Source organism: Nocardia sp. 2TAF39, assembly GCF_052114905.1.
Lineage (GTDB): Bacteria > Actinomycetota > Actinomycetes > Mycobacteriales > Mycobacteriaceae > Nocardia.
The window spans coordinates 57,672-107,657 of sequence record NZ_JBFRFQ010000022.1 but is presented as its reverse complement, the minus strand read 5'-3'; the positions used below and the strand labels follow the sequence as shown (position 1 = coordinate 107,657).

Annotated in this window: 24 protein-coding genes and 1 pseudogene (1 of these 25 cut by a window edge); 19 read left to right on the top strand and 6 right to left on the bottom strand. The window is 65.9% G+C overall.

Annotated features, from left to right (window positions below):
- Window positions 1-13: 13 nt before the first annotated feature.
- From AB4Z47_RS16335 to AB4Z47_RS16320, 4 genes and pseudogenes are all read left to right on the top strand, one after another.
- Entirely contained in the window at window positions 14-21,448 is a 21,435-nt protein-coding gene (locus tag AB4Z47_RS16335) for a sigma-70 family RNA polymerase sigma factor (RefSeq protein WP_441951656.1), read from the top strand.
- Between the two features lie 185 nt (window positions 21,449-21,633).
- Complete coding sequence (locus AB4Z47_RS16330; protein ID WP_441951655.1) at window positions 21,634-22,866, top strand: helix-turn-helix transcriptional regulator; 1,233 nt, start codon at window positions 21,634-21,636, stop codon at window positions 22,864-22,866.
- Between the two features lie 17 nt (window positions 22,867-22,883).
- A pseudogene (locus AB4Z47_RS16325) lies at window positions 22,884-23,243 on the top strand (helix-turn-helix transcriptional regulator); the annotation flags it as partial.
- Window positions 23,244-24,197: 954 nt separating this feature from the next.
- Window positions 24,198-28,265, top strand: coding sequence for a hypothetical protein (locus AB4Z47_RS16320; protein ID WP_441951663.1), 4,068 nt, complete (start codon window positions 24,198-24,200; stop codon window positions 28,263-28,265).
- A 110-nt stretch (window positions 28,266-28,375) separates the two neighbouring features.
- On the opposite strand, the gene AB4Z47_RS16315 is transcribed toward AB4Z47_RS16320, so the two are convergent.
- The gene (locus AB4Z47_RS16315) at window positions 28,376-28,585 is read right to left on the bottom strand and encodes a DUF397 domain-containing protein (RefSeq protein ID WP_441951653.1); all 210 of its coding nucleotides are present in this window, start codon (window positions 28,583-28,585) and stop codon (window positions 28,376-28,378) included.
- On the bottom strand, window positions 28,582-29,460 hold the full coding sequence (locus tag AB4Z47_RS16310; protein ID WP_441951651.1) for a helix-turn-helix domain-containing protein: 879 nt from the start codon (window positions 29,458-29,460) through the stop codon (window positions 28,582-28,584). The genes AB4Z47_RS16315 and AB4Z47_RS16310 overlap by 4 nt, the downstream gene beginning before the upstream one ends.
- A 340-nt stretch (window positions 29,461-29,800) precedes the next feature.
- Here AB4Z47_RS16310 and AB4Z47_RS16305 point away from each other — a divergent pair, with 340 nt between their 5' ends.
- Together AB4Z47_RS16305 and AB4Z47_RS16300 are read left to right on the top strand one after the other, a co-directional pair.
- Window positions 29,801-30,319, top strand: coding sequence for a hypothetical protein (locus AB4Z47_RS16305; protein ID WP_441951649.1), 519 nt, complete (start codon window positions 29,801-29,803; stop codon window positions 30,317-30,319).
- Between the two features lie 179 nt (window positions 30,320-30,498).
- Complete coding sequence (locus AB4Z47_RS16300) at window positions 30,499-30,762, top strand: hypothetical protein (RefSeq protein WP_441951648.1); 264 nt, start codon at window positions 30,499-30,501, stop codon at window positions 30,760-30,762.
- Window positions 30,763-30,863: 101 nt separating this feature from the next.
- On the opposite strand, the gene AB4Z47_RS16295 is transcribed toward AB4Z47_RS16300, so the two are convergent.
- Both AB4Z47_RS16295 and AB4Z47_RS16290 read right to left on the bottom strand, forming a co-directional pair.
- Window positions 30,864-31,670 carry an ESX secretion-associated protein EspG gene (locus AB4Z47_RS16295; RefSeq protein ID WP_441951646.1) on the bottom strand — a complete coding sequence of 269 codons (807 nt, stop codon included), beginning with the start codon at window positions 31,668-31,670 and terminating at the stop codon, window positions 30,864-30,866.
- A complete protein-coding gene (locus AB4Z47_RS16290) occupies window positions 31,667-33,559 on the bottom strand; it encodes a hypothetical protein (RefSeq protein ID WP_441951644.1) in 1,893 nt (630 codons plus the stop codon). The genes AB4Z47_RS16295 and AB4Z47_RS16290 overlap by 4 nt, the downstream gene beginning before the upstream one ends.
- A 552-nt stretch (window positions 33,560-34,111) precedes the next feature.
- Here AB4Z47_RS16290 and AB4Z47_RS16285 point away from each other — a divergent pair.
- The 9 genes from AB4Z47_RS16285 (at window position 34,112) to AB4Z47_RS16245 (ending at window position 39,275) form a co-directional block, all read left to right on the top strand.
- Complete coding sequence (locus AB4Z47_RS16285; RefSeq protein ID WP_441951642.1) at window positions 34,112-34,438, top strand: hypothetical protein; 327 nt, start codon at window positions 34,112-34,114, stop codon at window positions 34,436-34,438.
- Window positions 34,435-34,740 carry a YbaB/EbfC family nucleoid-associated protein gene (locus tag AB4Z47_RS16280; protein WP_441951641.1) on the top strand — a complete coding sequence of 102 codons (306 nt, stop codon included), beginning with the start codon at window positions 34,435-34,437 and terminating at the stop codon, window positions 34,738-34,740. The genes AB4Z47_RS16285 and AB4Z47_RS16280 overlap by 4 nt, the downstream gene beginning before the upstream one ends.
- Before the next feature lie 118 nt (window positions 34,741-34,858).
- Complete coding sequence (locus AB4Z47_RS16275) at window positions 34,859-35,176, top strand: hypothetical protein (protein ID WP_441951639.1); 318 nt, start codon at window positions 34,859-34,861, stop codon at window positions 35,174-35,176.
- Entirely contained in the window at window positions 35,173-36,462 is a 1,290-nt protein-coding gene (locus tag AB4Z47_RS16270) for a hypothetical protein (RefSeq protein WP_441951637.1), read from the top strand. Before AB4Z47_RS16275 ends, AB4Z47_RS16270 begins: the two co-directional genes overlap by 4 nt.
- Before the next feature lie 12 nt (window positions 36,463-36,474).
- Window positions 36,475-36,768 (top strand): PE family protein, encoded by a 294-nt coding sequence (locus AB4Z47_RS16265; protein ID WP_441951636.1) that lies wholly within the window; start codon window positions 36,475-36,477, stop codon window positions 36,766-36,768.
- 15 nt (window positions 36,769-36,783) lie between these two features.
- Window positions 36,784-37,758, top strand: a complete 975-nt coding sequence (locus tag AB4Z47_RS16260; RefSeq protein ID WP_441951635.1) for a PPE domain-containing protein — start codon at window positions 36,784-36,786, stop codon at window positions 37,756-37,758.
- A gap of 25 nt (window positions 37,759-37,783) precedes the next feature.
- On the top strand, window positions 37,784-38,575 hold the full coding sequence (locus AB4Z47_RS16255) for an ESX secretion-associated protein EspG (RefSeq protein WP_441951634.1): 792 nt from the start codon (window positions 37,784-37,786) through the stop codon (window positions 38,573-38,575).
- 83 nt (window positions 38,576-38,658) lie between these two features.
- Window positions 38,659-38,955, top strand: coding sequence for a hypothetical protein (locus AB4Z47_RS16250; protein WP_441951632.1), 297 nt, complete (start codon window positions 38,659-38,661; stop codon window positions 38,953-38,955).
- 35 nt (window positions 38,956-38,990) lie between these two features.
- A complete protein-coding gene (locus AB4Z47_RS16245; RefSeq protein ID WP_441951631.1) occupies window positions 38,991-39,275 on the top strand; it encodes a hypothetical protein in 285 nt (94 codons plus the stop codon).
- A 164-nt stretch (window positions 39,276-39,439) separates the two neighbouring features.
- Here AB4Z47_RS16245 and eccE read toward each other — a convergent pair whose 3' ends face one another.
- On the bottom strand, window positions 39,440-41,164 hold the full coding sequence (gene eccE / locus AB4Z47_RS16240; RefSeq protein WP_441951629.1) for a type VII secretion protein EccE: 1,725 nt from the start codon (window positions 41,162-41,164) through the stop codon (window positions 39,440-39,442).
- Window positions 41,165-41,412: 248 nt separating this feature from the next.
- Here eccE and eccB point away from each other — a divergent pair, with 248 nt between their 5' ends.
- Complete coding sequence (gene eccB / locus AB4Z47_RS16235; RefSeq protein WP_441951627.1) at window positions 41,413-42,870, top strand: type VII secretion protein EccB; 1,458 nt, start codon at window positions 41,413-41,415, stop codon at window positions 42,868-42,870.
- A gap of 363 nt (window positions 42,871-43,233) precedes the next feature.
- Here eccB and eccA read toward each other — a convergent pair whose 3' ends face one another.
- Window positions 43,234-45,051: a type VII secretion AAA-ATPase EccA gene (eccA, locus tag AB4Z47_RS16230; protein WP_441951626.1), complete on the bottom strand. Its 1,818-nt coding sequence runs from the start codon at window positions 45,049-45,051 to the stop codon at window positions 43,234-43,236.
- 134 nt (window positions 45,052-45,185) lie between these two features.
- Between eccA and eccD the strand changes: the two genes are divergently transcribed.
- The 3 genes in view from eccD to eccCa are tightly spaced (at most 5 nt apart) and all read left to right on the top strand, a layout consistent with a single transcriptional unit that may run on beyond the window.
- Window positions 45,186-46,658: a type VII secretion integral membrane protein EccD gene (gene eccD, locus AB4Z47_RS16225; protein ID WP_441951624.1), complete on the top strand. Its 1,473-nt coding sequence runs from the start codon at window positions 45,186-45,188 to the stop codon at window positions 46,656-46,658.
- A 5-nt stretch (window positions 46,659-46,663) separates the two neighbouring features.
- On the top strand, window positions 46,664-48,088 hold the full coding sequence (gene mycP / locus AB4Z47_RS16220; protein WP_441951622.1) for a type VII secretion-associated serine protease mycosin: 1,425 nt from the start codon (window positions 46,664-46,666) through the stop codon (window positions 48,086-48,088).
- Between the two features lie 3 nt (window positions 48,089-48,091).
- On the top strand, window positions 48,092-49,986 hold the 5' end (the start) of the coding sequence (gene eccCa, locus AB4Z47_RS16215; protein ID WP_441951621.1) for a type VII secretion protein EccCa. The gene runs 2,179 nt beyond the window's last position; 1,895 of the gene's 4,074 nt are visible here — the first part of the coding sequence; its start codon is at window positions 48,092-48,094; the stop codon falls past the right edge of the window.

Below are 49,986 nucleotides of genomic sequence, written 5' to 3'. Positions count from 1 at the left end.
AAACGGGCACACGGTGTTCGGCGCGGCCAACTTCGGTGGCGGTCGGGGTGGGCACCTGTTCGTGGTCTACAAGGACCCGGACACCGGTGTGGTGCGGGTGCACGAGGGGCTCGGCGACGAGGAGCGTGATGTCACGTTCGCGGAATGGACCCCGCCCGTCGGTGCGGTGGGTTTCGCCGGGATCGTGTTCGGCGAAGGCAAGCGGCCGCTGGACGCGGTGGATCCGGAGACCGGCCCGCGGATCGACCCGGGTGTGAGCATTCCGGATTGGGTCGGTGCCCGTCAGGACGACAAGGCTTCCGGTGGGGATCCACAGCGGCCGGGCCCGGTTCCGGAAGATGCTGATGACGAGTCGGATCCACCGCAGGATCGCCGTGCGGGGCCGGTCTTCTCGGCGAGCGACGAGCCGGTCTTCGGCGAGAACGCCCCAGGTGTGATGCGTCCGGCCGATGCCGGTGGATCGACAGTGGTCCCACTTCGTGAGGCGCCGAAGATCATGCCGCACGAACATATCGAGGGCACGGTTGCGCCGGAGGTCTCGTGGGAAATCGCTCGCCGCAACGGCATCGAGCTGCGCCACAATGATGTGCTGATCGACAGCGTCGAGACGTGGGCCGCATTGCATCGGTTCACGGACTTTCCCAGCTTCCTCCAAATGTGGCGTCTTGTCACCGGCGTGCTCCGTACCGACGAGGATTTCCGGCAGATTGTCGTCGAATATGCCGCCACGATGAAGGCGCACGGCGTGGTGTATGCGGAGATCGATTTCTCCCCGATCGGGCGAACCCTGGACGGTGTCTTTTACGACGAGATGTTCGAGGGTATCTACGCCGGGATCGTAGAGGCGGAGGCGCAACATGGTGTGATCATTCGAATGACTCCCAGTTTGGTGTGGGGAGTGACGGCGGAGCAAGCCGAGGAATGTGTTCGCTGGGCAGGCGGCTACCGCCACCGTTACGTAGTCGGTTTGAGTATCGGCGGCAACGAAATGCTGAGTCGCGATAATTTCACGCGATATGATCGAGCATTCACTATCGCCAGAGAAGAATACGGCTTGGGAATTGTTCCCCATCTGGGCGAGGTCGGAGATTCCGCGGCCATCTCCGCGGCGCTTCTTCGGTGGAAACCGGCTCGGATCCGACATGGCGTGAGTTTGAAGATTGCGGGCCGTCGCCAGACGCCGATCGACGAGGCGATAGTGGCGAGGCTCATCGAGCAAGGAATCGTGCTCGATCTTGCTATCACCTCCAACCTGCTGACCGGCGCGGTGAAAACCCTCGAAGACCATCCACTGCCATATTTCCTGGATGCCGGGGTGCGCTGCACGATCAGCACCGACGACCCCGCGCTGATGGACACTGATCCCACCAAGGAATACGCTCTGGCTGCACAGCTCGGTCTCAGCCTGGCCGCCGCCTACTGGAACGGCGTCCACGGAGCCCTGTGCGATGAGGAAACCCGGCAACGACTGATCGTCATCGGCGAGCAGGCATTCGGCAATCAGGCCTCACCCAACCAAGACTCGCGGACGGCCGCGCACAGGCCGGCCGAGCGGATCGAACTGACCGGACCTGTACCTGAGCGGACGCACCCTATAGGACCGCAAACCTCGACCGTGGCGGGTGCAACCCCCGTCGGCACATCCGTGCCGCGAGCGTCTGCGCGGCAGAGTGCCACCGACCACGCCCAGACTGAGCCGAATGCCCTGCAAGCGGGCACTTCGGAAACGGCCGCCGACAGCGCGTCTGCGACAGGGGCTTCGGACTACCTCGAGGCAGACCGTCCCGATGCAGAGGACGAGGAGGCACAGCGCGGCGTCGGCACATTGGCCGAAGACGCTGATACGCAACAGCGGGTTTCGTCGATTGCAGACGCGCAGGACCGCAGCACATCGGATACTCCGTTCGGCACCTCCGACGGGACGACTCTGCCACGGCTGCCCGAGCACCTGCGGACCCGGAATCAGGTGTGCGGGGCGCTGGTGCAGCGGCAGATGAAGGACTTCCTGGGGCCCGCGGGTGACTGGATCGAGGAAGTGGCGATCAATGCCGTGCTCGCGGAACGGGGCATGAGCGGCGACGAGTTCGCGATGGTTTTCGACGGGGACTGGGCCGAACAACCGTTCGGGCGCGGACGGTCCGGGCTGGAAAAGGTGATCGATCACGTCGAGAATCACGGTGGCGGTATCGCCGGGGTGATGGAATTCGGCGAGAAGGGCGCGCATGCGTTCGCGGTGTTCCGGGTGACCCAGGAGTACGCCGACCGCCACCCGGAACTGGAACTGCGGGACGAAGTCGGCAAGGTCGTGGTGTACGACAACGCCGCAGGCGGCTTGCTGCGCGGCACGCAGGTCACTCGCTGGTTGGCGGAGGCCGAGCAGGCGGAGGCAGGCACGATCCACGGCGTCATCCTCCGGGAGAACGGCCAACCGGACCGCCGGCTCAACGGCGGCAGGCCGACGCCGGGCCGTGGCCCGGTGGGACGTCGGATCGGCGACCGGCCGGGTCGAGGTGGGGACGAGGACACCGGTTCGGCACTCGAAGGCGAACCGGATCCGGAGCCGCCGGATCCCCAGCCGCAGGCACGGTTGCTGCGGGAGTTGGCGGAGTTCGCCGATCGGGGCGAACGGCGATCCCTTCCGCGGGCCGACCGGGCCCGGCTGCGTTGGCTGGAGCGGGTTCGGTGGGAGAAAGCTTCGGCCGATCACTACGCCACCCAGATGGACTCGGCGCCGTCGGTAACCCTGCGCTCCTACGACCATGAGCCGGATGCGAACGGGAACGGCATCGGGCAGGGGAGCATGACCGTGGCCTACGGCGTCCCGGAGACCGCGGACCGGGTCGTCTGGTTCGCCGCCGACACGGCGCACAGCGAGCACAGGCTGACCGAGACGATGGCCACGGCCGCCGACTTCTATGACACCGAATCGACCAGGCAGCAGCAAGAGGATCCGACCCGGACGGTGGCGGTGGTCGCGGTGCTGCGCTACGACGACACCACCCGCCCGGAGGGTCACTGGGCTGACGTTCTCGAGGCCCGGGACCGAGCAGGCGGCGAGCGGCTGGCCCAGTCGATCCTCCAGTCGAACGCGGCGCGGCGCGAATCGTCCGGGCATCGTGCGCAGATCACGATGTGGGGCGCGGGCTACGGTGGCGACCTGGTTCTTGCGGCGCTCGCTGGTGGGCAGCTCTCCGGCGAGGTCGACACGGTGGAGGCCGAGCCGAAGTGGGATGTGCTGCGCTCGGCGACCGACGGCTCGGTCGGTGCGCACCAGACGGCCGTGCGGTTGCTGGCAGCGGATATCGCCGAATTGCGGTCTGTCGAAGACCCGTCGCCGCATCAGCAGCGCCGGATCGAGCACTTGGATGCCACTGTGGCGGCGTTGAATCGCACCGCGCGCGCGGCCCACCGACTTCCGGGCGACGGGGGCAGTGTCGAAGTCCGCGCACTCGACGTGGAATACGCCGACGGTGCGGGTACCCCGATGGTGGCGGTCGGCGACCTCGACAATTTCTTCACCGGCGTCGCCCGGCAGATCCGGGTGCATGTCCTGGCCGGTGAACCAGACGCGGCGGCGTTGAACGCGGAGTTGCAGAACATCGTCGCCGACCGTCAGGAGGACCTGGAACAGGGCAGGGATCCGCGGACGGTGACGGTGGTGTGGCAAGGTACCGATCCGCGGCGGCTGGCCCGCGATATCGCCGGCCTGGTCGAGGAATGGCAGGTGTATGCCAAGGCGAGGCGGTATCGCGAAAAGATCGACCTCGCGTTGCACGACAACGGCAATCTCGCCGCGGCCGCGCTCATCGCCAGGGCCGACGCGGTACTGACTGCCGAACACGTCCTGGAGGACGCAGGGATCGACGTGCTTGCTCGGCTCGGTGTGCAGCGCACCGACGCCGACCTCGGGGTGAATCTGGTGTGGTTGCGCCTGGAGGACGAAGTGCGGTCCCGGCTGCACCGCACCCAGCTCGATACCTGGGCGGAAGAATGGCGGGTGAATGTCGAGGAACTGCTGAGCTTCGGATCGGACACCCAGACCGAGTGGTTCGACCGATTCGCCGCCGCGCGCGCGGAATCGGCCGGGCTGCTCGACCCGCCCCGTCGGGCCGCGGAACTGGCCGACGAGGCCACGCTGCGCCAGGTGCTGGCCGACCTACGTGAGACCCACCCCGACGCCAAGTCCATCCCGCTGGCCGAGACCGAACGCCGAGTGTCCGACATGCACGCCGCGTTCACGGCCGTGGAAGAGCTCCGACGTCGCAGTGCCCGGACCGCGTGGATCGACGCGCTGGAAGACGCGCTGCACCGCGCCCACGCCTGGGCCGAGCACGATCCCGCCGGCTACGGCGAGTTCTACCGTCGGCTGGTCGCGGAAGTCCGGCGGGTCAACGGCCTGAGCCGGGAACTGCTGGTTTGCTACACCGAGTACGACAACCTGTCGCCGTGGTCCGACGCTCCACCGCAGCCCCTGGTGGACCTCATGCGCCGCTACGACGTGGTGGCGACGGAACCACCGTTGGGCGCAGCAACGAAAACTCGCCTGGTCGAGCTGCTGGCCCAGGCTGCGGAAGCACTGCGCCCACTGGTCGGCGACCCCGTGCAGGCGAACCCGGAGGCCCTGGATCAGCTTGCCGGACAGGAACAGACGGCCGAACTGGTGGTTCGGTTCCGGGAACTGCGCATGCTGCTGGACCGATTCGACCGGGTCGATGACCTCGAGGCGGACGCAACCCGCCTGGACGACGAAATCCACCGTGCCCTCGCCGAGGTACTCGCCCAGTCCGCCGCCGCGCCGGTCGTGGACGAGATCACCGGCAAGGCTGGTTTCGTGCGGCCGGATGTGGTCCGAGACGGACCGTTCAACTGTGCCCCCGGGATGGCCGGTTTCATCGGTGACTTCCAGGAGCGGGTCGGTGCCCTGCGCGGCCCAGGACTGGACGAGCACCCGCTGATCGACCTGTTCGGCGTCGGTGAGGAAACGCTCGCGCGGGCGATCGGCGGGGAATGGAAAGAAGGCGGCTTCAAGCTCGGGGAGGCCGGCCTGCGCGAGGTCGTGGAACTGGTCCGCGAGACCGACGGCGCGGTGGCCGGGGCGATGGACTTCGGCCCGGCGGGCGCGCACGCCTTCGGTGTGGCAATGGGCGCCGACGGACACGTGGAGATCTACGAGAAAATCGACGGCCAGGAACTGCGCTGGCACGGCCCGGATGGTGCGCGGAAGTGGCTGGCCGAACGCGCAGGCATCGGCGTGGGCCGGGTGTTCGGGATCGTCCTGGACCACAACGGAAAGCCGAAAACCCCCTTCGTCGAAGGCCGCGACCGCGGCGACGTCATCGCCCGTTCCGCCCCGGCAGGCCCGATCCGCGGCTTGTTCGGTGGGCGTGCGAAGCGTGCGTCCGATCCTGACCCGCCCGGGCTGCCGCGGGTCGGCGACATCGCGGGCGGCGCTTCCGACGGCACCGCCGCCCGCCCGTTCCTCGACGGCCGGGAACCGGAGTCCGTCGCCGGCGTCGATTTCGAAGGCACCGACATCGGCGCTCGCCCGGATGAGCATTCGGATCCGTCTGGGAACACCGTCGATGGGCCGGATATGGACGAGGCCCAGCCGGAGCTGGATGCCTATGAGGCGTCCTTCCGCACCGAAGTTGCGGCTATCCGCCGCGACATCACGCTGCTGCGGTTGGTGTCGGAAGGACAAGAGCAGGCCGGTGATGCGCTGAATCCGGCGGAGGTGCGGTCCAGGGTCGAAAAGCTGGAGGAAGAGGTAAAGCGGCGGCAGCGTGAGGCTCGGGACAGGCACAGCCGTGAGACGGACCGGTTCATCGACCGTTTGGTCGAACTCCGGCCGCTGCGACGTGGTATGAACAAATTGACGAGCCCGGGGCCGGAGGTCGCCAGGCCCGACGATTCCCCCGCGCTTTCCGCGAAGCGTCGGACCATCAAGGAACTGACCGCCGTTCATGGTGCCGGTGGCCCGGAGGACTCCGATTACGTCGAGGTCCAAGGCCTGTTGCGAGACGACATCTCGCAGCAGACCGCCGAAGATATCGTGCGTGCGATCGACTACGTGCTGAAAATGGCGCCGCAACTGCGTCTTTCCACGATACGGTTCGCGCCGTTGGAGGGGAGGTTCGCCGAAATATCCGGCGGACATGCTCTGACGATCGATCTTCGTTGCGCTACTCACCCGGATGAATTCGCCGCGAAGTGGGCCAAGCGAGTTCACAAGCGATGGTTTTCCGCCGGCACCGGCGATGCGTGGGTCGACCTGTTCCTCCACGAGATTCTCGGTCACGGAACAGACCACGCGGGTGTCGGAGGGCCCGATACACCGGCGCGTGCGCGGGTCGACCGGCATATCGACGCCGCTTTCACCGCGTTGACCTCGTCCGGCGAGATCGCGGTGCGCAAGTGGCGATGGCTGTGGAACCTGTCCACCTACAGCCTCCGGCGCCCGGTCCGAATCCCGTTTCGGGTTCGTACGCTCGACAACGGCGAAGCGCTGGCCGAGGCGGCCGTCTATATCCGAGGCAATCCGGATTCCGATTGGCGGTCCCCGCAATACGCGTTGTACCGCGCGCTGTACGACATGCCGATCTTGGACGTCGCGGAGATCGAGCGTTTCCGGTCGGCGGAACGGCAGGGAGTCGCACGACCGCATCTCGCCGATGGGCAGGCGCTGCCGGCTCCCGCGTCCGACGGTGATGCCGACTATGCGCGGCCTGGCGCACCGGCGTATCTCGGCGACTCGGAACTGTCGCATCCAGGCGCCGCCAAACCCATACCGGTGGCGTCCGATCCCGGCGACGGCGCCGAGCCGGAAACGCCGCCTGCGGCCGGTGGGATCGCGCCGCAGCCGTCGGCATCCGCCGACCCGCTACGCGTTCCCCCGAACTGTGGTCCGGTGGCATTCCGGTTCGGTCGGGAGGTGTTGGGTCTGGAGGTGGATGTCCCGTCGTCAGGTGATGTAGACATTCGCGCCCGGGGAATGTCCGGTATTGCGGTTGCGCTTGCGGCGAAGGGGAATTGGGAGGGATTCGGGTCGGTTGGGGAGATGGCCGAGCTGGCCGCATCGGGCCAGGTGGTGTTCGGTGCGGTGAATTTCGGGGGTGATGCGGGTGGGCATCTGTTCGTGGTCTACCAGGACCCGGAGACGGGTGTGGTGCGGGTGCACGAGGGGGTCGGGGATGAGGAACGGGACGTGGCGTTCGCGGATTGGGTTCCGCCTAAGGGCGCGGTGGGTTTCGCGGGCATCGTGTTCGGTGCCGATGGGCTGCCGGCGCGTCCGGTGGACGTGGAGGTCGGGCCGGAAGGCGAACCGGGTGTGGACTTCCCGGAGTGGGTCGGTCACCGTCCGGACGACCCGCCCGACGGCGGCGACGTCAGCGCCTTCGTCCCGGTGCCGGGGCTGAGGCTCGGATCCGAATACCGGCCACTCGGCGGGAAGACCGGCCGGAGGATGACCAAGGCCGAAGGTTTCCTGGTGGTCAAGGAAGCATTCCGGCGCAACGAGCATGTGGAGGGTTTCGAGAACCACGTGTACTTCGCCGGGGACCTGGTACTGCGGTTGGCGAAGCTCGGGGTGGTGGGGGTCGATCCGAAGGCGTTCCCCCAGGAACACAAGCTGCTGGAATACCTGAAGCGGCACGGGGTGGGGATGATCCCCGAGCCATTATGCGTGTTCACCGGGCGGCTGCCGGGCGGCTGGGTGGCGACCCCACAGAACCCGGCGGTGGTCTACCGCCGTGCGCGGGGGCATGAACCGAGCCTCGCCGAGTTCTGGCGGCTGCGCAAGCCGATCATCGAGGACCTGCGGACCTGGCAGCAGCAGTTGAACCAGGTGCCTATCGAGCCGATGCTGGACCTGCTGCCCGACGACTATCCCAGGACGACACGGGAATTCGTCGAGTACCTGGTCCGCGAGCAGATGCGCGTCTTCGGCGAATTCAAGGACGCGGGAATGCACAAGAAGTTCAAGGCGTGCGGGATCCCCGAAGAGCCGTTCGCGCCGATCCTGGCGCGGCTGGACGATCTCGTCGAAGAGCCGCTGCGGTTCATCCACGGCGATCCCATCCCGCAGAACATCATGGTTCACCAGGGTCGGGTGTCGACCATGCTGGACGTGGGCGGAATGCTGATCGGCCCGGAGAGCTTCTTCTGGACGATCCTCGACCACCGCGGCGTGGCGGGCGGCTACGTCCCGCGATCCCTGTTGGGCCCGAACTGGGAGATCCTCAAAGGGATCCTGGACATTCAACGGACGATCCACGACCTGGCCCGGGATCCCGACCCCGAGCGCGACACCACCTATATGGCTGCCTTCGCCGCCGCGCGTGGGTGGTGGGGACAGCCGGTGCGGGGCAGCGCGCAGGTGCTCGCGAGCGCGGGCCATCGGTCGGTCGAGAGACGGGCCGTCAATTCGAGCGAGACCAGGCCGGTGTTCCGCACGCTGGGCGTGCGCGAGGAGGGCAATGTCTACGCCGACAGCACGAAGCGGGTCGCCGAGAACGCAGTGAACAAGTTCGTCAGGCACTTCATGGCGAACTGGCCGAGAGGGAAATGCTCGGCCGCGGCCGCGACCGCACAGCAGGCGGTCGCACACGCCTTGCGCGACACCCCCGCGGGCAAGGTACAGGTCACGATGGATTCGACCGCCCAACCGTGGTGGAACCGGATAGTGCGGATCACCGTGTTGAGCACAGGTCGGGAACTGTTCGACCCACAGCGACTGCCCGCCGAGGTGCGCGACTGGTTGGGCGAGGCGAACGCCGCGTTCCTGGACGACGCCCACGAGGGATGGGCCACGAACTCGTTCAGTTTCGTGGTGCGCATGCGGTATTTCGGCAAGGTCAGCGCCGACAAGACCATCGTTGGGCCGCCCCCGGAGGTGGCCCAGTTGGCTCGGTGGCCCGCAGACCGCTATCAGCGTCTGGGCACGCGGGTGCGAGGGCCGCAGCTGACCGATGAGGAAACCGCGATGCTGTTCGACGCGGCCGACACCAGCCTCGGCGGGGTTTCCGGCGTCGATCGTTGGGGTGTCCCGGTCGGTGACGGCTTCTGGTTGTCCGGGGACAACGCGGACCGGGTCGAGAGCATGCTGCCGATGCCCTGGCACGGGGACGATACCGCGGTGTTGGGGGCGCTGAGCGATGAGGACCTGGTGCCGCCGCTGCTGCAGGTCGTGGAGGGGCAGCCCGGCGGCGAGCATACCTCGCCGTTGCTGCTGGTACGGAGACGCCTGCCCGGTTACCCACCGGTCCGGGAAGACCTGGCCGAGGCCGAAGACGAGATACTCATCTCGGCGGTGGGTTTCCGTGACCGGTTACGGTCGCTCGTGCCGGAGTCGATGGCGCACTTGCTGTCCGCGTTGCCCGACGGATACCCGGAGGACGGGAATTCAGCGGAGTTCCTCAGGTATCAGATCGAGCACGCGACGCGGGTGTTCGCCGCGCGCCTCGACATCCGGCAGACGACCGCCTGCCGGGAAGTGCTCGCGCTGTTCGGGGTGCTCGACGATCCGTTCGCGCCGGTGTTGGCCAAGGCGAATGCGCTGCAACCACGCCCGTTCGAGATGCTGCATGGCAAGCTCACGGCTGACAACTTCCTGCTCGCGAACGGCAGGGTCAGCGGGGTCACTGGTCACCGCTGGCAGTGGGGCGACCCGGCGCTGGACTGGGCGAGCTTGGACGTGTCTCTCGGCGGCGGTGTCCCCGAGTCGGTCGGCGGTCCGAACCTGGCGACCTACCGCGACTTCGTGCATGTCCGAAACGTGCTCGACAGCATCCACACCATCGTGGACGCGATCGGTCACCCGGACCCGGAACTCGATGTCGAGATCCCGGAAAACCTGTGGCCCAGCCTGGTTCGGTTCCGCGAACTCCAGGGCCTGGACACGACGTTCACCGAACAGGAATGGGTGGAAGCCCTCCGCGACCTCCGACGCAACACGCTGTCCCGGCTCGAGACAATCCCGCCGGAGAACGTTGAAGAAGCCGCCGTAGTGGCGGAAGCTGTCGACGGCCGGATCGCAAGCTGGGGAGATAGCGGTCCTGCTCCCGACCAGGGAGGCGGCAACGATGGGGCGGTAGCGAAGTCGCCGCATCCGGTGCCGCCGGATGCGGCACGTGTGCCGCGGGCGCGGGCGAACGAGGGGGCGGGGAAGAACGAGCGGGCACCTGAAGATGCGGATCAGCGCAACGACAGCGGCTACCGGCTGCCGGATGTGGCCACGCCCGGCGGTGTCGCACACATCGAGCAGGGCGGGCCGCTGGACTGTGCGTTCCGTTCACTCGAGAAGGTGCGGGGGCTGACCGGAAGCGCCGTGATCGATCTTGCCGCTGCCAGGGCGAGTGGTATGGCGGGGATGCATTGGCGGGACTTGGAGAGCCATGCTGGTGGTCGTTTGCGGGTCGAGACGCACGCGGCTATCGCGGAGCGCCTGGGGAAGGCCCGCAATGGCGCGGTCAGTCTTGTGGTGGACGAGTATCAGGGTGTTGCTCAGCGCAGCGATGGGGTGGGTGCGCATGCCTATGTGATGTACAACGACAAGGGCACCGTGATGGTGTGGGACCCGGCGACCAACGAGTTGTGTCGTTATCAGGATTGGTCTCCGCCTGCGGAGGTCGCCGGCAGCTGGGCGGTCCACTACGACGCCGTGGGAACTCCGCAGGACACCGACGATCTCGGTGTGGACGATGGTGCCAGGCCGACCAGCCTCATCGGCGCGGCGCCCGACCCGGCGGGATCGGTGCCGCTGGGTATCGCCGATGGGCCCACTGCCACGCCCGGGAGCGGCGAGACCCTGCTGACGCAGGGGGTGGACAGCCGCGGTGCTCCGGTGGACGGAACATTGGGCTCTGCCGGTTACGTGCGCCCGAAACGGCATCCGCGGCAACCGTTGGTGCAGTGGGCGGACTGGCAGGGGCGGCCGGCCGACAGCAGGCCCGCGCAGGTCCGTGCGCGGAGGGCGGTCGAGGATCTGTTCGCCGAACTTTCAGTCGGCCAGCGGGCGTTCATCCGGCGCTGGTTTCTGGCGGATCCGCCTATGTCGCTCGCCACTATCGCGGCCGGCCTGGATGTTTCCGAGCGCGCGGTGGAAACGCGCGTAGCGGAGTTGGCTCGTGCACTGGAGTGGTCGGATGTGTATTCGTGCGCACAGACAGTGTTCGCGTTGCGACCGGAGTTGGTGCAGCTCGGACGCGGTGTCTGGTGCGACCAGGTCATACGGCATCTAGACCTGTTCGCATGCCATGCGGGCGAGGCGGTGCGGGCGAGAGTGGTTCACGGCGAAACGGATGAGCAGCCGCAGACGTCCGACACGCCGGATGATCGGTTGTCTGCCGAATTACCTCCCCCAGCCGATGAAAACGGCGGCGACGTAGCACCACCGCCGAGCGCTCCACCGCGCAACAGCGGACATGCCGGAGGATTGTCGAGCCGGCCCCCGGCACCGTTACCTGGTATGCCAGACGATGCAGTGTCCGAAACGTTCGGCCGGAACTGGGCGCGTGGGCTCGAGGCGTATCCGGTTGCAGCGAATCCGTTCGGCAGGTTCGGTCGCACGCCGCGGGCGGTGATCGACGGCGCGACAACGCATGCCGCAGGCGTGGATGGCATCGAAGGCGGCGGTCTGGGGAGCGGGAAGAAACGGGCCGACGCGGCGTCGCAGCAGGCCGGTTCCGATTCGACGGACCAAGTGGCAGACGACGACCAGCGCAGCGAACAGGACGTGCGTGACGCCGAACTGCTTGATGCATTTCGGGCGGGCGATAGTTCCGCGTTCACGACGTTGCACAATCACTACGTTGATTACGCCCGTCGGATCGCCCGTCGCGAAGTCCGCAACGAGAGCGACGTCGAAGACATCGTCGCTGAAAGCTTCGTAATTCTGTACGAGAAGTTGGTCAGCGGTGACGACATAGCGCATTTCAGAACCTATTTGACCGGAACCATCAAGGCAATCGGCGGAAAGCTTCGTCGTCATACCGCGCGGCAGCAGCTCATCGAAGACACCAATTTCTTGGACGTTCTCGGCCTCGACCAGAATCCGATGCCCGACGCGCCCGCAGTGTCGGAGGAGTCCGATACGGCCGACTCGATTGTCGACCGGGCGATGGGCAGCCTGCCGGAGCAGTCGCGAGTGGTGCTGCGGCTGATCGACATCGAAGAGTACACGTCGGGAGAACTGGCGTCGATGCTCGGATCGCCCGTGGGCGAGATCGAAGAACTGGTCAACCGCGCCCGGGAAGAGCTGCGTGCGGCACTGGTGCGGGAGCAATTACAAGGGGGAACGCTTGCTGCCGCGTTGACCGACGGTGAGGCGTTGGCGGCGGTGCTCATGACCGGAGGTGAGTGGGCGGAGGCTTTCCCGTCTGTCACCGCGGAGATGGCCGTGATCCGGGCGCTGCGGCGCAAGCAGCTGGCCGAGGTACGGCACTTTGTCGAGGGGCTGCACTTGGTGCGGAGGGAATGGTTCCTCCGGTGGTTCCTCGGACAGTCGGTGGCCGAGATAGCGGTGGAGATGGGCGACCCGGAACAGACGGTTCTGGACCAGCTGCACATCCTGATCCGCAAGTTGGCCAGGGGGCTTGCCGACCACGACATGCTGGAACGGCAACGGCGGAAGCTGACCCGGCCACGCACGCAGGGCGACAGCCCGTCGTTGCTGTTGGTCGAGGCCGTCTATGCCCACGAGCCGGACCTGGTGACGGCGTGCCTGTCGGACCTATCCGACGACGACCGGGAAATCTTCAGGCAATACTTCGATGACGCCAAGACGGTGACCGCGATCGCACGCGAGGTCTCACGGGTCATTGTCGAGCGGGCACTGGAACGTATTACTGCTCTTGTCGAACCGATTCTTCAGCCAGACCTGGTCCAGCGATATACCGGTGGTGGCTCGCTTCGTCGGAGCACGAGGGAGGATGTGGCCGCGGAAGCCGGTGTGAGCAGTTACTGGGTCACCCACTTGTTTTCCGACGAAGGACCGGTATCCAGCACCGGACGACGAGTAGAAGCTGCCGCGCTCCGGCTGGGCTACCGAAATCAAATACGGGGTTTGCGCGCCGGTGTGGTCGTGGAGGGGGGCTCGTCGGACGCACTTGTCCCGGCCGTGCGCGCGAGGCAGGAGCCGAGTGCGGGGAGCACGTGGGCGGTGCGACGAGTCCGCGAGATGAGCCCCTCGGATCTGAAATCCTTGATCCCGAAACTGTTCGAGTATGATCGCGCCGCCGCCTGGCTGCTGTTCGTGGATGAATTACCCATTCCGACCGTGGCAAGATTGCTCGATCGCAGCCGAAGGACGGTCTCCGACCAACAGAGTCTGATCGCCGAGTCGTTGGACGCATTGTCGTCCGGTGGTGTGTTGCTGACCGACAGTCAGGCGCCGGAGTTATTGCGGAAGATCCTGAGTCTCGACCCGGATGTGCTGGCACCGCATCTGTCTGTCCTCACCGAACAGGCCCGATTTCGTTACGAGCAGCATTTCGTGCGAGGGCAGAGCGCACGTTGGATATCCGACATGACGGGTGTCGATCGCAGGGTTATCCGAAATGACCTCGTTCGAATCGCTCAACGGTTGATCAAGTCGCTGCCGACGGAGTTGGTGAAATACCTGTGCGGAGGTATGTCCGATGGCGCCGCGTTGATACTGGTCGAGGCGATCGCGAAATACGATTCCGCGGAGCTGGACCCCTGCCGGTCCACGTTGACCCCGATCCAGCAGCAGTACTTCGACCGGTATCTGGGGGAAGGGCTCTCCCCGTCGGAAAGCGCCCGAGCGCTTGGCCGTTGGCCACGAAGCCTCGGCACTCCGCTGTATCGCATGGCGCACGCGGTGGCGGATGTGGCGACTGTCGCCGGCGTGGGAAAGCAATACGCCTGGGAAGTGCTCGACCGGGGAGCCACCGGCTCGGAAATGGCGGAGAGGATTCAGGCCGTCGCCGCTGCGTTCGGCTGGCGGCCGGAGCGGCCGGACATAGTTGTCGACGGTCCGCCAGGGCGGTCGCCCGTTCCATCGGTGCGAGGGGCGGAATTCGCCGTGGACCCGAGGTGGCACCGGGCATCCCGCATCGTCGAGGGCGCGGATCTCGCGGATCGGAAGGCCGGAATCCGGCTGCTGCCGCCGGAACATCAGGACATAGCCAGGCTGCTGTTCGTGGACATGCTGACCGCAGACCAGGTGGCGCAACGGCTCGATGTCGCCCCGGGGCGGGTTTACACGATGCGCAAGAGCCTGGTGAACCGGTTGGCGGTCTGGCTGTCCACCGGCGTGATGATGACCGAAGCCCAGGCCCTGTTGTTGGTCGAGGCGATTCAGTCCCGCTCGGATATCGTGACGTTGCACCGATCGCGGCTGTCGCCGAAGGAGCAGGTCTATGCCGACCTGTACCTGCAGCAGGGCTTGTCCGCGAACGAGATCGTCGACGCCATCGGCGGAGATCCGGTGCAGGTCAATGGGATGGCACAGCAGCTCGCGTTGACATTGGTGGCTCTGCTGCCACCGGAGCTCGTGCAACGGTATCTGGCCCGGGGGCCGCTTCGCCGGGTGACTCTGCCGGATATCGCCGCCGGGGCCGGGGTGAGCAGGACGATGGCCGGTCGGATCGCGGGCGAGGACGACGGCGGGTTCGATCCGGAAACGGTAGCGCGCGTGAAGGCGGAGATCGCGCGGTTCGGGTGGCGGCGGGCGCGGTCGGGTATCGTGGTCGACACTGCGGCAGGAGTCGAACCGGCAGCGGCGGTGGGCATGCTGATCGACGGCCTCGGATTGCCTGCCGAGGTGGTCGCGGCCGAGATCCTCGGCGACCACACACAAGCCGCGCTCCTACCAGAAGAGCGCGCGTTCACCACCGCGAAGTCGATGGCGGACCCGCGTGCGCGTGAGTCCCTCATCCGCCGCGCTTGCGCGCGGCGCGCACTGGCGAAACTGGGTCTCGCGGACGCGCAGATTCCACCAGATGTGTCTGCTGATTCCGCAGTGGCCAAGAAGGCGCCGCGGTGGCCCGACGGGGTGGTCGGAGGTATCGCCGGCACAGACGGCTATCACGTCACCGCGGTGGCGTCGCGTGGGCGGGTGCGGTCGATCGGCATCGACGTCCAGGCCGAGGAGCCGCTGCCGGACGACACGCGGGGCTGGGCTGTCCGGCCGGAGGAAATGGCCTGGTTGGCCGAGATCGACGTCGAGGGCGACATCCCATGGGACCGGGTGGTGTTCTCCGCCAAGGAGAGTGTGTTCAACGCGTGGTTGGCGCTGACCGGCCGTTGGCTGGGGATGCTGGATGTCGTCGTCACTGTTGACCCGGAAGCGGGCACCTTCACCGCCCGGCTACCGGCTGCCGACCGCAACGCCGTGGACGGCGGCCCGCCGCTGCCGGAAACACTTTCCGGCCGGTTCGCGGTCCAGACCGGCATCGTGTTGACCGATGTCATCGTCTGGCAGGAGAACCCGAGTGATCCGGCGGGCGCCCTGACTCGACCGGCACCGCAGGTATCAATACCTCACCTTCCGGCTGGGGCAGTCGGACTGGAAGCCCACCCGCTGACCGGCCCTCCGCTGCGGGAACAGGTAGCGGTCGCGGCCGGTGTGTCGCTGACCTCGATAAGCGCCGTATTCAACTGCAGCGCCAAGCGCGCGAGCAAAGCGACGGCGTTGCGGGTGCTCGAAGCGGCGCAGGAGCTGAATTATGCGCCGCAGCAGCGCGCGAAAGCGTGGGAGTTCTGGCAGAACCGACCCGACCGGGTACCGCTGAAAGAGGTGGCGCGCGAGGCCGGTATGGATCGGAGCACGGCGAGCTATGTGTTCGCCCGCAATACCAGGATAAGTAAGCAGACGGCATTACAGCTGCTCGCGGCGACCGTCGGGTTGGGACATGCGGTGCCGCCGCTGTTGCGGCTGTTCTGGGAGGCGCAGCCCGAAGCGGTACAGCCATCCGATGTGGCCGTGATGGCCGAGACGAGCCCGTCGTCGGTGAAACAGGTGCAGCATGGCGTCCCGACAGTGCGCACGAAGACCGCGCTGCAGGTGATCGCTGCGGCCGATGTCAGGGGCCTGGAGATCCCGGCGTCCGCCAGGCGGGTTTATCAGGCCGAAGCCGATGTGCCCGATGCGGTGGTGTTCCCGGCCATGATCGCGCATCGCGCGGGGGCCGGCCCCAGGTTGTGTGCGCCGGCGGCGGTGGATGTGTTGGCGGAGAAGGGGATTGCGCTGCAGCGTCCGCTGCGGATCGACGCCGACCGGGTTATCGCCAACGGTGTGGACTTGAACGAGCTGGCCGAGGCCTACGGCGCGGACACCGAGGACTTCGACTCGGTGGATGACCTTGCCGCACAAGTGAAACCCGGCAGGACGGTGCTGGGTGTGGTGGATTACGGCGCGGCGGGTGGGCATGTGTTCGTGCTGTTCCTCGGCAAGGACGGCAAGGTGTGGGTGGCCGACTTCGACGGTCACCGGAAGGTGGTGATGCGGTACGCCGATTGGCCCAAGCCGACCGGCGTGCTGTCGGTGGAAGGCATCGTGTTCGGCGAGGACGGTCCGGCGAAGCCGCTCGGCCCCGGACAGTCGCCCCGCGTCGGCAAACGGCGTTTGATGGTCGGTGCGCGCAACGACCACGGCGGCGAACCCGAGCGCGCCGAGCGGCTGACCGAGGAAACCCGGTCGGCCGCCGGGCGGATCGACGATGTCGCCACGGTGCGTGCCGTGCTGGCGAGCGCCCAGTTCGTGCTGCTGGACGTCGACGGCCCCGTCTGCGACTTCTTCGCGGGCCTGTCCGCGCCGCAGGTATCCGAGCGGCTGCGGCAGGTCTGGCGGGATACCGGGATCGAGATGCCGCACGACGTCATCGGCACAACGGATTTCCTTGTCGTGTTGCGGCGCGCCGCCGAAGTCGACGTCGAGCTCGGCCGCCAGGTGGAAGAGGCGCTGAGGCGGGCGGAAGTCGAGGCCACGCGTTCGGCCGTGCTGACCCCCGGTGTGCGGGAAAGCCTGGTGGAGTTGCGGCGCCGCGGGGTTCCGGTGGTGTTGGTGAGCAACAACTCGACGGTGGCGATCCAGCAATTCGTGGAGGACAACGGCCTGGAGGAGCTGATTCTGGGTGTCGTCGGTCGGGATCCCTTCGAGGTGGCATGGCTGAAACCACACCCGCAGCCGTTGCGGGTGGCCTTGGAACTGCTCGGCAACCCCGACCCGCACGCGGGTGTCATGATCGGGGATTCGGACACGGATGTCGTGGTCGCGAACACCATGGGTATGCCGTCGTTCGGATACGTCATCAAGCCTGGCTCCGCGGAGAAGCTCGCCCGTGCGGGCGCGACCGCGCTCATCACCGATATGCACCGCGTCGCCGACAACGTCCCAAGCAGAGCGCCCCGGGACGCCGATGTCCCCGCCCGTGACCGTGATGGTGCGGACGCCGAGGTCGAGGATGGCGTTGCGGCACAACCGGAATCGCCCCCGCCGGTCGTTGTCCCCGTTGATGCCCGCGACGACGAGAACAACGTCCATGCGGCGGTGCCGGGCATCGTCGACGAGGTGCTCGTTCGGACCGATGAGAACGCGACCTGTGTCGAGGCGGACCCACCGAGCGACCGGCCCGGCAGCGATGATGTCCGGCAGGAATCCGATGTGCTAGCGGCGGCGTGCATCGCTGCGGCCGGATGGGCCACCGAATCCATCACCTTGCGCGCACATGTGACCGATGCAGGCACAGAAATTGCGCCGAGAACCTGGTTGGACGTTGCGGCCGTGGCACCGGATCCCATTCCTCGGTTCTCCCGGAGTCGAGCCGGTATCAAGGAACAGTTCGGATTCAATATCGAACGTGGGATCAGGCTGGATCTCTACGAGTCGATCGGGCCGATAAATCCGCATTTCAGCTGTCATGGCTATACATTCTCACGCAATGGCGAAGCGGGATGTGTCAATCCGAGTGTTGTCGATCGAATCTTGGCGGAAAACGGATTCAATAGAGTAGATGATGCGGGCGATGTCGTGCCGGGGGATGTCGTGATATTTCGAAAAAATGGTGGCGTGGCACATTCGGGCGTCATTTCGAGGGTTGGTCCGGACGGCATCTTTGTGGACTCCAAACACGGCATTCTCAATGTGACCAGGAATGAGGTAAGAGAACTTGTCGGCGAAATGTACGGTTCGAATTTCGAGTTCTATCACACCGATCGGCCGGACGGTAGGTTCCTGACTCGGGTCGATGCCGTAACCCTGGAATCGCCGCACTGGCCCCCCCAGCAGACGTATTCCGATCGGTCGGAGCGCACTTCCGCCGCCGACGTGGGTGACGGCTCCACCCACGCTCCCCGAGACGTCGCGTCGCCCTCGGGTCCGACCGACGGCGTGACCGAGGCGGCACGTCCCGGGTACGGCCGGGGGTGGCCGGAAGCACAGCAGGCTGCCAGGCCCACAGGCCTGATCGGGATCACGAACGTCTCCGACCCCGAACGCCGCTGGGACGGTGACGGCGAACCCTGGGACCGCGGCCCCAAGCCGGCACGGGGACAACGCCGGATCGCAAGGCTCGCGCAACTCGACGCAGACGGCAGCGGCAGTGGATGTGCTCCCGACGCCAGACAATCACGCGTCCAGAAGAGTGCGGCCGCCAGCAAAAAGCCGACCTCCGCACCGCCGCCTGTGCAGGACGTGCCACCCGAGGACGACACGGTCTCGAACCCGCACGCCGACCGCCTAGCTCTGAGCGACTCCGAATACTGGGCGCCGGTCGCGGCCGCCATAAAGGAGTTGCTCGCACTCAACCCCGATGCCTACTGGTACATGCGGGACCTCCCGATGCCCGAGCCCGGGGAGCCGTTCGGCGCTGACTGGGGCAGTAATCGGGGGGAAGTGTTCGATGCGGCCTTATCGGGGGTCGAGGAGGAGCTGAGCAACGAGGAGAACGCGGACAAAAACATCCTCGAGTTCCTCGATGCGATGTTCTCGGGGGCTACCGAGAAGTTACGCAACGTGGAGCTCACGGACAAAGATTTCCTCGAGCTGGGCCGGGTCATCAAACGCGCCCCCCTGTATACGACGCTCGCCTTGATTGTCACGGCTGGCTTGTCGGTCGATCAGCTGGTGCACGTGCGCAAGGTCGGCTGGGACTCACTGTTTGTCAAACAGGAGAGGAGGACGCGCGACGGTGAGGTGATCACCGTCTGGAAGTTTCGGACCATGCCGGAGGACGAGCCGCCGAAATCCAGCACCCCGGACATCAATGACCGGATCACCAGCTGGACGAAGTTCCTGCGCGCCACATCGCTCGACGAGCTGCCGCAGCTGCTGTCGATAGCGCGCGGCAGGATGCAGTACTACTCGGGCAGGCCGCTGCTGGACGTCTCGGGCGAGCCGCTGCTGGACGACTCGGGCCAACCGCTGCTGGACGACTCGGGCAAGCCGCTGCGGGACGACGACTTCTTCAAGATGCGCCGCGTACTCACGGACGAGGAGTACGCGTTCTGGGACAACTTCCTGAAGAACGACCTGTGGTCGGCGCTGCATTTCCCGGGATGCCGCGGGCTCGAACCCCAGGGGGACGACTATCTGCGGGCGCGGTACCTCAGTGCCTTCATCTGGTCGAGGATGGGCAATCGAGCGGCCGAGGAATACATGATGGAGGTCGTCGACAGCTACTTGCTCAGCACTGTTTTCCGGGAATCCCCTGAACTGCTGTTGGGCACCGGAAGGGAAATCCTCGAGGGTATCGCCGGCCTTCTTCCCGAGGAATCCAGGACGAAGCTGCTGGATATCGCGCAGTCTGTCTTCGGCGGTCTCGCCGGCTGGGTGGGAAAGATGATACGAGGTGCGGCAGGCCTTGCGGCAGACTTCGTGTACCCAGTGCCTGCGAGGAAAACCACATCGGCGGACACCGTGCCACAGCAGGGTCCGGAGCCCGATTCCTCTGCACCGCCATCGGCACACCAGTCGACGCCCGAACCCAGTTCCGACCCGCCAACCACCACCGAACGCGCGCCTGCCGAGGGCAAGCGGCTAGCACATACCGAGGCCGTCGCCATCGAGCCGGGCACTGCCGAGGACCTCCGTGCCGTTCTGGACGCCACAGGCTATGTGCTGTTGGACTTCGACGGCCCGGTCGCAACCTTGTTCACGCACCCGAGGGCGGCGGAGGTCTGCGGTCTGCTCCGCGAGATTCTGACGCGCGAGGGTCTCGAGATCCCGCCGGATGTTGCCGAAACCTCCGATTGCCTGGTTGTTCTGAGATTCGCCGCCACGGTCAGCCCTGAGCTTGCCCGCAGAGTCGAGAAAAAACTGACCGAGTTGGAGAAAATCGCCGCGCGCTCAGCTGATGAGCCAACTCCTGGCTGCGTGAAGTTGCTCGAAGAGTTGAAGCTCGAGCGGATTCCGGTGGTGATAGTCGGTAAGAGCTCGAAGTGGGCGATTTCCGACTACCTGGCCATACACGGCCTGCAGGACTTGGCCACCGGTGGTGTGCTCGGCCGAGTCGGATCGAATGTCGCTGCGCTCGAGATGGCCACCCAGTTGCGTATGGGGCGCCTCGTCGTCGGCCTCCACCGCAGCTTCCCGGAACCGGGGCTGTTCGTCATGATCGGGGACTCGCAATCGGACAATGCTGCTGCGAAGGCATTCGGTGCGCGGTCCATCCTGTACGCCGACGAGCCGCGGAAAGTCGAAGAGTTCGTTCTCGCAAATCCCGATGCTGTCGTCACCGACATGCACCACATCGCGCAGAGCGTCTCGGAAACCGGTGTGACGGACCTCGCGGACCCGGGTCACAGGAGGGACACCGCATCGCCTGACACCGTGCAGCAGCACGGTCCGGAGTCCGAATCCTCTCTCCAATCGGCACGCCGGCCACAGCCCGAACCCGGTTCCGACGATCCGGTGCACGTTCGGCGACCGCGAAGCGCCGAACCCGGCGACATCGATGATGGCGTCGTCGTTCGATTCGATGATGTGCCGTGGGCGGGGTTGGACAATCAGTGCTGGCCGTGGTTGTTGGCGGATGTGCGGGATGAGTTCGGGCGTACGGATATCGAGGTGGGCCCGGCTGATCCGTTGACGGGGACGTGGGTTCGCGACGCGGAGGAGCAGCTCGGTGGGCGGGCTGATCGGCTGTCCGGAATGGCTGAGGCGGTGGCGCGGTTGCGGGTGTCCGGACGTGTCGGCGCGGGGATGGTGGTGTTCATCCCGAGCGCTGATGGTCTCGGTCACGCGGTGTGGCTGCGATTGCGGCAGCGCGCGAACGGGACCGTGTGGGTGGAGTTCCGCGACCCGGCCCGTCGGGAGATACAGCGCGACTTCGTGGCTCCTGCGGACGGGCCTGGCGACGAGGTGTGGGCGCTGGCCTTGGATCCCGCCACTGGTCGGCCGATGGAGATGCCCGGCGGCCCGGTTGACCCGGCCTCGCCCCGCGCGAACTTCCGGGTGGGGTTGGAGCAGCCGCGGCCGTTACTCGGCTGAAACGGCATCTGGGACCGAACGCGCTACGGGCCGCGTCCGCCGCGGCCCGGTTGTCTCGACCTGCCGCCGACGACAGTCCGGTACCGCGGCCCGACGCAGGTCGGTTGTTCGGTGGCGGGACGGACTTCGCGGCGACGCTGGATCGTCCGTCGCGTGCGGTTCGTGGCCTGGATGCCAATCGTGCGGTGGCGGAACCGTTTTTCGGCTTACGCGGCCGGACCCCGATGCTGGTCGACGGTGCGGTGGCGCATGCCGCGAATCCGGGTGACCCGAATGCCGGTGCGTTCGGTGGCAGGCGAAGCGGATCGGATTCGGGTGGACCGGCACCGCCGCTTCCGAAGCCGACCATCGAGCCGACCAGGCAGGCCAACAGGTTTGCCCAGTTCCAGCAGCGGATTTGGGAGATCCTTGTCGGCGACGACAGAGTCGACGAATCCCATCCGGTGGCCAGGGCGTTGGCTGAGGCCAGACCGTCGGATCTGATGCGTGCCCTGAACGATTCCGCCCTCGGCCCCAACTATGTGGCGGAAATTCGCCGGTTCTGGCCCGTCCAGCTCGACCGTACCAAGACGAGACAAGCGTCCTCACCAGCCGACAGCGTCGCACCGATGAACCTTCCCCGGCGGGATGCTGTCCTCAGGTACGCCGCCGCGGTCGCTCGGATATGCGGCGTGCCGGAATATGTCGTGGTCGGAATGGCCAGGACTCAATTCGACATCGCCGCGCACCAAGGCATCTTGTCCGGTCAGGAACTCGAGACACTCCAGTTGGTCGCCGATGGGCACACGATCGAAGCGATCGCGTCGATACGGAATTCGACGCCGGGAACCGTGCGGGACTATCTGGCTCGCGCGGCCCGCAAACTCGACGCGCATGGTCAGATTCACACAGTGAACGCCGCGCGATGGCTGGGGCTGATCGACTCCGAGGTGGCCGAGGCCTTGCCTGAATCACCGGGCGACATCGGACTTACCGATCGCGAAATCGAAGTGCTCGGGTGGGCGGGGCGCGGTCTGTCCTTCCCCGCGATCGCGGACAAGATGGAACTGTCGTTGATCACCGTGAAGATGGCAATGGCAGGCGCGAGCGGCAAGCTCGGCACACACGGTCAAGTCCCGACGGTGATGGTCGCTCAACGCCGCGGGCTCATCCACCGGCCGAGACCCCCGAAATCCGTGGAAGAACTGCGGCTCGTGCAGTGGCACCGTGCCCGGCTGGCCGACAGATCCGAGCTACCGAAACAGAGCCTCGACGACTACCTCGGGATGCATCACCTGGAAATGGAACAGGCGCAACGCTGGCTCACGAATGCCGGGCTCGACCCGGACAGTCACGGCACTGTGCCTGCCGGACCGTTCCCGCTCCCGACAACGACGAGGAAACAACGACCTGGCTGTCGAGGGTGCGCCGGTATCTAGCCCTATTACCTGAGCGCATGGACGAACTGCTGGGTGCGCCACCGGGGACGTGGGATGCCGCCGAGCAGGGACGAGACCAACTGGAAACACGCCACTATCGGGCGCTACTGCGCCGGATCCAGGGCGCCCGCGACGCCTACATGGCCGTCGCGCGACACCATCCGGCGCTGCTCGCACCAGGCGGTAGGCCAGCATATCCGGAAGGCTATCCCGAGATCCGGCTGTATGTCCGATTTCTCCGTACTGCCCGAGGGTGGACTCAATATGATCTGGCCGACCGAGCCGGTACGTCCCAATCGGCTGTGGTCCGCTGGGAGAACGGAAGGTTCCGTCCTTCAAAGGGGCTTGTCACGGCCGTGATCGGGGCGATGGCGTTGGAGGACGGCGTCATGGCAGACGAGCTCGCCGAGTGCTATACCTACCTCCCTCGGAAGGAACCGATTTTTCCGAATCCGGCTGTCGCCGAATCCTTCGGTGAATATTTGAGACACTTCCGCCGAGTAAACAACATGACAGTTGAGGCTACTGCGCACCTCCTGGGAATCCCACTGAACACGTATGTCCGTCATGAAAAAGATGTAGTGGGTAAGGGTGTCGAACTCGTGGCGTTGAGGGCCTATGATAGAGGCCTCTACCGCGTAGCATCGTGGAATGATTTGGCTACGGCGTGGGGATTCGACTATTGCATGAATCCAGCCGGAGAGGCAATGCCCGACCCGGATGACGTCCAATATGATTCAATTAACGAATGGTTGCGCGCCTACAGGCTGTATTGCCGAGTGTCTCAGCGGAAACTTGGCTCGATCATGGGGATTAAGAGGGGCAGGATAGCCGACCACGAAAATTATGGGGATACACCGAGCCTGATGCGGCTTCGCGAATACCGCGATGCCTTGAAAATTCCGGAAGAAAAGTTCTTGGCGGCACTGCGGAGGTTCTGTGCCCGAGTCGATGTTCCCATTTTAGATAATTCATACTATGACCTCATCTGGGATTTGATCGCGACCTCGCCGGGCTCGGAGGAGGAAGGCGAGATCATCAATCGGATCTGGCTCGAGTATATATGGGTATCGAAGTTTGCGGCACGCCTATGGCGCATTGTCGGAGTAGAATATGACGACAGAGTGCAAATAGCGCACCTCGCGATCCGGGATGCTATCCGGTATTTCATACCACCCGGTGACTTTGTCGCATTCGCCCTGGCGTACGCACGCTGGAAACTGTCCGACACCGACCTCGGGCGCCGATATCCGAATGTGAACCCGGCGACAAGAAAGTTGCTCCGCAGGATCGACCGGTATCGATATCAATTCTACGGTAAAACCACGAAAATGCCGAATGCTGCTGAAATCGGTCAGGCATTGGACCTCGATCCGGTCGAGGTGACCGAAATGCTCGTACTCCTCGCCCGGAGAGGAGTATCGAAAGATGAACTGATCGGCAACGAGTCCGGATCCCGTCCGCGCGATATCGGAGTCGAGTCGCCGTTCACGAATGTCGATTTCGCCGACGAGCTACGAGACATACTCTCGCATCTGCCGAACTCGGACCTGGCCTTCGACATCGTGGTATTGAACTTGGTCCAGGGCTTCACACCGAGCGAAGTGAGTGCTCGCCTGGAGGTCCCGATCGACCGAGTTCACCACGTGGTCGCCGAGGCCCGTGATTTGCTGCGTGCGGAGTTGGACCCGCCCGAGGGCACCTCCGCCGAACCGTCGACCGGTCCCCGCCGACAGTCGCCCGGTACCGAGGCATTCCAGCACCCCGGGTTCAACGCGTTCGCCCCCGAACGCCACCGTCTCATCGGCGGCAACCGCCGACAGCAACTCGTAAACGAGTTCCTGGCCTTCCACCACAACGACGGCCACGAACACGACCCTGTGAACTGGGTTCGGCAACAACCACACCAGCCGGCGAACGTCGGCGCGGAACCCGAGGACCCGCCCGGCAGGCCGGGCGGCGCTTCCGTGCCCGACGTACCCGGGCCTGCGCGCCTGCGAGTGCGCGCCGAGTTCGAATCGGAGGTTCGCGCTCGGGTGCAGCGCACGGTGCCGAATCCGGAAGTGGCGACGGCGATTGTCGACGAAGTGTTCGCGCGGACCGAGCGTCGGATGCGGGCGGGGCAGGAACGCGGTGGGGTAGGGGTGTTGCTGGGACAGGTTTTCGGGGAGGTGATGGCTGATCACCGTCGGGTGGTGGAGTTCTGCGCTCGGTTGTGGGAGGAGTTCCGGTCGACGAACGAGTGGTTGTGGGACGGCGATTCGATTCTGTCGGGGGTGAGCAGTCGAGTGTTCGACCGGGTTTTGGAGCGGATGCCGTCCGATCAGCGGCGGGCATTGCTGTTGGGATTTCGGCATTGGCGCCCGGAGCGAGGGCGGGTAGACGTCCCGGCGAATGCGGCGACGTCGTTTGTCACGCATATGAGCGTGACACTGGGAGTGGATATCACGCAGACCGCACCGCAGTGGGAACAGGTCGCCGAGACGGCATCCGGTGTGGCGGGAAGTGCATCGTCCGAGGATGTGAAGACACGGTGGGCCGATGTCGGTGATCGCCTCGGGTTGTCCGAACGTGATGTCCGAATGTTGTACCTGGTCTCCGAGGGCGGGTCCAGCGTGGAAATCGGTGCGGCCGTGGGTTTGCCGGCCGGTGAAGTGTTGATCGGCACGATGCGCATCGCGAGTGTGCTCGGTGCCGGGAATCGGGTCGGGGCGGTGGCCGCTGCGGTGCGGGAGGGGATTCTGGATATTCACCGCCTCCCGAGGGTGGTTCCTGCGGTGCAGGATCGCGGCCTGTCTGGTGACGAGGTGGAGTTGCTGCGTTTGGTCGCACGGGGATTGTCGGACGCGCAGATCGGCATCGCCATGGGAATACCTGCCCACGTGGTGGACCGCCGGCTCGCGGAGGCGGGGGACGTGTTCGGCACCCGCGATCGGATGCTCATGGTGGTGACGGCGTTGCGGGAGGGAATCCTGGATCCGAACCGGGCGCTGCCCGAACGTGAGGCCAGGATGCTGGCCCTGCTGGCGGAAGAGGTGTCGGACGCGGAGATCGCGACTCGACTGAACGTGTCGATGCTGACGGTGGTGGGGCCGTGGGACCGTCTCGAAGCGCGATTCGGCACGCGTGATCGGGATGCGTTGGTGTTGGCGGCGTTGCGGGAGCGAATCATCAATCCCCGCAGCGCGGATGTGATGGTCGCCTGGCTGCGCGCGCAAGTGCCCGAGCACGCGGTGCGCGCGGTGTCGAACGATCGGACAGTGCCGGAGATAGTTGACGAGGTGTTCGCGCGGGCCGCGCGTCGAGCGGCGGAATCGGGCGCCCCGGGAGGCTCCGGTGTGCTGCTGCCCCGGATTTTCGAGGAGGTGCTGGCCGACCACCGGCGGGTGGTGGAGTTCTGCGGTCGGGTGTGGGAGGAGTTCTGGGCCGGCGATGCGCGGGTGCCGGCGGGTGATTCGGTCCTTTCGCGGATGAGCAGACCGGTTTTCGACCTAGTACTGGAACGGATGCCGGCCGATCAGTGGCGGGTGGTGGCGGCGGAATTGCGGCGGTGGCGGTCGGCGGCTCCCATCGACCTGCCGTGGCAGGTCGGTCTGTTGTTCGTCGAGCACATGAGCGTCGAGCTGGGCGTGGACGTCAGGCCGGGTCTCGAGGAGCGGCGTCGACATGGCGCCGCGTTCGGAGATGGGCCCGCCTCGGCTGTAGACGAGGGGGCGTCCGCGGATTCGGCGCCGAAGCGTGCCGCGACCCTGGACGCCCCAGGCACGACGTACAGCGAGCCGGGCACCCGAGATTCTGGTGAGTTGGCGTTGACCGCGGCGTTGCGGGCACGAGGAGCGGATCTCACTGCCGCGTTGGCGAGTGGTGGCGAGGTGGCGGAGTTACCAGGAATGGCCAGGCACGTGGCCGCGGTGAAACGCGCCCAGCTCGGTGATGTGACGCGGTGCGTGGAGGGGCTGAGCCCGCAATGGCGGGAGTATTTCGTTCGATGGTTCCTGGGACAGACCCCGTCGGACATCGCGGAAGCGAGGTCCGAGGACACCGGCGACGTGGAAAACCGGTTGTGTCTGGTAGTGCACGAGGTGGTCAGGGGATTGCCGGGACGTGGGCTGGACACGGAGTGGGATGCGGTGCGGTGGGTATTGCGGGTGCGGCGGCTGGCCCGGGAGTTACCCCCGCAGGATCGGGAACCGGTGTCGCTGTTGTTCCTGCGACGGCGGTCGGTGGCGAAGGCTGCGGCGGCGTCGGGACGAGCGATAGCCGATATGGCGGAGCTGCGGCGGAGGTTCGCGGATTCGCTGGGCGCGCGTAGGGCCGAGGAGGACACTGCGGCACTGCTTCTGGTTCAGGCGGTGTGGACCGCTCGCCCGGAGTGGTTGTCGGAGTGCCTGCCGATGCTGACCGACGCGGAACGCGCTGACGCCGATCGGTATTTCGGCCAGGAGATGACCATGGAGGAGATGGCGGACTCGGCGTCGGAAGCCGGCGGGCGCCGTGCGGTCCGCTGGAAGTTGGGCCGCATCGCCCATGTGCTGGTGGGGGAATTGCCGACGCAACTGTGGGAGCAGTTCGGGCGGCCCGGGGTGTTGCGGAGGGTGACGCGAGCGGATGTGGCCAGAGAAGCCGGCGTGCAGGCCGTGAAAAAGGTGCTCAACGACGGTGACGACCGATACTTGTCGGACACGTCGGACACGTCGGACACGTCGGACACGTCGGACACGTCGGACACGGTGGAGCGGGTGGCAGCGGCCGCCGCTCGACTCGGATGGGTCCGCAGGCATGGCGGGATTGTCACCGACGACGGGGTGATCGTCGATGGGACCATGTCGTTGCCGGTTCCGACAGTGCGGGACTGGCAGCCCGCCGAGGATCACCGGCCTGCCGAGATCGGCGCCGATCTGCTGGCGGTGCGTGCAGCAGACCCGGACGAGGTGGCGCGGTGCATTCCGGCACTACGAGCGACCTACCGGGAGGTCGCCGAGTTGTTGTTCGAGCGCGGATTGTCGCACGGCGAGACGGCGGCGATCCTCGGTCGCTCCAAGAATTCGATCAAGACCCTCCAGCAGCGGATCGCCCGCGATCTGATGACGTTGCTGTCCGGCAGGCCGCTGATATCCGACGGGACGGCGGTGGCGTTGATCCATCGACTGCAGACGCAGCAGTCGATGGTGTTGGTACCTTACGTGCTCGGTCTCACCGAACCCGAACAGGAGTATTTCGAGCTGTTTTTCGTGCAGAACGTACCGATGGTCGAGATCGGTGTGCGGCATCGCCTCACCGCGGACGCGGTGTGCGGCCGAAGGAATCGGATCGCACAGGCAATGGTGCGGAAGCTACCCGAGGAATTGGTACGACAGCAGCTCGAGATGCTCACCGATCCCGGCGTCGAGCTCGATTGACTGCAGTACCAACTCGTCGTGGGCTCGGCCGCGGCAACCGGCCTGCTCCCGACTGAGCGGCAGTGGTCGGGAGCAGGGCCGTTCGATTCGGCTACGTGCGCGAGTCCTGGTCAGGCAGGGCGCTCGAACTCCCCGTCCTGCACGCCYGCGGTGAAGGCATCCCATTCACCCGGCGTGAACACCAGCGCCGGACCGGTCGGGTTCTTGCTGTCACGTACTCCGACCATGCCGCCATTGACGAACGCGACTTCCACGCAGTCCTTACCTCCAGCGCTTCGACTGGACTTGAACCATTGGGCCCCCGACAGATCGACAGTCACGCTCGATACTCCCTTGCTATTTGCCGAAGCAGGCTCTTGCTGGATGCAACGTCAAGCGTGGTTTGCTGGATGACGTTGTACGCCTGACGATACCTGGCCACGTCCTTCGTGCGCTCCAAGTACATGTCCCCGGCATACGACTCGATGTAGACCACAGGAGGTGCTACATCACGGCCCTTGGAGTCCACACCGAAGTCCAGGATCGTGAACGGCCCGGTCGAGATACCAGCAGGATATCCGACCGAAAATGGCAGCACCCGAACGGTGACGTTCAGCGGCATATTCGCCAAATGCGTAAGCTGCGCGGCCATCACGGCGGGGCTTCCGACAATTGTCCGCAGCACAGTCTCATGCACTACCAAGTCCATATCAGCGGGACGGGTCCGGCGAGTAATAAGTGATTGTCGCTTGGTCTTCAGCTGTACCCGACGTTCCAACTCTTCGTCGCTGTCGTTCGGGAAGTACACGCTGTCCAGCGCGCGGGCATAGGCAGGGATCTGGAACAAGCCGGAAAGCATGTCCGGCCTGAAGATGGACAGCTGCCGAGCGCTGGATTCCAGCCCGACATACACGTTGAAGTTACCCGGTATGAGGTCATCGTACGAATGCCACCAACTCTTGACCGATGCCTGCATAGCCAGGCCCTTGAGTGCAGTGGTTGTCTCGTCCTCGACGTCGAGAAACCGGCACAACGCCTCGACGTCGACAGTGCGGACCTGCGGTGATTGGCCCTTCTCGACGCGTTGCAGCTTGCTCAAAGACCACTGCATGAGCGTCGGGGCCTCGTCCAGCGACATGTTTGCTGCCTGGCGCGCCTCACGCAAATACTTTCCCAGCTGTCGCCGGGGCAGCGTGGTCGAGTCTTCGTCTGACATATCTCCTCATTCCCCACTATGAGAAATCTACGCGGCCACCGTGAAAAACATGCTGCGAAATGGTGACTGCCGCTGTGGACAAATAGAAATCCTGCTGATGAAAGGCCATGTTGCCCTTGATGATTGAGGTTGTCCAGTGGTGTGCTGATTTCCGCGATCGGGTGGTTCGGACCGCGCAGGCCCAAACCTTTCCGGTCCGACACCAACCACGAACCGAGCCCTTCAGCAGTCCGGAAGCCTCGCCCCCCGCGCCCTCTTCAGTGGGGTCGAGCCTCCCCGCAGCAGCGCGCGAGTGTGATCACCCGGTCGCCCGAAACCACACGACACCACCCCGGGGGCAATGATGCATACCCAGAGAATCGAGCCGGCCGACCGGCCCGGCAAGCACAACGCACAGAAACCGAAAGCCGTAGGCCTGGTCCGGACCGACGTATCCGGACTGCACGCGCCGCGCCGCGCAGTCGAGATCCGCCGCCACGCCGAACAATTGGGCTACCACTACCTCTACACCGTCCGGCCTCCGGAAAGAGAACCCGATCCGATCGGATACTCGCTCGCCATCGCGATCGGCGTCCACGCCGTCACCCTCCTCGTCCACGACCTGACTACCGTGAACAACACCCCGGCCCGAGTCTGCGAGATATGCGACCTCGAAACGGTGCGCCCGGCCGTGACATGGGCGCGTGCTCGGCCCGGCGTCATCGGCCCCGCTCATAGTTACCCCGACCACGAAATCACCGTCGCCGAATCTCATCGAGTCATGCAGCAGCACAAGGAATGTCGTGCTATCGAATGTCCGCGAAAGGCGGCGGCGCTCAGCTGCCTGGTACAAGCGGGCAAACTTGTCCCCCGGCATTGAGCCCGCGTGAACACGCCGCCACCCGCGGCCTGACACTCGAACCGGCCGCTGATCAGCAGCCCGCGTCGGTCGGTCCCGACATGCAAACGCTGCTGAATGTACTCGACGCACTAACCGACTCCCGCGCGCTCGACACCTGTACGTCCGAAAGCACGCCAAGCGAACGGGACTGATCCGGAATGTACGACCTCCGCCGCACCGAAGCTGACGGCTTCCAAGCCACCTGGCGGTTGGACCACCACCGCATCGCAATCATCCTCGTGCGCAACACCTCCGATGCGACACCGATAGCATCATTCGCACCCGGCCCCTACCCCGACCTCGCGCAAGCCCGCGAACTACTTCCGAAACCGGCGAAGCTGTGGGATGCGGTCCGTCACAACTTCTGGACGGAACTCATTCCACACCAACGACATTTCACCACCTTGCAAGTCAACGAGTAGGAGCGGTCCTGACCGGCATACTCCCCAGGCATGGCCCATGGCGGACACCGGGATATCTCTCCGACTGCCCCGTTCGGCACATCATGCCCCGCTCGGCTCGATCACACGATCGGGTTACGCGCCGACCTCCGCTCGTCCTTGATGACGCGGATCACGTCCGCTATCTCTTTGTTGATCATGGCGGTGAAGCGCTTGGCGTCCACTGGTTCGGCGACCGGCGGGAGGTTTGCTCCGATCACGTATCTGCCGTCGTCGGGCAGGTCCCGCCATTCGAGCCAGCGGCTCACCCGTCCACGTGGGCCGAATACCGAAATGCCTTGGTAGACACCGATAGCTCCGAGTGTAGTCGGCACCACACTCTGAAACCGTTCGGCGGCCTGCTGACTGGTGTCTTCGAAGGAGTCCCACAACCCCGACTTGTCGAAGCTGTGGTCCATCTCGCTGACTTCCCGCGGCATCGGCAGGGTGACCTGGCCGTTTTTGCCCGCCGCGACCTCCGGCAGTCCGGCCACCACCACGGAGGCCAACGACAGCGGATCGCATTCGGTCACCGTGAAACCGCCGCTGTGCTCTACCGTTTTGCCCGGCAGCTGCGTCAATAGGTAGCCGCGATCTTTTCGGCGTACCGCGAGCTTTCGAATGCTGCCCTTCGGGTTTCGCGAATCCTGAGCGTCGATTCCCCGCACCACGAGGCTGAGGTCTGGCTGGACCACGTCGGCGCATATCTGGTCGAAGGCAGGGTCACGGTTGAACCGCCATCGCTCACGGATGCGGTGCAGTTCGCGCTGATAGTCCTCTTCATAGGGAATATCGGTGACTATCACGAACGGTCGGGGCAGCATGTCGGCCCGGGCCCGAGACCATAGAGCATCGAATTCGATGTCGGTGAATTTCCAGGTGCTACTCATTGCTCGACCACGGGTTTGACCGCGCGTGGTGCGTCACCGAGCGCCTCGTCGAGGTGGTCGGCCGACTGGAGCCAGGTCGGTCGTTTCTGGTCTTTGCCTCCCTCGCCCCCAGCTCCGCGGCCTGGTGCGTGGGGCGCGCCGGGCGTGCCGGGTGTGCCGGCCATGGGCGCCATGCCGGCCCGGCCTGCTGCTCCTGCGAGCGTTCCGGCGGTCGTGACCGCGGTGCCCGCGCGCGGAAACAATTTGGATGCCTGGACCATGTCTTTGGATAGCGGTGAACTCGCCAACCCCGGGCCGGGGCCACCGCCACCCAGTTTGGGTAGGCCGGTCTTGGGGTCGATGTCCATTCCTGGAATGGATGGAACCCCTGGCAATCCCGCGAGTTGTTTATCCGCCAGCTGTTTCTGTGCGTCTTGCTGCGCTGCCTGCTGTGCGGCCTGCGCCGCTTGCTGGATGGCTTGCTGGCCGGCTGCCATGGCCTGCTGCATCTGCTGCTGACTTTGCTGGGCGGCTTGGTCGGCGGCCTGCTGCGCTTGCTGTTTTTTGGCCTCTGCCTGCTGTTGGCGTTGGAACTCGAGGGATTCCTGCTGTTGTTTGCGCGCGGCCGCGTCGGCTTGGCGTTGTGCCGCGTCTTGGCGTTTGGCCGCGTCCAACGCCTGCTGCCGCGTCTCGGCATCTCCGGCACCTGGTCCCGGAGCGGCGGTGGGGCTGTAGCCGGGCCCGCCGCCAGGGCCGCCGACGCCGAGGCCGGGGCCGGGGCCGGGGGCGGTTTTGGTATCGCCGCTCCCGTCTTTCCTCTTCCCCGTCGCGTCAGGGGTAGGTATTTTCGGGAGCGCGGGAACGCCTTTGAACGACGCGTTGGGATAGACGAGCTCCGGCACATGAGTGGCCGACTGCTCGGCGCCCTTGACGTAAATGTCACCGAACTGTCCCTGGTAATACGGGAGCCAATCATCCGCCTTGGGGTCCTTATCCGCCGGATTGGTCGACTCTGGTGGCGTGGCTTCGGCCATTGCTCCCAGCCAGCGGGCGGTATATTCCATGATGTCGTGGAGCCGGAACAGGCTTTGCTGCAGGGGTTTGATGGCTCTGACGTAACCCTTGACGGCGGCATAGGCAGCCGGCCCGCCGGATCCTGTCCACTGGTCGGCGGTGACCGAGTCCACGCGGTTGAGTAGCTCGCCGAAGTACTCCTGGACCTTCTTTCCCATGAATTGCCATTCTCCGGCGTCGTCGGCCACCAGTTCGGCAACGCGGGTGGTCTTGATGTGCTCACCGAGGCTGTACAGCGTGTGCCAACTCTGATTCTTGCTCTCGACCCAGATGTCGGAATCCAGGAATTTGGTACCGTCCTTCGTCAAGCTGTCCGGGACGTCTCCGATGATGGTGTGCCCGTCCTTGAAATTTCCGTCTTTTCCCCAGTCGAACTTCGGCACCTTGGATTCGCCGGGAAACACCGGCAATTTGGTGGTCGTCGAGATCTTGTCGAACAGTTCCTCGTTTTCCTGCTCGCCGGCGTCGTAATTCTTGCCCGCGGCGATGAAGGTGTCCATCATGTCCTGCAGGATGTCCAAGTGTGCCTGGACGATCCGCCGCATCTCTTCACCCTGGCCGGCGAACTTCTTCGCGAGAGCCTCGCCGGACGGCAGAGAAGGAGGCGCGTACGCAGTCCAATTGATGACAGCGTCGGCGTTCCACGCCATCAACCGCATATTGGAGATAGTGTTCGCCGTCGCGGTCGCCAAGTCGACGGCGGCCTGCTGCTCGAACTTCAGCGGGTCCTTCTTCAGGCCCGTCTGCTTCAACAGCCCCGGCCACGGATTGTCCGGCATGGACAACGGTTTCGGCGCAGGAGGCCCGGTGGGAAGCTCATTGTCCTTCTGTGTCATGCGTCGTACTCCTGACCATCTCGGCTGCACCGGGAGCGTCACGGTTGCCCGGCATCAATCGTCACCCATGGGATCGATCCGGGCAAGCCAAGCTCAGCAGCCCGACGGCATGCTCACCGGCGGACCATCGACCCTGCGCAACACAGGGACTGTGCGACCACTGGGCGACGGATCCTCTCTGCACTCCCGCCAGATCATAGGCCGGACCTTCTGTCGGAAGACGTCGCCAGTGGTGGGTAGTGCGCGATCGGAGTCGGTCAGCTCGTCGATACCCTCCGGCGACCAGCGTCGGCACCTTCTCGGTGATCCAGGTCAGTTCACTCCTCGGCCCGCGCGGCATCGACGGCGCTATGCGACCGCCCCGGGCATCCCGCCGGCCGCGGTCGGGGCAGATGCCACGAGGCCGCGGACGATGATCACACCGATCGCGACGATGGTCCGAGCCGTCGATACCGCGCGGGGGCAGTCGAGAGCCCCTCTGTGCTATCGGCTCGAAACAATGGTGCGCGCGATCGGGAGCGGCGCCCGTAGAATTTCTGATACGACGAGCGGATGAGGGATTCCATGTGGAAAGCAGTGTCCAAGAGTGGCTCGATCTCGGTTGAGACCACCGAACAGGGACTGCCGGTCGGTATCACGATCGAGAGTGCGGAGTTGCGGCGCGAGCCGGGGGAGTTGGCGGGCGAGATTCTTCGGCTATGCAAACAATCGGCGAACCGTGCCGGATTAGCTCGCAGGGCGGAATTGGTAGAGGCCGGGCTCACCAGCGATGTTCTGGCATTGACCGGTTTACCGAAGCCGGAAGATGTTGCGCGCCAAGAGCTGGTGGACGAGGCCGACTACGAGGTCGAGCCGCAGAGCTGGCTGAGGTCGGTATGAACGAGGCAATGGACGCGCTCGAGGCCCGAGTGCACCGCCAGCTCGAGCGAATGCGCGAGCTGGCCGACCGGATGGCCGCGGTCCGGGTGCGCGAGACCTCGGCCGACGGCGTGGTCACGGCCGTGGTCGACGGTAACGGCGCGCTGGTGGACCTGGAACTGTCCGACGGAGTCGCCGAACTGTCGCCTACGGACTTCGAGCAGACCCTGGTGAGTACCGCAGCTTCGGCGGCCCGCCGCGCGTTTGCCGAACGCGGCGCACTGGTGACCGGCTTCAACGAAGAAGCGGCCGAGGACGGGTAACTGGGATTTCGCGACGTCATGGAGATTTTCGCCCTATTCCCAGTGCTGAGTGACCAGCGTGGCGATCCGGTACATTGGGCGGACCGGACCAATCGTCTACCGGCAGCGGAGGTTTCTGATGAACACGATTGTTGCAGCTTCTGACGCCATCCACGGGTACGGAAACGCCCAGGCGGCAATGGCTGTCGAGGTCGCGACAGCGGGCGCGGCGAATCAGGCGGCCACCATCGCCGCGGCCATCCCGGTGTTCGGCCTGATCGGACAGGATTTCCTCGCCGCCTTCGCTGGTGCGCAGGCCAACAATATGATGTCGGTGGCCGAGCTGGCGCATGTGCATGGCATGACCGCGGTGGTCGCGCACGAGAGTGGCGCGACCTACGACCTCACCGATGACGCCTCGGCCAGCGACTTCAGAACGATCAGCAAGTCGATATGACGGCACCGATCGACCCCGCTGTCCTCAACCTGCTGCGCCAGAGCGCGGTGGCCCCCATGCTGGACCGACCGGTCAACGATGTCCTGAAGGACATGGGTTTGCCGCCGTTGCCGGAGATCTCGGGTCTGCCGCCACTACCCGAGTTTCCTCCGCTTCCGGTGATCGATCTGTCCCTGGTGGCCAAACCGCTGACCGATATTGCGGGCAGCTTCGGTAGCGGGCAGTTGCCCGCCGCGCCGCAACTCGATCCGGCGCAGGTGTTGTCTCAGGTCTCCACCGTTGTGCAAACAGCGATCTCGCTCGGCACCTCCGCGATGCAGGTGGCGATGCAGCTGTGGCAAGGCATGGGCGCGACATCGGCGGCGGAGAAGGCCGGTCAGGCGGCGAAGGACGGCACGGCGGTCGCGAGCCAGAGCGCCGCGACTTCCACCGGTGTCACGGCGGCCGCGGGATCGGTGTTCCAGGGCGCGACCTTGATGACGGCGATTGTCGCGAAGTTCATGACCTCGCTAGCCGCATCGGCGCCGTTCCTCGGGACGCCGGGCGGCCAGGTGTTCGTGGTCGCGCTGACCACCGAAACCCTCGCCGAAGCAGCGGCTGTGGTCGCCAAGACCCGGGGCGAATTGACCGTGCACAGCGCGGCGATGACGCAGACCGGGCAGAAGGTGCCGGTCACCGGTGCGCCGAAGAACGTGGACCCGATGCAGACGGTTTCGCAGATCATGCAGCTGGTTGGTCCGCTGACGCAATTGGCGACCACGGGTGGGCAGGCACTGCAGACCGCGCAAACCGCGTTGAACGTGCCGAAGTCGATCTCGGACGGCGCAATGGACCGAGACCGATCGAAGTTGAAGGACGGCGAGCACGGTGACGGCGCGGGGGGTGCCGGCGGTGGGCCGATCGGGGTAGGTGGTGGCGCGGTGGGAGCCCCCGCGCGCCAACTGGCCTCGTGGTCGGGTGTGCGCGCGGCCGGACCGCTCGGTGTCGCGGGAACGAGTATGCCTGCGACCGAAGCCGCTTCGACAACGTCCCCTTCGGCTATGCGTGGCATGAGCAGCGCCACACCGGGCATGATGCCGATGGCAGGCGCCGCGGGCGCGGCCGGCATGAGCCGCGCGGGCGCGCAGTCGACCGAAGAAGGTGTACGCGGCGTGATGGTCACCGGACAGCACGGCAATGAGGTCGTCGGCGATATCGAGGGTGCCTCGGTGCCGGTGGTCGGCGCAGCCGAACAAATCTCCGAATCACTGGACCCCGAGTCACCGGACAAGTCGCTCACCCTCTGACAGGAGGACCTCATGGAATTCGATCCGCCCCAGGCCCACAAGTCGGCTGCCGACCTGGATGCCCTCGCGGCGCGTCTGGACGCCGATCTACGTGAGAGCTTGCCCGCGCTCGCCGTCGAACCGGCAGGCTTGGACGAAGTGTCCGGTCGAGCTGCGGAGACGATGCGCGGTGTCGCATCCTCCTACGACGAGTCCGCGTCCGCGGGCGTGCTGGAGATCCGAAAACTGGCGGCCACGTTGCGCTCCCACACCGATGTGCTGGTGCGGATGGACGACGACAATGCCGCCGACTTCGGAGCGAGCTGACACGGAGCGACGCGTATGGTCGAACCACCGGTAATCGGGTTCACCGGTGTGGTCTGGCAGGCCAGGCCAACCGAGCAATTGGCACGGGATCTGACTACGGGGCCCGGCGCGGCGCCGATGGCCGATGCGAGCGCGGCATGGGGGAAGCTGGCTGTGAGTTTCGGCGCGGCCGTAGTGGAATACGAAAAGATCCTGGCGAAGATCCGCGAATCGTGGCGGAACGGCCAGAGCGAAGCCGTGCTCGAGCGCATCACCAAGCTGCGTGACTGGCTGGTCGACGCCGCGGCAGCGGCGAGCCAGAACGCCGCCAAGGCCGGCGCGCAGGCCGTCGCCCACGAGGTGGCGCGCATGGCGATGCCGCATGTCGCCGAGATCGCAGCGCTGGAAGCGGTGAAGCGCGGAATCGAGCACGCGGGCGCCGCACTCGGCGCGCCGCTGGTCGCGGCGGCCGCCCAGGTCGATTCCGAGCAGGATATGGCAAAGGCCAACGCCGCTCGCGTCATGCAGACCTACGAAGCGGCCGCCACCCAGTTGGCCATGCCCTGGCAACAGCAGCATCCGCCGGTCATCGCGACGGCCGCCGCGCTGGAAGCCGAGGCGGCCCAGACGACGACGACGGCGGCGGCAACGGCCGCTCCCACGATCCCCCGCATCGGTGCCATGCCGAATCTGGGCGGGCTATCGATGCCGCGGGCGAAGACGGCCTACCACGCACAGACGGTGTCGCAATCGGTCGCCGCGCCGGAAGTCGTTCCAGCGGAATCGACTCCGGTCGTCACCGACAACGTGGCCGGCCGAATGGCGCCAGGCGCGATGGCTCCCGGCATGGCCGCGGGCGAAGCCGAACGCACTGTGCGCGCGGCGGCCGGCACACCCCGGCCGGGTGAGGGAATGCAGGTCGAAGCGGGCTTGGACGCGGCTCCGCCGGTGCTCGGCGCCGCGCCCGAGCAGGCACGGCCGGAATCGGCACCGACCGAGGCGGCGTCATGACTGCCCCGCATGGCAGGAGACCGGCATGCCGACGATGACCAACGACGGCCTGCTCGTCGCGTCCGGCCTGCTCGGCGTGCAGACACTGCCGCTGGTACTCGGTGTCGGCCCCCAGCAGGATTCGGCCGAGGCATGGCAGGAAGCGCAGCGGCAGGCCCTCACCGGCTTGCGCTCCTCCGGTCTCGTCGACCGCTACGACGAACTCGCCCCCGAGCTCGCTGCGGCCTTGCGGACTCTGTCCCAGCCAGACCGTGAGCTCGTGGCCCGCATCTACACCGAAAACGGCCCGGTGCGTGTCTGCTTGGCGCGCCGGGGCAGCGAGCACGCGGTGGCTGTCCGGACCGGCGACGCCTTCGATGTCCGCACCACATGGGCCGCCGACGACGGCGCCGCCCTCGCACGCCCGGTTCTCGGCGCGCTCGGCGCGTGCCCGCCCGCCGAGATCGCAAGCTTCAGCGCTCCTGCAGGTGAACTGCGCGAACGCCTCGATGGCGCAACCTCGTCGAGCGATTTCACCCAGGCTCTGTACGCGCTCGGCGTAGTCGACGAGCGGGACGCGATCGAATTCGGTCTGGCCATGTCGAGCTGCTACGCACACGCCGAAATCGTCGCCTACGTGCACGAGGACGGCGCGAGTTTCCGATCGTCCGGGGCAGTAGCCGTGTACGACACCTCGCGGGGTCGTATAGCGGCCAGCCCCGGTGCCGCTGCGGACCAACGCGTCTGGTCCACCTTCACCCCGGGCTCCGATCACCGGATCGCGCAGGCGATTTCGGCCATGATCGAATCTTTGCCCGGAGGAAGGTGGATGCCCTAGCTCGCGTGTCGTCGAGAGCTGTGTGCGAAATGCTGGGAGTGTCAACCGAACACGAGTAACCACAAAGACGAAAGGTCAGAAAAATGGGCAAGGTAAGTCTCGACGATGCCGCGGCCGCCAAGGTTGTGAACGAATTCATGACGGCGGTCGGTGAGATCAAGAAGACGATCGGCAACATCGGCAGCGACATCGAGGCCGCGAAGCCGGGCTGGCAGGGCGACGCCAACAGCGCGTGTGGCAAGGCGGCCACGGCATGGCAGGACGAAGGCGGCCTCTTGAACGCCAAGCTGGACGACATGACCTCGAAGATCTTCGAGGGCGGCGAGACCAAGAAAAACATCGACGCCGACAACGTCGACTCGTTCACCAACCTGGTCTAGCACGGCAACGACCATCTCATTCGAAAGGAACCGACATGATCTACGACCCCAATTACTTACTGCCGCTGCTGGACCAGCTGGACGGTCACTACAAGAACTTGCAGACTCAGATCCATAATCTGGAGGAGGCAGCCGGCCAGCTGATCAACGTGGCATGGGAGGACAACGAGTCTGCCCACGGTTTCGCCACCGCGCACACGGCATGGAAAAACGAGTTCAGCGACACCGCCGACAAACTGGAGGCCCTGCGCGACGCGGTCGACCGCGCGCTCGGCAACGCCCAGCATGCCGACTTGAAGGTGTATCAGAGCTTCGCTTGAGCCGCGTCGATGCACGAACGGCCCGTTCTCATTCTGTGAACGGGCCGTTTTCGGTTGCGCAATGCCGAGGCAGGACGTAGCGCCCGAAGTAGGTCAGCTCGAAGGGGTGATGAGCACCTGGGCCGTTGTCGGCCCGGGGAGCCTCGCAGTGACCAGGCTCGCCGCTACACCGGAATCGGCCGGGGTACGCCGAGATAGGTCATCTCGAAAGGAGTCGCAACCATGTCGACCGTTGTCGTACCCGCGGCAGTCTGCACGGTGACCCGATTCGCGGTCTCGGGATCCTCGGTCAGGGTGACATCGGGGTCGAAATAGTCACCGGCGACCGAACGCGACCGCAGGAGCATGACCGTAGCGTCGGAGTGGTGAGTCGACGGCGGTATGCCGTCGTAGATGATGACGGACGCGGCCCTGTGCGAGTTCGCCTGCTGGGAACCGGCCGACCAGGCCGCCAGCGACAGCAACTGCGGCGAATCGACATACGCCACCATCTCCCGCCAGGCCTCATGCCGGTTGGTGTGCACCACGACGGTGGCGCCCAACGCGATAGCTCGCAGGATGACCTGCTTGGCGATGAGCAGAGCGCCGATGATCTCGACCCGGCGCACCCGCTGGCCGACCAACGGCAGCGCCACACCATGCCCGGAGGAGTCCGCACCGATCAGCTGTCCGCAGCCGGCGATGGGCATGGACAGGCTTGCCAGTGAATCCGGCGTGCCGAACGAGCTGTCGATCGGCAGCTCCGGTCCCTGAGCGCTGATCGGAAGGCTGTGCAGCAGCGCCCGATACTGCTTTCCTGGCATCGGTATGAGGCCGGGGGCACTCACCTCCGCCGGCTCGTGGCGAGTGTCGAATCGGACCGTCGCGCTAACCGCGATCGGTGCCGATCCCGCACTCTGGGCTGGTGTGCCGTCGGCTGCCGCGCGCCGCAGCCGTACGGTCATCGTTGTCGCAAGGCTCTGGGTCGCCCAGACATCGGCGAACCCGCGAGGGCCGAGCGCCTCGAGTGCCATCCGGTAGGACGTGGAATAGATTCCGTCGTGCTCGAGGCCCTGGGATGTTTCCCTGAGCTGATCGAGCGAAGCGCCGCGGGTGAGCTGATGGACCACCGCCGTCATCTCCGCCGCGGACAACACCGACGCTGTGAGCCCGCGGGCGGCCAGTCGATTCGCCACCCGCCGGGTCGCGACTATCCCGGATCGCAGCGTGCCGGTCGAGCCCCCGCCGCGACGGTCCACCGCGCCGACGTTGGCGAGTGGGTTCAGCCGCAGAACAATCCAGACTGTTCGCTGAGCGACCGCGGGAAGCGGACCGAGGATCTGGTCGTAGAGCCGCGCGACCGGCCCGGCGTCCGAGGTGCGCGCCCCGGTGCTGATCACATCGATGGATGCGAGATCGATGTCGAACTGGCTCAAGCAGCGCGCGAGCTCCGGCAGTGGCACTTTGTCGCCGCTGCTCAGGCCACTCGGGCTGAGCAGCGTCACGAACCGCGGCGGTGCGTCGATGCGCAGCATGGTGATCAGATGTGCGCCATCCCACCGCATGCCGTACGTGCCGCCCTCGGGCAGTGGAACATCGAACGGCGCGTGGCTGACAACGCTGGAGCGGTTGCGGAAGGCGTGCCACCGAAACGCGATCTCCTCGTCCAGGAATCCGGCGAGCGAGCTGCCGCGCAGCCTGGTGAGGCCGATCACGGCGACGAGCGCGCCGCCGCCCGCGGCATAGGGCGTCGGTGCGTCGAACGACACGGCGACCAGGGCAACCGCTATCGCGACGAGCACGACCGGAATCACCAAGCGCAGCGGTAATGTTCGAAACAGCCAGTTCTGCGGTGAGTGCAGCGGTGGTGCCGAAACCGCTACGGCCGGGTCGGCCGTTGTTGACGCCATGAACTTATAATGGACCGAAGTTCCCCACCTTCGCTACCTGTTCCGCCTCGCTGTTCCGCCTCTCCGCGTATTCAGGCCGGATTCAGATGCCACGAGTGGCGTCGGCGGCCGGCGGTGAGTTGGTGGCCGGGTCAGCCGGTTCCCGACGAGTTACCCATGTCGGTATGAAATCAATTGTCACGTTGGGAAGTAAGGAGCAGGCAGGATAGGATCCCATCTGCTCCAATCCGCGTTAGTTCGGAGGCGTCGTGCCAGCACAGTTGACCACGCGTGCTCAAGTCAACGGATACCGGTTCTTGCTGCACCGGTATGAGCATGCGCTGATCCGCCGTGATGTGCGGATGTTGCACGACCCGATGCGGTCGCAGGCCCGGTCGCTGCTCATCGGTGCCGTACTGGGAATCCTGGTGGTCGCGGGCGCTACGATCTTGTCATTTCTGAAGCCGGCGGGCTCGGTCGACGAGGCGAAGATCGTCATGGCTCAGGAAAGTGGCGCTCTGTATGCGATCGTCGACGGTACCCTGCATCCGGTGTTGAACCTGGCCTCGGCGCGGCTCATCACAGGCAGCAACGAGTTGCCGACCTCGGTCAAAGCGTCGAAGCTGACATCGATGCCGCGCGGCCCGATGCTCGGAATTCCCGGCGCTCCTGCCGCGCTGCCCGGAGCGTCGGGTGACCGCTCGATCTGGACGCTGTGCGACTCGGTGATGCTGTCCGCCGCGGGCAGCGCGGCCCGCTCGCCTGGAGTGAATACGACGGTGATCGCCGGTGCGATCGAGCCCGAATCCGAATATGCGGCCCGGCCACTGCGATCGGACGAGGCGTTGCTGGTGACGCGCGAGAACAAAATCTACCTGCTGTTCGACGGCAAGCGTGCGGAGATCGACCCGGCGGACTCGGTCCTGGACCGGTCACTGACATTGCGTAACCAGCAGCCGAGACCGGTCAGCGCCGGGCTGTTGAACTCGACCACCCAGGTGCCTGCGTTGACGCCGCCGCAGATCGATCGGCTGGGCGAACCCGGCCCTGGGCGACTGTCGGACATCCCCGTCGGCGGCGTGATCAGAGCCCGCGGGGTCAATGCCGAGGAGCTGTACGTCGTGTTGTCCAATGGGGTACAACGGGTGACGCCTTTCGCCGCCCAGGTGATCCGCAACGCGAATTCTCAAGGCATGAGCGACATCACCACGGTGCCGCCGGACCGGCTGGTCGGCGTGCCGGTGCTGACCACTCTCAGGGTCGACCACTTCCCGCAGGAAACGCCGAAGATCCTTCCCGCCGAAGGCCATCAGATCGGGTGCACTTCCTGGTCCAAGGGCTCCGACGATCCTGCCGCAACGGTGACGATCCTGGCCGGCCGGAAACTCCCGCTGGCGGACTCGGCCACCCCGGTCGCCCTGACCACCGCCGACGGCACCGGCGATCGCGTAGACGCCGCGTACGTGCCGCCGAACTCGGGCGAGTATGTCCAGGCGACCGGCATGGACCCGGAAAGCTCCCGCCGAGGGACCCTCTTCTACGTGGCCGACAACGGAATCCGCTTCGGCGTGCCCGACTCCGAAACCGCGGCCGTGCTCGGCTTGGCACAAAAACCACGGCTGGCCCCGTGGCCGATCATCGGCCAACTCGTCCCCGGCCCGACCCTGTCCGCCAAGAACGCACTCGTCAGCCACGACACCTTGCCGACCGGCTCAACGACAAACTGAGCAGCAGTTCCGCTTCGCTATCCCGCTTCGCTATCCCGCCTCGCTATCCCGCCTCTCCGCGGCTTCAGGCCAGACTCGAGTGCAACAACGGTGGCGTCGGCGGCCTCCGGACGAGCGCTGGCCGAGTCAGCTCGTGCCCGACGAGTTACCCATGTGCTCACGAGATCTGTTGATCCATAGGGTCTCGACCGCAACACAGAACTCGCGAGCACAACCGCAATGACAGATTTCGTGAGCACATGGGTAACTCATCGGGTACCAGCCAACTCGACCAGCTTCGTACCGCCAGCCGCCAACGCCACTTTCGCGCACTCGAGTCTGGCCAGAAGACGCGGAGAGGCGGGATAGCGAGGCGGGGGAGCGCTATCGCAACGTGGACAGGACGCTGTCGAGGGCGTTGCGCATGTCGTCGGCTTCGATGCGCATCAGCACGCTCTCGTCCACATCGGTCAGGTCCAGATTTTCGTCGTTGGCCAGCCGGAACTCGCGTTCCTCCTCGGCTGCTTCGATGACGTTGCGGATGAATCGGCCGTTGCCGGCGAGGTCGATCCCGCGGCGGGGCTGGCCGCTCTGGTCGGTGCTCTCCTTGCCGTACAAATCCGCGCAGGCCTGCACGAGCAGTGCCTGGGCTTCTTCGGAGATCTCCGAATCTCTTTTGTGGGCAATGAACTGCCCGATCTGGCCCAACTCCTCCGGGGTGTAGGAATCGAACTTCACCCGCTTGGCGAACCGGGATGCGAGGCCGTCGTTGGCCGCGAGCAGCCGGTCGATCTCGCCGTCGTATCCCGCGATGATCACGACCAGGCGGTCCCGATCGTTCTCCATACGTGCCAGGAGGGTGTCCACCGCCTCGCGGCCGAACGCGTCGCCGCCGGACAGGCCGGTCTGAATCAGGGTGTAGGCCTCGTCGATGAACAGCACGCCGTCCATCGCGCTGTCGATCAGCTTGGAGGTCTTGATCGCGGTGCTGCCCAGGTGCTGGCCGACGAAATCCGCGCGTTTGGCCTCGACCAGGCTGTCGGTCTTCAAAAGACCCAGCCCACAGTAGATCTTGGCGACCACCCGCGCGACCGTGGTCTTACCGGTACCGGGCGGGCCGGTGAACGCCAGGTGCTGTCCGCGCGGCACGCTGGCCATTCCCTTCTCGGCGCGGATCTTGGCCAGCTGCGCGGTCGCCTGCAGTTTGGCGACCTGGGTCTTGACCGCGGCAAGGCCGATCTGCGCATCCAGCTCCTCGCGCGCGGCCGCGAGGATCAGCTTGGCTTTGTCGTCGCGCTCCTCGCGGCCCATTTGCTCGGCCGATGGGGCGGACCCGGGATCCCAGCGGTTGGTGCGCGCGTCGATCTGTTCCTTGGTGGACACCGTGATGCGGTACTTGCGGTCTCGCATGGCGGCGGTGTTCGCCGCGAAATCCGGTGCCTCGGAGAACACCTTCTCGAACAGGGCCTGGGCTTCCGTCTCATTGCCGGTTTCGCGCAGGCACAGGCCCCGGCAGAACCGTGCCGTGGTCGCGGCCGCGGGGATGGGGCCTTCTTCCGCTCGTTCCATCCGGCGGATCGCTTCACCGAACAGCCCGAGTTGCGCGCAGGCCGTGCCGACCATGACGTGCGCACCGGCGGCCAGGTAGGGGTCATCCCACTCCGCGGAGCCCGCGAGCACCGTCATGACATCGGGCCAGCGCTGGGTCGTGTAATGCAGGACCCCGCGCACGTATGCGCTGATTCGGTCATCGATTTCGCGGTCGGGCTGCGACAGCTGAGACTTCCGGTGCGCAGCGAGTTCGTCGAGGACCCTCTCGGCCTCGTCGTAGTCGCCCTCGGAGATCAGCAGAGAAGCCTGCGCCAGCCAGATTTCGGTGTAGCTGGACAGCGGGTAGTCGATGTACTGGCCGACCACGAAGCGGCCGGCGAGCTCGCGGGGGCGCAGCCCCAACCGGCGCTGTTCCCGAAAAAGCGTTGCCCCGCTGGTCTTATACATGTTGAACAGCACTTCGCGGGTGACTTCACCAGCGGCGGCACGCCCGAGCCATGCATCGCACATGCCGGGATCCCATTCGGTTGCCCGTTGGAACGCCAGCTTGGCGTAGTCGAGGTCGCGGGCAGATTCCTGCCCGTCGATAACCAGGCCCAGTGACAGGACGCCAGCATCGAAGGCGCGTTGTGCTTGGCGGTTGCCAGTCATGCGGGTAAGCCCCCAAAGCCTACGGTGTGAGCGATTTCTCGCTCAGCATACCGGCTGCCGGATATCGGTTTGTTCGATAGATTGTCTTCGTTGTCATCTAGGGACAACGTTGAGTGTAGGGAGTCATCCAGCCCGTGACCGAGTCGTCGACCAGCGGCTTGGGTGCCGTTGACCCGGAACTGTGCCGTGTGTCGGTTATCGGCGGAAACACCCAGATCGATCTGGGTTTACCCGCGACAATTCCGATCGCCGCCTTCATCACCGATGTAGTCGAATTGATCGAGTCCCGCACCCCGGACTTGACCGACCCCGATGAGGGCGCGCCGCTGCAGACGCAGCATTGGACGCTGGCCCGGATCGGCCGCGACCCGATCCCGCCCAACCGGACGCTGACCGAGGCAGAGGTGTTCGACGGTGAGCTGCTGGTACTGCGGTCGGTGACGACCAAGGAGTCGCCCGCGCTGTTCGACGATGTGATCGACGCGGTGTCGAAGCTGACCACCGAGATGTTCCGAAGCTGGTCGCCGGCATCGGCCCGATGGGTGGGCCTGACCGCGGCCCTCGTCGCGGTGCTCGCGGCGATCGCGCTGCTGGTCGCAGCCAGGAGCCACGGCGCGGGTATCGCGACCGGCTTCCTCACGGCCGGCACCGGCGCGGCCGCGATGGCCGCGGCCGTGATCGCGATACGGATGTATCAGGCGCGGTTGGCCGCCGTGGTGTTGTTGCTGTTCGCATCGCTCTTGTTCTTTGCCAGCGCGGCATTATTCGTGCCCGGCGATTTAGGCAGTCCGCACCTGCTGCTGGCCTGCGTTGCCGCTTTGGTCGCCGCTGCGGTCGGCTACAGCGTCACCGGCGTTGGTGCGACGATGTTCGCCGCGGTCGTCACCATGGCGCTGTTCGGTGGTGTCGCGGCGTTCGTGGGGATGGTCTGGGAGAGTGATCCGCCGAAGATCGCCGCCGGTGCGATGGTGGCGGCCTTCATCGTGCTCACCATGGCCCCGCGGATCGCGGTGGCGGCGGCGCGGCTGCCGGTGCCCCCAGTGCCCACCGCGGGCGCGGCGATCGACCCGGCCGACCACGAACCGCGGCCCACCATCGAGGACATCGGTGCCATCGGTGCCACCGCCCTTCCCTCGGCGGTGGGACTGGAGCTGCGGGCCAGCGCCGCCAACCAGTACCAGTCCGGTGTGCTCATCGGATCCACCGTGGCGGCCGCGGCGGGGGCGGTGATCGGCGCGGACCCGTTCGGCGCGGCGCGCTGGCAAGGTATCGCGCTGGCCGTGGTCATCGCGCTGATCCTGTGTCTGCGGGGACGTTCGTTCGCCGACCTGACCCAGGCGAGCACACTGATCGTCGGTGGCTCCGCCACTTTGATCGCGATCATGGTCGGTGTGGCCTTCGGCCATCCCTCGTGGCTGGTGCCGATCGCCGGGATACTGCTCGCGGTCGCTGCGGTCGCGGTGGTGTTCGGTGTCATCGGGCCGCACACCGAAATGTCGCCGGTCGTCCGCCGCATGGGCGAAATCTTCGAATATGTGCTGATCGTCACCATCATTCCGTTGGTGCTCTGGATCATGGACCTGTACACGGCCGCCAGAAACCTGTGACATCGATGGCTATCGCGAGGCAGCACAAGTCACGCATACCGCTACGGCTGGCCGGTGTCGCGGCGGTTCTCGGCCTGAGCCTCGTCGGACTGCCGGCCCCGGCGCATGCGATCGCCCCGCCGGCGATCGATGACGGTGCGCTGGGTGCGGCGCTGGCCGTCAACGGACCGCCCGACGCGACCGAGCAGCGATCTGTATGCGCCGAACCCCTGCTCACGGGCGCCGCACCACGGGACGCGCCGTTGCCGCAGCGGATTCTCGACCTGCCCGCCGCCTGGCAGTTCAGCCGGGGCGCGGGCCAGAAGGTCGCGGTTGTCGACACCGGCGTGAACCCGCATCCGCGCCTACCGGCCCTGGAGCCCGGCGGAGACTACGTCTCCGACTCGAACGGAACGGTCGACTGTGACGGCCACGGCACCTTCGTGGCCGGCATCATCGCCGCGCGGCCGAGTCCGGACGACGGGTTCGTCGGCGTCGCACCGGACGCGGAGATTCTCACCATCCGGCAGTTGAGCCTGGCCTACGAGCCGAAGGACCGGGACCGCCGCGATGTGCCTGGCACGATCTCGAGCGCCGGGTACGGAACCGTGCTGACTCTGGCCGCCGCTGTGGTGCGCGCAGTCGATCGCGGTGCCACCGTGATCAACATCTCCGAAGTGGCCTGCACGCCCGCCGGAGTCGCTCCCGCCGACGGTGCGCTCGGCGCCGCGGTGAAGTATGCCTACGACCGCAACGTCGTCGTGGTTGCCGCCGCCGGAAACATCCAGGAGGGCGGTGCGTGCAACGCTCAAAACGACGGTTCGGGGTGGGGTGCGGTCCGCACCGCGGTGAGCCCGGCCTGGTTCTCCCCGTACGTGCTGTCGGTGGCTTCGGTGGAAGCCGACGGCAAGCCGTCGCCGTTCTCGATATTCGGCCCATGGGTCGGCGTCGCGGCGCCGGGGCGCGACATCGTCTCGCTCGACAGCAAACCCGGTGGGGTGGGGTTGGTCAACGCTGTGCAGACCAACGAAGGCACTGGATCCATCGACGGGACCAGTTTCGCCAGCGCATATGTCTCTGGGCTCGCGGCATTGGTGCGTGCGCGGTTCCCTGCGCTGTCGGCGGGGCAGGTGATGGATCGGATCAGCCGCACCGCACAGGCACCCGGCGCAGGACGCGACGATCAGCTCGGGCACGGGCTCATCGACCCATTGGCGGCGTTGACGGCGCAACTACCCGAGCAACCGGTGAACGCGGACGCAGACGTGGCGCGGCCCATCGCGGCGCCGCAGCCGCCGCCTTACGTCGATCCGATGCCCCGGCGGGTGGCCACCATCGGCACGATCGTCTTGCTTGCGCTGCTCGGCATCGGATACACATTGTCGATTCCGTTCCGCCGCACCCGTGTCGGTGCCATCGACCCTGCAGAACCTGCGGAAGAAGGACAGTAGGACATGGCTACCGAAGGATTTGTGCGCAGACCGCGGATCGCGCCACCGCGGCCGCCCGGCGGTGAAGTGGCGCTCACGGCGCCGCCGGAGATCCCGCGGGCGGTACCGGCCGGTTTGCTGGTCAAGCTGATGCCACTCGTCATGGTGGTGGCCGTGGTCGGCATGATCGCGATGATGGCCATGATGGGGCGCAATCTCCTGGCCAACCCGTTCATGATGATGTTCCCGATGATGATGCTGATGTCGATGGTCGGCATGATGGCGGGAATGCGCGGGGGCGCCGGTGGTCCGAAGAAGGCTGCCGAGCTCAACGAGGAGCGCAAGGATTACTTCCGCTACTTGGATCAGGTGCGCAAGGATGTGCGCAAGACCGGCCATTCCCAGCTCGACGCCCTGATCTGGAGCCACCCCGACCCGGCGGATCTGCAATCGATCGTCGGCACTCGGCGGATGTGGGAGCGCCGCCCGAACGACCCGGATTTCGGGCATGTGCGCGTCGGCGTCGGCAGCCATCGGCTGGCCACCAAGTTGGCGCGGCCGGAGACCGGTCCGCTGGAGGACCTGGAGCCGGTCTCGACCGTGGCGCTGCGCCGGTTCGTCCGCACCCACTCGGTGGTGCACGGCCTGCCGACCGCCATCTCGCTGCGCGCGTTTCCGGCTATCAACATCGAAGGTGATCCCGCCGAGGCCCGCACCCTGGTGCGGGCGATGCTCATGGAGTTCGTGGCGTTCCACGGACCGGACCACACCGCCGTCGCCATCATCTGCGCCGATCCGGACGGCGAGGCCTGGTCGTTCGCCAAATGGCTTCCGCACCTCCAGCATCCGACCGAGCGGGACGGGATGGGCTCGGCGAGGATGATGTACCGCTCGCTGGCGGAGCTGGAGACGGCTATGGCGGCCGAGCTTCTCGAACGCGGCCGCTTCATGCGTAACGCCCAGCCGACCGCAGGGCGGGTCCACCTGCTCGTCATCATCGATGACGGTCGCGTGAGTGGCACCGAGCGGATCGTCAGCGACGCGGGCTTGGACTCCGTCACGGTCCTCGACCTCACCGCACCGCAGGCCGGGCTGGCCGTGCGCCGTGGGCTCCAGCTCGTCATCAGCGACGGCATGGTCGCGGCGAAATCGGCTGCGGGTATCGAGAAGTTCGCGACCGCAGACGTGGTGACGGGTGCCGAGGCGGAGTCGCTCGCTCGGGATCTGGCCCGCTACCGCGTCGCGACGGCCGCCCAGATCGTCAGCCTCGGCGACGAAACACGCGCCGATCCGGGCTTGATGTCGCTACTGAAGGTTCCGGACGCCGCGCAGATCGACCCAGCCGTGGTGTGGCGTCCACGCAGTTCCCGTGAGCGGCTGCGGGTGCCGATCGGGGTCACTCCGGACGGTACTCCGGTGGAGATCGACATCAAGGAGTCCGCCGAGAACGGTATGGGTCCACACGGGTTGTGCATCGGCGCAACGGGTTCGGGTAAGTCGGAGTTTCTGCGCACCCTGGTGCTGTCGATGGTGACCTCGCATTCACCGGATCTGCTGAACCTCGTGCTGGTCGACTTCAAGGGCGGTGCGACCTTCCTCGGTCTCGACTCGCTTCCGCACGTGGCCGCGGTCATCACCAACCTCGAGGAAGAACTCTCGATGGTCGACCGCATGAAGGACGCACTTGCCGGCGAGATGAACCGGCGTCAGGAGCTGCTGCGCTCGGCGGGCAACTTCGCGAACGTCACCGAGTACGAACAGGCCCGCGCCGCAGGCGCCCAGATCGACCCGCTACCCGCGCTGTTCATCGTTGTCGACGAGTTCTCCGAACTCCTCTCGCAGAAACCGGATTTCGCCGATCTGTTCGTGATGATCGGCCGACTGGGGCGCTCACTGCGGGTGCATCTCCTGCTGGCCTC

Coding starts and splice junctions, on each gene's coding strand:
- AB4Z47_RS16320 (WP_441951663.1), top strand. CDS start 24,198: ATGCCGAATGCTGCTGAAATCGGTCAGGCATTGGACCTCGATCCGGTC.
- AB4Z47_RS16310 (WP_441951651.1), bottom strand. CDS start 29,460: ATGTCAGACGAAGACTCGACCACGCTGCCCCGGCGACAGCTGGGAAAG.
- AB4Z47_RS16305 (WP_441951649.1), top strand. CDS start 29,801: ATGATGCATACCCAGAGAATCGAGCCGGCCGACCGGCCCGGCAAGCAC.
- AB4Z47_RS16300 (WP_441951648.1), top strand. CDS start 30,499: ATGTACGACCTCCGCCGCACCGAAGCTGACGGCTTCCAAGCCACCTGG.
- AB4Z47_RS16295 (WP_441951646.1), bottom strand. CDS start 31,670: ATGAGTAGCACCTGGAAATTCACCGACATCGAATTCGATGCTCTATGG.
- AB4Z47_RS16290 (WP_441951644.1), bottom strand. CDS start 33,559: ATGACACAGAAGGACAATGAGCTTCCCACCGGGCCTCCTGCGCCGAAA.
- AB4Z47_RS16285 (WP_441951642.1), top strand. CDS start 34,112: ATGAGGGATTCCATGTGGAAAGCAGTGTCCAAGAGTGGCTCGATCTCG.
- AB4Z47_RS16280 (WP_441951641.1), top strand. CDS start 34,435: ATGAACGAGGCAATGGACGCGCTCGAGGCCCGAGTGCACCGCCAGCTC.
- AB4Z47_RS16275 (WP_441951639.1), top strand. CDS start 34,859: ATGAACACGATTGTTGCAGCTTCTGACGCCATCCACGGGTACGGAAAC.
- AB4Z47_RS16270 (WP_441951637.1), top strand. CDS start 35,173: ATGACGGCACCGATCGACCCCGCTGTCCTCAACCTGCTGCGCCAGAGC.
- AB4Z47_RS16265 (WP_441951636.1), top strand. CDS start 36,475: ATGGAATTCGATCCGCCCCAGGCCCACAAGTCGGCTGCCGACCTGGAT.
- AB4Z47_RS16260 (WP_441951635.1), top strand. CDS start 36,784: ATGGTCGAACCACCGGTAATCGGGTTCACCGGTGTGGTCTGGCAGGCC.
- AB4Z47_RS16255 (WP_441951634.1), top strand. CDS start 37,784: ATGCCGACGATGACCAACGACGGCCTGCTCGTCGCGTCCGGCCTGCTC.
- AB4Z47_RS16250 (WP_441951632.1), top strand. CDS start 38,659: ATGGGCAAGGTAAGTCTCGACGATGCCGCGGCCGCCAAGGTTGTGAAC.
- AB4Z47_RS16245 (WP_441951631.1), top strand. CDS start 38,991: ATGATCTACGACCCCAATTACTTACTGCCGCTGCTGGACCAGCTGGAC.
- eccE (WP_441951629.1), bottom strand. CDS start 41,164: ATGGCGTCAACAACGGCCGACCCGGCCGTAGCGGTTTCGGCACCACCG.
- eccA (WP_441951626.1), bottom strand. CDS start 45,051: ATGACTGGCAACCGCCAAGCACAACGCGCCTTCGATGCTGGCGTCCTG.
- mycP (WP_441951622.1), top strand. CDS start 46,664: ATGGCTATCGCGAGGCAGCACAAGTCACGCATACCGCTACGGCTGGCC.